The organism is Atlanticothrix silvestris CENA357, assembly GCF_016056295.1.
Classification (GTDB): domain Bacteria; phylum Cyanobacteriota; class Cyanobacteriia; order Cyanobacteriales; family Nostocaceae; genus Atlanticothrix; species Atlanticothrix silvestris.
In genome coordinates, this window is record NZ_JAECZB010000071.1 from 1 (window position 1) to 42,020 (window position 42,020).

Annotated in this window: 36 protein-coding genes and 1 pseudogene; 25 read left to right on the top strand and 12 right to left on the bottom strand. The window is 40.0% G+C overall.

Annotated features, from left to right (window positions below):
- Nucleotides 1-387 precede the first annotated feature (387 nt).
- Entirely contained in the window at nucleotides 388-1,074 is a 687-nt protein-coding gene (locus tag I8751_RS18420) for a fasciclin domain-containing protein (protein ID WP_214440573.1), read from the top strand.
- Between the two features lie 791 nt (nucleotides 1,075-1,865).
- Complete coding sequence (locus tag I8751_RS18425) at nucleotides 1,866-2,657, top strand: hypothetical protein (RefSeq protein ID WP_214440574.1); 792 nt, start codon at nucleotides 1,866-1,868, stop codon at nucleotides 2,655-2,657.
- A 97-nt stretch (nucleotides 2,658-2,754) separates the two neighbouring features.
- Here the strand turns inward: I8751_RS18425 and cobO are convergent, their stop codons facing one another.
- Nucleotides 2,755-3,441 carry a cob(I)yrinic acid a,c-diamide adenosyltransferase gene (gene cobO / locus I8751_RS18430; protein ID WP_214440575.1) on the bottom strand — a complete coding sequence of 229 codons (687 nt, stop codon included), beginning with the start codon at nucleotides 3,439-3,441 and terminating at the stop codon, nucleotides 2,755-2,757.
- A gap of 582 nt (nucleotides 3,442-4,023) precedes the next feature.
- Between cobO and I8751_RS18435 the strand changes: the two genes are divergently transcribed.
- Nucleotides 4,024-5,199 carry a homospermidine biosynthesis protein gene (locus I8751_RS18435; protein ID WP_214440576.1) on the top strand — a complete coding sequence of 392 codons (1,176 nt, stop codon included), beginning with the start codon at nucleotides 4,024-4,026 and terminating at the stop codon, nucleotides 5,197-5,199.
- An 80-nt stretch (nucleotides 5,200-5,279) separates the two neighbouring features.
- On the opposite strand, the gene I8751_RS18440 is transcribed toward I8751_RS18435, so the two are convergent.
- From I8751_RS18440 to I8751_RS18450, 3 genes are all read right to left on the bottom strand, one after another.
- A complete protein-coding gene (locus I8751_RS18440; protein WP_225894237.1) occupies nucleotides 5,280-6,908 on the bottom strand; it encodes a PAS domain S-box protein in 1,629 nt (542 codons plus the stop codon).
- Between the two features lie 385 nt (nucleotides 6,909-7,293).
- Nucleotides 7,294-7,449: a hypothetical protein gene (locus I8751_RS18445; RefSeq protein WP_214440578.1), complete on the bottom strand. Its 156-nt coding sequence runs from the start codon at nucleotides 7,447-7,449 to the stop codon at nucleotides 7,294-7,296.
- 274 nt (nucleotides 7,450-7,723) lie between these two features.
- Entirely contained in the window at nucleotides 7,724-8,200 is a 477-nt protein-coding gene (locus I8751_RS18450) for a hypothetical protein (RefSeq protein ID WP_214440641.1), read from the bottom strand.
- 359 nt (nucleotides 8,201-8,559) lie between these two features.
- On the opposite strand from I8751_RS18450, the gene polA reads away from it, so the two are divergent.
- Both polA and I8751_RS18460 read left to right on the top strand, forming a co-directional pair.
- Nucleotides 8,560-11,481 (top strand): DNA polymerase I, encoded by a 2,922-nt coding sequence (polA, locus tag I8751_RS18455; protein WP_214440642.1) that lies wholly within the window; start codon nucleotides 8,560-8,562, stop codon nucleotides 11,479-11,481.
- An 18-nt stretch (nucleotides 11,482-11,499) separates the two neighbouring features.
- Nucleotides 11,500-12,447: a DUF4351 domain-containing protein gene (locus I8751_RS18460; RefSeq protein ID WP_214440579.1), complete on the top strand. Its 948-nt coding sequence runs from the start codon at nucleotides 11,500-11,502 to the stop codon at nucleotides 12,445-12,447.
- 55 nt (nucleotides 12,448-12,502) lie between these two features.
- Here the strand turns inward: I8751_RS18460 and I8751_RS18465 are convergent, their stop codons facing one another.
- From I8751_RS18465 to csaB, 4 genes are all read right to left on the bottom strand, one after another.
- Complete coding sequence (locus tag I8751_RS18465; RefSeq protein ID WP_214440580.1) at nucleotides 12,503-14,002, bottom strand: family 10 glycosylhydrolase; 1,500 nt, start codon at nucleotides 14,000-14,002, stop codon at nucleotides 12,503-12,505.
- Between the two features lie 335 nt (nucleotides 14,003-14,337).
- Complete coding sequence (gene psb27 / locus I8751_RS18470; RefSeq protein ID WP_214440581.1) at nucleotides 14,338-14,736, bottom strand: photosystem II protein Psb27; 399 nt, start codon at nucleotides 14,734-14,736, stop codon at nucleotides 14,338-14,340.
- Between the two features lie 117 nt (nucleotides 14,737-14,853).
- Nucleotides 14,854-15,987, bottom strand: coding sequence for a 7,8-didemethyl-8-hydroxy-5-deazariboflavin synthase subunit CofH (gene cofH / locus I8751_RS18475; protein WP_214440582.1), 1,134 nt, complete (start codon nucleotides 15,985-15,987; stop codon nucleotides 14,854-14,856).
- Nucleotides 15,988-16,288: 301 nt separating this feature from the next.
- Nucleotides 16,289-17,326, bottom strand: a complete 1,038-nt coding sequence (gene csaB, locus I8751_RS18480; RefSeq protein ID WP_214440583.1) for a polysaccharide pyruvyl transferase CsaB — start codon at nucleotides 17,324-17,326, stop codon at nucleotides 16,289-16,291.
- A gap of 146 nt (nucleotides 17,327-17,472) precedes the next feature.
- Here csaB and I8751_RS18485 point away from each other — a divergent pair, with 146 nt between their 5' ends.
- The 10 genes from I8751_RS18485 (at nucleotide 17,473) to I8751_RS18525 (ending at nucleotide 27,547) form a co-directional block, all read left to right on the top strand.
- Nucleotides 17,473-17,820 carry a DUF2499 domain-containing protein gene (locus I8751_RS18485; RefSeq protein ID WP_214440584.1) on the top strand — a complete coding sequence of 116 codons (348 nt, stop codon included), beginning with the start codon at nucleotides 17,473-17,475 and terminating at the stop codon, nucleotides 17,818-17,820.
- Nucleotides 17,817-18,122, top strand: a complete 306-nt coding sequence (locus tag I8751_RS18490; protein ID WP_214440585.1) for a DUF3593 domain-containing protein — start codon at nucleotides 17,817-17,819, stop codon at nucleotides 18,120-18,122. Before I8751_RS18485 ends, I8751_RS18490 begins: the two co-directional genes overlap by 4 nt.
- Nucleotides 18,123-18,181: 59 nt before the next feature.
- Nucleotides 18,182-18,955, top strand: coding sequence for a 1-(5-phosphoribosyl)-5-[(5-phosphoribosylamino)methylideneamino]imidazole-4-carboxamide isomerase (gene hisA, locus I8751_RS18495; RefSeq protein WP_214440586.1), 774 nt, complete (start codon nucleotides 18,182-18,184; stop codon nucleotides 18,953-18,955).
- Nucleotides 18,956-19,244: 289 nt separating this feature from the next.
- Entirely contained in the window at nucleotides 19,245-20,495 is a 1,251-nt protein-coding gene (locus tag I8751_RS18500) for an MFS transporter (RefSeq protein WP_214440587.1), read from the top strand.
- A gap of 146 nt (nucleotides 20,496-20,641) precedes the next feature.
- Nucleotides 20,642-20,767: a hypothetical protein gene (locus tag I8751_RS30095; protein ID WP_263973517.1), complete on the top strand. Its 126-nt coding sequence runs from the start codon at nucleotides 20,642-20,644 to the stop codon at nucleotides 20,765-20,767.
- Between the two features lie 776 nt (nucleotides 20,768-21,543).
- Complete coding sequence (locus tag I8751_RS18505; protein ID WP_214440643.1) at nucleotides 21,544-22,296, top strand: response regulator transcription factor; 753 nt, start codon at nucleotides 21,544-21,546, stop codon at nucleotides 22,294-22,296.
- 59 nt (nucleotides 22,297-22,355) lie between these two features.
- Complete coding sequence (locus tag I8751_RS18510) at nucleotides 22,356-23,687, top strand: sensor histidine kinase (RefSeq protein ID WP_214440588.1); 1,332 nt, start codon at nucleotides 22,356-22,358, stop codon at nucleotides 23,685-23,687.
- 28 nt (nucleotides 23,688-23,715) lie between these two features.
- Complete coding sequence (gene phoU, locus I8751_RS18515; RefSeq protein WP_214440589.1) at nucleotides 23,716-24,381, top strand: phosphate signaling complex protein PhoU; 666 nt, start codon at nucleotides 23,716-23,718, stop codon at nucleotides 24,379-24,381.
- Nucleotides 24,382-25,179: 798 nt separating this feature from the next.
- Complete coding sequence (locus I8751_RS18520; RefSeq protein WP_214440590.1) at nucleotides 25,180-25,794, top strand: Crp/Fnr family transcriptional regulator; 615 nt, start codon at nucleotides 25,180-25,182, stop codon at nucleotides 25,792-25,794.
- Nucleotides 25,795-25,936: 142 nt separating this feature from the next.
- Nucleotides 25,937-27,547: an iron uptake porin gene (locus tag I8751_RS18525; RefSeq protein WP_214440591.1), complete on the top strand. Its 1,611-nt coding sequence runs from the start codon at nucleotides 25,937-25,939 to the stop codon at nucleotides 27,545-27,547.
- A 106-nt stretch (nucleotides 27,548-27,653) separates the two neighbouring features.
- Here the strand turns inward: I8751_RS18525 and I8751_RS18530 are convergent, their stop codons facing one another.
- From I8751_RS18530 to I8751_RS18540, 3 genes are all read right to left on the bottom strand, one after another.
- Entirely contained in the window at nucleotides 27,654-28,142 is a 489-nt protein-coding gene (locus I8751_RS18530; RefSeq protein WP_214440592.1) for a GNAT family N-acetyltransferase, read from the bottom strand.
- 319 nt (nucleotides 28,143-28,461) lie between these two features.
- A complete protein-coding gene (locus I8751_RS18535; RefSeq protein ID WP_214440593.1) occupies nucleotides 28,462-30,132 on the bottom strand; it encodes a dipeptide ABC transporter ATP-binding protein in 1,671 nt (556 codons plus the stop codon).
- Nucleotides 30,133-30,796: 664 nt separating this feature from the next.
- Nucleotides 30,797-31,000, bottom strand: a complete 204-nt coding sequence (locus tag I8751_RS18540; RefSeq protein WP_214440594.1) for a plasmid partition protein ParG — start codon at nucleotides 30,998-31,000, stop codon at nucleotides 30,797-30,799.
- Between the two features lie 591 nt (nucleotides 31,001-31,591).
- Here I8751_RS18540 and I8751_RS30270 point away from each other — a divergent pair.
- The 9 genes from I8751_RS30270 (at nucleotide 31,592) to I8751_RS18585 (ending at nucleotide 41,233) form a co-directional block, all read left to right on the top strand.
- Nucleotides 31,592-32,659 (top strand): aromatic ring-hydroxylating dioxygenase subunit alpha, encoded by a 1,068-nt coding sequence (locus I8751_RS30270; RefSeq protein WP_214440595.1) that lies wholly within the window; start codon nucleotides 31,592-31,594, stop codon nucleotides 32,657-32,659.
- A gap of 42 nt (nucleotides 32,660-32,701) precedes the next feature.
- Nucleotides 32,702-33,733 (top strand): aromatic ring-hydroxylating dioxygenase subunit alpha, encoded by a 1,032-nt coding sequence (locus I8751_RS18550; RefSeq protein WP_214440596.1) that lies wholly within the window; start codon nucleotides 32,702-32,704, stop codon nucleotides 33,731-33,733.
- Between the two features lie 134 nt (nucleotides 33,734-33,867).
- Nucleotides 33,868-34,872 (top strand): oxygen-dependent coproporphyrinogen oxidase, encoded by a 1,005-nt coding sequence (gene hemF, locus I8751_RS18555; RefSeq protein WP_214440597.1) that lies wholly within the window; start codon nucleotides 33,868-33,870, stop codon nucleotides 34,870-34,872.
- A gap of 358 nt (nucleotides 34,873-35,230) precedes the next feature.
- Nucleotides 35,231-35,869, top strand: coding sequence for a helix-turn-helix domain-containing protein (locus tag I8751_RS18560; protein ID WP_225894239.1), 639 nt, complete (start codon nucleotides 35,231-35,233; stop codon nucleotides 35,867-35,869).
- A gap of 252 nt (nucleotides 35,870-36,121) precedes the next feature.
- Nucleotides 36,122-37,531 (top strand): FAD-binding protein, encoded by a 1,410-nt coding sequence (locus tag I8751_RS18565; RefSeq protein ID WP_214440599.1) that lies wholly within the window; start codon nucleotides 36,122-36,124, stop codon nucleotides 37,529-37,531.
- Nucleotides 37,518-37,949, top strand: coding sequence for a reverse transcriptase-like protein (locus I8751_RS18570; RefSeq protein WP_214440600.1), 432 nt, complete (start codon nucleotides 37,518-37,520; stop codon nucleotides 37,947-37,949). Before I8751_RS18565 ends, I8751_RS18570 begins: the two co-directional genes overlap by 14 nt.
- A 7-nt stretch (nucleotides 37,950-37,956) precedes the next feature.
- Nucleotides 37,957-39,213, top strand: a complete 1,257-nt coding sequence (locus I8751_RS18575) for an ABC exporter membrane fusion protein (RefSeq protein ID WP_225894240.1) — start codon at nucleotides 37,957-37,959, stop codon at nucleotides 39,211-39,213.
- Between the two features lie 64 nt (nucleotides 39,214-39,277).
- A complete protein-coding gene (gene devC / locus I8751_RS18580; protein ID WP_214440601.1) occupies nucleotides 39,278-40,435 on the top strand; it encodes an ABC transporter permease DevC in 1,158 nt (385 codons plus the stop codon).
- A gap of 84 nt (nucleotides 40,436-40,519) precedes the next feature.
- On the top strand, nucleotides 40,520-41,233 hold the full coding sequence (locus I8751_RS18585) for a DevA family ABC transporter ATP-binding protein (RefSeq protein WP_214440602.1): 714 nt from the start codon (nucleotides 40,520-40,522) through the stop codon (nucleotides 41,231-41,233).
- Between the two features lie 107 nt (nucleotides 41,234-41,340).
- Here the strand turns inward: I8751_RS18585 and I8751_RS18590 are convergent, their stop codons facing one another.
- The gene (locus tag I8751_RS18590; protein WP_214440603.1) at nucleotides 41,341-41,796 is read right to left on the bottom strand and encodes a GFA family protein; all 456 of its coding nucleotides are present in this window, start codon (nucleotides 41,794-41,796) and stop codon (nucleotides 41,341-41,343) included.
- 32 nt (nucleotides 41,797-41,828) lie between these two features.
- Between I8751_RS18590 and I8751_RS18595 the strand changes: the two are divergent.
- Nucleotides 41,829-42,020 (top strand): annotated as a pseudogene (locus tag I8751_RS18595) (hypothetical protein); the annotation flags it as partial.

Consider the following 42,020-nt stretch of genomic DNA (forward strand, 5'->3'; position numbering starts at 1 on the left):
CCGTTCCCCCTGCCCCCTGCCTCTTATCAACTACCCCTTATCTTTATAGCGATCGTTAAAAACAAGAGTGCAAAATATCACTAAAGTTTAATTTGGCTGTTACTAAGATCGTAGTCAGCCAAAACTAAACGGCATGAACAACAATATAATATCTGCCCCTAGAAGCGGGATGGCTGCCAATAAAACCTTTGTAAGCACCTTCTACCGAAGTTACTTCACATTATGTTTCTACAGAAGGCAGGGTGATTGAAGTTAGAGACCCTTGCTGTAATAAGAAGCGTTTAGGGGTAATTACTTTACACTACCTCGTTAGGCTGAGGGATTGTATGAATAAATTTATTAACTATTGTTAGTAAATCTCCATATAACTGGATTTCACGCAAAGCTATGAACACGAGTAAAAGTAAACAAAAAGCATTGTGCAATCTTATTACTGTGGGTAGTCTAGTTGCCCTATCCGCCTGTGCCCAACCTGTCACGCAAACTCCCACAGCAACGATTTCTCCTGTTGCGCCAACTCCTGTAACCACCACTTCTCCGGTCACGGAAACTCCCAATGGTACAACTGCCAACCGCAATTTTGCAGAACTCGCACAGTCAGCAGCTAGCCAAGGACAGTTTAAAACTTTAACACAGGCAGTGCAAGCCGCAGGGTTAAATGAACAGTTGACTACATCAGGCCCTTACACAGTCTTTGCACCCACTGATGCCGCTTTCGCTGCTCTACCAGCAGGTACTTTAGATAATCTTTTAAAATCAGAAAACAAACAACAATTAGTGAGGCTGCTTGCTTACCACGTTGTACCTGGGCAAGTTACCTCCAGCCAAATAACATCTGGACAAGTCAAAACAGTTGAAGGGACTCCCGTTACAATCAAGGTTGAGGATACGGGGAAGACAATCACTGTCAACGGTGCTAGAGTGACTCAAGCAGATATCCCAGCCAGCAATGGTATTGTTCATATAGTTGACAAGGTAATTCTGCCGCCTAATTTTCCAGCCAGTTTTAATACAACACCAACGCCAGCAACAACACCACCAACAACGCCAACGCCAACACTAACGCCACGTTAAGATTGGTAACGGGCATGAGGTATTAGTTATTTTCTGCTAATCTTCCTCTACTCTTCATCCCACTCAATACGGTTCGCTTAACCTGCACAATCTTCAAGATCCCCCTTGGCCACATTAAAAACGTGGCTAAGGGGGATCAAGTTTTATTGAACCGTATGCCCTACATTCCGCCCTTGGAACTGGCACATAGGATATTTTTGACGCAGTAATTAAATGGTACGTTTATCGTGGCTTAAATTCAGAGTCAATAATTGCCTTAAAAATTAAGGCTTTGAAAGTCTCAACTCAAGTCTTTTAAATTCAGCGTTTATTGTAAAAATGCTCGAACACTCTGAAATTAATCTTTGGTTGATAGCGAAAATCTGTTAAAAATAGCTCAAAATTCAGCTTTTTAGTTATTTTTGATCAACTATAGTTATTAGTAATAATTGGTGAAAAAAAACATCGAAACTAATTCGGAATCAAGATGTTCACTGTTGTAGCTCTATATATTCTTAGTAACGTGAATTTTAAATCTGAGAAAATGCCAATACAGTACATCCAAAATTCATGAAATTAGATTTTAATTTACATCACCCAATAGGGTGAATCTATGGGACGAAGAAAGAATGCATCAATTAATGGTAGGGTATGCTTATAGTCCAAAATTGAACAAAAACTTCATTTTTCGCTAGTTTTTTATTCTAGAAAATATATATCAAACCTTTGACGGAGCCTTGATCATAGATAGTCGGTTATGGTTTAAGTAAGTCGCAGAGGAAAATAGTTAGTTTTTTAACAGGAGAAATCGGGTGCTTAACAACATTTCTAAATTCTTTCCCCCGCGTCGGTTGCAAATTCCCTTCCTTAGCTTAAGCTTACTTCTCGCCGTTGGTGTTGTAGGTGAGCAGACAAAACCGGTTCTGAGTAATCAAGTAGACCCAGAAACAGAACCTACATCAATAGCATTATCTGAAGATTTTTCAATATCGACTGATGCGAGTCGTCAGAGTATTTCTAGTCCTTCTCTTTTGTCACGCCTGAGAGAAGTTCGAGAGCAAAGAAGTCAACTTGTCTATTCTCAACAACTTTCTGAGCTAGCCTCCTCTGCCACTTTGCCAAAGAAGAACAACAAAACAGCACCTACAACAACAGTGGAGAGTATCGAGACTCAAAAAGCTGCAAAAGATGCAAGAGTGATGCCAAGAGCGAATTTTCCCACAAAAGATGGAATTTATCTCTATGGCCAATCACCGGAACCAAACCAGCTTGGTCAAGGGTATGTTCTATTTCAGAAGCAGCAAAACAAAGTAATAGGTGCTTTATATATGCCTAACTCCGAGTTTAGTTGCTTTCAGGGCACACTTGAACGCTCAGGAGAGTTGGCAATGACAGTTAATAGCTTTCCAGACGAGGGTGGTTTGACTCAGGTAGCTACATCCAATGGTATACCTAGGATTAATGAAGATGAGCCAATTACTTATGCTTACTCGGTAGCACTACAAGACTATCACCCATTAAAGTCGATTAGTGTTAATGATCGACGCATGTTAAAGATGTGTAATCAATCTTCCACAGGTATCTACACAAAACTAGTTAAATAATGACAAATTCAAAGTCTTGATGAACAATGAATTTTGAGTGTTTTTAAAATTCATTGTTCATCAATATTTAGTTTTCAGTAGCAACTAATAACTCAAATCAATACTCAATTCCTGGTTGCGCCTTAACGCCCTGATCGCGGAAGGGATGCTTGATAAGAGTCATTTCGGTTACTAAGTCAGCTCGCTCGATTAAAGCGGCTGGTGCGCCCCTACCTGTAAGAATAACGTGTTTATGAGGGGGCTTTTGCGCTAGTCCCGCTAAAACTTCATCTATTTGTAAATAACCCATTTTGAAAGCAATATTGATTTCATCTAGTAGCACTACATGAAAGTCGGGGTTGAGGATGTATTCTAAAGATTTTTCCCAAGCGGCGCTAGCTTTATCGAGATCGCGATCGCGGTCTTGAGTTTCCCAGGTAAAGCCTTCGCCCATTGCGTGAAACTCTAACTGGTCTTCCCAATGACTGAAAATCTCTTTCTCCGCAGGTTCCCAGCCTCCTTTAATGAATTGGACGATCGCCACTCTATAGCCATGACCTAGCGATCGCAACACCATACCCAAGGCCGCAGTAGTTTTACCTTTACCGTTGCCAGTATTTACAATAATTAATCCTTTCTCTGGGACAGCTTGTGCTATGCGCCGATCTTGCACCTCTTTACGACGCTGCATTTTCTGGCGGTACTGCTCATGAGTTAACTCAGGTAGATTTGAGGACATTACTTCGTCAATCAAGCGCTCAATTTCTCTATCTGAGTTTAACTCTTCTGGTGTATCGCTTTTCATCAACCTTGCCTGAAAATAACTGCTGCAATTAATAAAATTCCCTGATTTTACGTAAATGAGGTGATCTAAAAGTTTGGTTCAAGTTACACTGCACAGTAATTGATATCAGAAATATGCAAAAATATCAGACACAAAAACTCAACTGCAAGTCATAAGATAATAGCTTTATTAAAGCATCTGCCCATAAAAATTTTGTCGTTGAATTTACTGCTTAAATGAAAAATATCAATCTGAAGATTTTATATATTGCTTAAAATTATTAAAGTTAATTGACATAATTTTAAAATTGCCAAACATTATTGGAACAAGTGATTTTTGTTTGTTTTGGACAAAGTACTTACGACTCTGACTGACAATTAATGCAAGAATTTGCTAAAAGCTAGTTAACATTGACCAAGTAAATTAGGATATAAATTAACCATAAAAACCTGATAACAAGAGACTTTCAAGCCTGTTCCCTATTCCCCTTCGGATTCGCCAGTCACCTGCGGAGGGAAACCCTCCCGCAGTGCTGGACTCACCTGTTCCCTGTTCCCTGCTATAACATTAGATTCGGCGTGTTTACTGTTCGGGAGTCTAAAAATGTCAAAACAGCTGGGTCAAAAAATCGCACCTATACCCATGTCAACTGATATCGGGGTGGTGGATTTGATTGATAATTACTTTACTGCTTACAATTCGGCACGGTTACGAGAAATATGCCAATTACTGAGTCGTGATGTGCTAACAGAAGGCGTTACCGTGGGAGTTAGTCTTTCCGGTGCGATGACACCAGCCGGATTTGGGGTTTCTGCACTTGCACCCTTAATTCGCAATGGTTTTATTGACTGGATGATTAGCACTGGCGCTAATCTTTACCACGATATGCATTATGGCTTGGGTTTTGAATTGTTTGCTGGTAATCCGTTTTTGGATGATGTGAAACTGCGTCAACAAGGCACTATCCGGATTTATGACATTATCTTTGGGTACGATGTACTGCTAGAAACTGATGCTTTCATCCGTAAAATTCTGCAAGCAGAACCGTTTCAAAAGCGTATGGGAACCGCTGAATTTCATTATTTACTCGGTAAGTATGTCCGGCAAGTAGAAAAGCAATTAGGAGTACAGAATTCTTGTTTGCTAGCTACAGCTTATGAATGTGGCGTACCTATTTATACTTCTTCTCCCGGAGATAGTTCCATTGGGATGAATGTGGCGGCTTTGGCCTTGGAAGGTTCACAGTTAATTTTAGATCCTTCAATTGATGTAAATGAGACAGCAGCGATCGCCTATTCGGCGCGAGAATCAGCAGGTAAAAGCGCTGCGGTAATTCTGGGTGGTGGTAGCCCAAAAAACTTTTTATTACAAACCCAACCGCAAATTCACGAAGTTTTAGGACTAGAAGAACGGGGACACGATTACTTTGTCCAGTTTACCGATGCTCGTCCAGATACAGGCGGTTTGTCCGGAGCGACCCCCTCGGAAGCCGTTAGCTGGGGTAAAATTGACCCAGAAGAGTTACCCAGCACAATTGTTTGTTATACCGATAGCACGATCGCTCTACCCTTGGTGACAGCATACGTTATGAACCAGTGCCAGCCTCGGACTTTGAAGCGATTGTATGATCGACGAGAAGCAATGTTCGACAAACTACAAAAAGACTATCTGGCGGCCAAAACCCAACCATCAGATCAAGTTCCTGCGACTGTAGCTGATACTGCATCACAACAAACGGCTACTTACCCTTGCGGTAGGCTGATTCCTAACACTCTTTAAAAACAGTAGGGAGTTGGGATTTTATTTTTTCCTGCTCCCTGCTCCCACAACGATAAGGTATTTTTTTATTTGGTAATCTTTCACGGAGTGATGTTACGAAAAATGCCGCAAGTAGAAACTGGCTTGCCATCAACGAATTTACAGTTTATATTTCCTTCTAGAAATATTGTTTGACCATTTTTAGCAATAAATGCAGTTAGAACTTGTTTGAGTTGCTCTCCTGACATCAAGCGATAAAACATTTGCCGACAGTGTTCTTGAAAATCAGGATGTATGATGTCAAAGACATTCATATTAGCAGCTTCAGCTTCACTATATCCTAGGGTCGTTTGCCATGTATGATTAACATATAAAAACTGCCCATAAACATTAACTGATTGAATCAAATCGTTAGTATTTTCAAATAAATCTCGATATCGTTGTTCGCTTTCTCTAAGAGCTTCTTCTGCTTGTTTTCGCTTGAGAAAGTGAGCAATTTGACTGCCGATAGAAACCATCATTTGTAGCAAGTCTACATCTTTTGGCTGCACATCTCGATTCAAAAAAGTCATTACTCCTAATATCTCATCATTATCTAAAACAGGAAAACCAAAGGCTGCGTGTAATCCTGCATCAGCACCAGATTGCGATCGCCTAATATCGTCGTCATCTAAGATATCTCTCATCCATACAGGAGAACGTTTTGACCAAATTTGACCAGGTAAACCAACACCAGGTGTATATGTAGTTTGCCAAGTAATTGCCTTAAATTTTCGCACAGAAACAACTCGACTCGACCAAATTTCTACGCATCTTAAAACTGTATTGACACTATTTTTATGTACATTTGTACTTAAATATTGATTTGGAGTCCAAAGTTCACCTACATCCCATTCTAGGCTTTGACAAATTGACTCTAAAATCTGCGGAATTGCCTGCTTGGCATTTTGGGATTCTGATAAAATTTGAGTGATAGCAGACTGGGCAATGTGACGCTGTTCGCGGCGCTGTCGAGCAGTAATATCCCGACCGATATAAATAATATCTTCTAACTCTCCGATTTGGTTGTGAATAAATGAACAAGAAAAAGCAACTAATATTTTTTCTTCAGTCTTTTTTCTACAAACTACTTCTATATACTGAGACTGCTGCGATAATTGAGTATCTTGATAAATTATTTGTGAACTTAAATTATGATCATTAAATATTAAAGAAATAGGTTGATTAATTAATTCTTTTTCAGTAAATTGAAATAATTCTTGAGCAGCAAGATTAACTTTTTTAATTTTTCCAGAATTACTTGTTATCAATAAGGCATCTGCCATTGAAGTGATAACTTTATTCATATAATTCTTGTGCGCCATTAAGGCACTTGATAGCAAATTAGCTTCGTTAAAGCTTTGTACTAACTTCTGCTTTAACTGCATTCTGTTGCTAACATCCTCAATTAAAAGAATTAATCTGCTTTGAGATTGCTGTTCCTGTTGTTCAGCAGTAATATATATATCTATATATATATTTAATTTATTTTCCCGATACCTTGCAACATTTTCTAATACAAATACTTCTTGATTCCTTTGAAGAAGATAGATTAGGGTATTTTCTAAATCTATGAATTCAGGAAAACTTAACCGTATATCTTTTCCTAGCATCACCTCCTCTGGACGTTCAGCAAACCGTTGTACTTGCTCAGATTTATCTTGAATGCAAAAATTACGATCTAGCTCCAATCGTTCAAATTTGCATGGAAACGAAGATTTGCTAAAAATCCGCTTTAATAACTGGTACTTCATTGTGAGGTAAGAATAAGCATTGAAGTTATCTGAGAAGGACAATCAGAGAAAAATAAGACTTCTAGTTTATAGCCATCAGACTTCATCGTTCTACTGAAAAATCATAATTCAGTCGTCACAACTTACAGATCAGCATCATTAATAATTATGTAAGATATTTTTTCAAAATTTTGTTCAAAATACAACCGCACCAAAGCATATATTTATATTATTATATTTATATTATTACTAATATTTAATTTTATTTCTAAAGCTCATCTTCATTCAGGATTGTACTATTTATTTTAATTAGCTCTGGTACTCCTTAATTAGAGAGTAATAACTAAATATTCCCATATATTGGGATTGCTGCTCCACGCGTATCGTTAGCGGCAAAAATGCTAAAAAGCAAACTAATTGTGACAGCGATTGAAGTTTTACCTTCACTTTGTATCAAATATTTTTCATTAATTGATGCATCTGTAGGAACATTTTCCACGATTCCTGTCAGTGATAGTAGCCTCGAACCATTTTTTGGGGCGTAACTTTTGTGCCAGTGCTGTCTGTACAACACTTGATGGGTTTTGCTCTGGGTGGTCTTTTAAGTATTCGTTAAGTTGCGTCCACAACTTATCAGAAATATAAAGTGTCCATTTCATGTTTTCAGTTTCTGAAGTACAACCCTAGTTGTACCTCAATTGTGCTTGCTGGAGCGCGATCGCTAATCTCGTGCCGCTTTCTCAACAACATAAAATGTCGCTTAACTAGATAAATTATGGTTGAGAACAGTACTTATTTAGTTCATCAACTAATGCATCCGACTCTTTACCAGCAGTTTGAGCTGCTGCTGTTAGCGCCGTATCAATTTCTGTTCTAGCCTTTTGTAATTTTTCTCTACCAGATGACGAAGCTTCGGCTGTTTTAGCTGTACCAAGAGCTTTAGAAGCCTTAGCGATCGCTTGACTGAGGTTATCGAAGACCTTTGACAATTGACTTTGTAATTCTTTCAGCTTGGGATCTGTCAAATTCAGTTCTTCTAAAGATTTGGTGATAGCTTCCAAATCTTTAGACAGTTGAAAACTTGTGATTACCTGCTGTCCTTTTTTTTGCTCAATCAGAGAATCTCCTGCATCCACCACCTGAATCAGCCGCTGACACTGGGAAGTTTTATTTTCAATACAGCCAGTCATCAATAAAGCCATACTGAGACTGACAGAACCAATAACAATATATTTACACCACACAGACATTAAGACCCCACCAGTAATAAAACCCAAACAATAGTAGCTAATAATTCCGTTATTTGGTTGTAGAGAAAAGCTTTGAGTGTGGTAAAAATTTAGCCTCTTGGTAGCCATAATGTATAACAGTTGCCACTTCGCTTAGGACATAAATAATCTTGGAAAAAAGTTAAAAGGTAAAGGATGAAAAAACAAACCCTTTAACCCTTTCCCTGTCCCCTGCTATAACTTGGATACTCACCTTGGTGAATGTGTCCACGTTGGAACTAATCTTGGTATGCTAAAACGGCTTCATCCTGGCAAAACCAAGCCGAAAAAGCATTTTAAACATTAGTCCTGTGACGAAAGCTTCTGGCTACAATATGGCTATGTCTCAAACTTCTGCTATAACCCCAACCCGGCCCACATTCATCTTAGTCGATGGACACTCCCTGGCTTTTCGTTCGTATTTCGCTTTTGCCAAAGGGCGAGATGGCGGACTACGCACCAAGGCTGGGATTCCTACCAGTGTCTGTTTTGGCTTTCTCAAATGTCTCTTGGAGGTCATGGCGACACAACAGCCACAAGCAATGGCTGTAGCTTTTGATTTGGGCTTGCCAACTTTTCGCCACGAAGCCGACGATACCTATAAAGCCGATCGCCCAGGAACACCAGAAGATTTTGTTCCTGACTTAAAAAATCTGCAAGAATTGCTAACTGGCTTTAATCTACCAGTCCTCACTGCTCCTGGTTACGAAGCAGATGACGTTTTAGGAACCTTATCCCAAAGAGCAACTGCGGCTGGATATAAAGTGAAAATTCTCACAGGCGATCGCGATTTATTTCAACTCATTGACCCAGAGAAAGAAATCACTGTTTTAAATTTCAGTCCCGATGCTCTAAAGCGCTCTACAAATAGCATCACTGAATTTAGCACAGAACAAGTTAAAGAAAAATTGGGCGTACTACCAACGCAAATTGTTGATTTTAAAGCTCTGTGTGGCGACAAGTCAGATAATATTCCTGGGGTCAAAGGCATTGGTGAAAAGACAGCAGTGCAGCTACTGAGTACCTACAATTCTCTTGAGCAGATTTATGCGGCGCTAGATGAAATTAAAGGAGCAACTCATAAAAAACTAGTTGAAGGTAAAGAAGATGCCGATAGATCTCAATATTTAGCCAGAATAGTTTTAGATGTTCCTTTAGAAATTGATTTAGAAGATTGCAAACTTACAGGATTTGATAAAGATGTTCTTACACCAATTTTAGAAAAGTTAGAATTTAATCGTTTTTTAAGCCAAATTAACGAACTCCAGCAACGTTTTGGCGGCAAAGTTGAAGAAGCACCAAAACTAGAATCAACTGATATAGATCCTGAATTTGAAGATGCAGATCTTTCATTTTTTAGTTTTGCTGAGACACAAGCAGCAGCGCAACAGCAACCCGCATCGCCAATTCAACCACGTATCATCAACACTGAAGCTAAACTCACCGAATTGGTGAATTTGTTGCAAACATTCACTAATCCCGAAATACCCGTTGCTTGGGACACTGAAACTAGTGATTTAGAACCACGAGATGCTGAATTAGTAGGAATAGGTTGCTGCTGGGGAACCGAACCCGATGAAGTTGCATATATTCCCGTTGGTCACAAAACTGGGGAAAATTTAAATAAAGATCTAGTATTAGAAACACTACGTCCGATTCTGGAAAGTGCTGATTATCCCAAAGCATTCCAAAATGGCAAATTTGACCGTTTAGTTTTCCGCTGTCAAGGCATTAAATTAGCGGGAGTAGTGTTTGATTCTATGCTAGCTAGCTACCTGCTAAATCCAGATACTAGCCATAACTTAACTGATTTGGCATTGCGATATTTGGGTTTGTCAACAAAAAGTTATTTAGATTTAGTTCCCAAAGGAAAAACCATTGCGGATATAGACATTACATCTGTAGCAGATTACTGCGGTATGGATGCCTATTCTACATTTGGATTAATACCTAAATTGCGTGAAGAACTAAAGGAGATTCCCGCTTTAAATAAGCTTTTAGTGGAAGTAGAACAGCCATTAGAAGCAGTTTTAGCAGAAATGGAATATACAGGTGTTCGCATTAATTCCGCTTATCTGCAAGAACTATCGCAACAGTTAGAAACAGATTTAGCACGCTTAGAAGAACAAGCTACTAAAATAGCTGGAGAAAAATTTAACTTGGGTTCTCCTAAGCAATTAAGCCAGATTTTATTTGAAAAATTGGGATTAAGTACCAAATATTCTCGTAAAATCCAGACAGGTTATTCTACAGATGCAGCAACATTAGAAAAGCTCCAAGAAGTCGATACAACTGGCTTTGTCGATGCTATTATTGAAAACCGCACTTTATCTAAATTAAAGTCTACTTATGTGGATGCTCTACCAGCATTAGTGCATCAAGATACACAGCGTATACATACTGACTTTAATCAAGCTGCAACATCAACAGGTAGGTTATCTTCTTCTAATCCAAATTTACAAAATATCCCCATTCGTACAGCTTTTAGTCGTCAAATTCGCAAGGCATTTTTGCCGGAACCAGGCTGGTTAATGGTGGCTGCTGATTACTCACAAATTGAGTTAAGAATTTTGGCTCATTTAAGTCAAGAACCAATATTGGTGCAAGCATATCAGCAAAATGAAGATATTCATACAGTAACAGCAAGATTAGTCTTTGAAAAATCAGATATTACATCAGATGAACGCAGGTTAGCAAAGACCATCAATTTTGGTGTGATTTATGGCATGGGTTCTCTAAGATTTTCACGCTCAACTGGTATAGATAAAGGCATTGCTAACGAATTTATCAAGCGATTTAATGAACGCTACCCCCAAATATTTACATATTTAGAGCGAATGAAAAAAGAAGCGATCGCTCAAGGTTATGTAGAAACTATTCTCGGTCGTCGTCGTTATTTTGAATTTACTACTAATAGTTTACGCAAACTAAAAGGTAGTAATCCCGAAGAAATTGACTTGAGTAAATTGAAAAATTTAGGTGTTTACGATGCTGGGTTACTACGCTCTGCTGCTAATGCACCCATTCAAGGTTCAAGCGCTGATATTATCAAAATTGCAATGGTGAAATTGCATGAAATTTTACAAAAATATCAGGCGCGTTTGTTATTACAAGTTCACGACGAATTGGTGTTTGAAGTTCCTCCCCAAGAGTGGGAAGAATTACAACCCCAAATTAAATCAGTAATGGAAGATGCGGTGCAATTGAGTGTGCCTTTGTTGGTAGATATACGTGCAGGTGAGAATTGGATGGAGATGAAGTAAGTTGAATTTGGCTATTGCATGATTGACCACGATCGCTTGTTTAAAGAACTCTTCACTACCTTTTTTGTGGAGTTTCTAGAGTTATTTTTACCAGAGGTACTAGCATATCTGGAAAATGATTCCATAGAGTTTATAGACAAAGAAGTTTTTACCGATATTACCGCTGGGGAACGTTACGAAGCTGATTTAATTGTTAAAGTCAAATTTCGCGCTCAAGAGTCTTATTTTTTAATTCACGTCGAAAATCAGTCTTATAAGCAACCAAGTTTTGACAAGCGGATGTTTCGTTATTTTGCCCGTTTGTATGAAAAATTCGACTTACCTGTATATCCAGTGGTCATATTTTCTTATGACTCTCCCAAAATGCTAGAACCAAATGTACATCAAATAGCATTTCCCAACAAAGTTATTTTACAGTTTAACTATGAAGTCATTCAGTTAAATCGTCTGAATTGGCGAGATTTTTTGCGTCAACAAAATCCGGTAGCGACTGCATTGATGGCCAAAATGAACATTGCATCAACAGAACGCCGCCAAGTAAAGTTTGAATGTTTGCGTCTATTAGCAACATCACAATTAGATCCAGCGCGAATGCGGTTGATTTCTGGTTTTATTGATACCTATTTACGCCTGAATGCGGAAGAACAAAAGCTGTTGCAAGCTGATATTGCTAGCATGGAATCAAGAGAACAAGAGGTGGTTATGCAAATAGTTACAAGTTGGATGGAAGAAGGAATTGAGAAAGGTATTGAGCAGGGTATTGAGCAAGGAAAACAGCAAGCAACAAAATCATTAGTAATGCGCCTACTTCCTCGAAGAGTCGATACAATTACCCCTGAGTTAGAAGAACGTGTTCAGCAGTTGTCGCTAATTCAGTTAGAAGATTTGGCTGTGGCGCTGCTAGATTTCTCCTCGGTGGCTGATTTAGAAGTTTGGTTACAGCAGGTTACAGAAACCTCCAATTAACGATCGCAAAAGCAACTACAAAAGTACGTTTCTTTGCTCTGAAATTTACCCTTGCTTACTTAAATCGGCAGAATTTGCGATCGCTATCATTCTGTGGATATTGCCAAGAATAAGCAAAATGGCTCACTCCCTTCAGTTGGGGAGCAAATTTACGTAGTGCCTGCATTTGTGCTTCCAAGGATGGACGATTACTAACAGAACCACCCCATTTACCAGCCAAAGCAGGAATTACCTGGGTATTTGATGGTGCTATGCTTAAAACCCTTTGCACTTGTTCTGCAATACAACTCGCCTTACTGCAAGTTGCATAAGCCATAGGATGCCACTCCAAAGAAGTAGGGAACCTATCCCAAGGTTGCAAGCGCGAATCATAGCCCTGTCCTACTGTTTGATTGCCATCAGGAAAAAACACTACTCCAGATGGAATACCTACCTGTTTAGCTGGGTAACTTGCTAAAGCTACAAAATCTACAATACCTTGCATGGCGTGGGCAACTGCCAGTAACCACAACTCCGATTGCAGAAGTGGTTGTCTGGCGGTAGGAGAAAGAATTGATTTTTGCTGCGGTGGTGGAATACGACCTTGCCACATTGGTTCACCTTCTTGGGGATAAAGTCTATCAACTTCACCAATATCCCCTGCGGTTACATATCCCTTACTTAAAAAACGCCGAATTAACTCCAATCCTTTGTAATTTTGGGCTCGGTTAAATAAAGCTTCTTGGGTAGCCTGACTAAAAAGCCATAAATCTGAAACTTTGGTGGCTATAGAATTACTTCCTGCTTGCCTGGGATAACGCACATAGTCAAATAGCAAACCATCCGGGCGACGGCGTAGTACTTCTTGTACCATCTGGAAGTAGTCGCGTTTTGCTTGGGGGTTATAAGGGTCAACAAAAACTTGAGAGCCATTATCTACTACATATAAGCTTGTTTGACCTTTACCGTTACGAGCGATCGCTCCTTCTCTATCTTTGCGCTGAGCGTAGGTATAGCCAAAATTTGTGGTAAACATCCAGGAGTAAACTTTTAAACCACGTTGCCGTCCTTTTTGAATCGCTGTGGCAAGTAAATCAACATTTTCTGAGCCTGGAGTGCGAATTACCGAAGGCCAAACCGTAGGATTAGCTGCTGCGGGTAATAGTACCTGCCCATCATAAAATACTTCTAAATAAACTTGGTTATAGCCACGGTTAACAATCCGATCCATAATGTAATCGAGTGTCCCCGGACGGATATCACAGGGATACAAGCGTAACCAAACGGCTTGAGTTTGGGGCCAAGTACGACTACGGCAAGTCTGTAATTGTTGGGCGTGTTGTTGCAACAACTGCTGGTAGCGGCTTTGAGCATCTTGATTGCCTTTAAAAGCTGACAAACGTAAGTTTTCTTTAGCTTTTACTGCCGCTGTTGATAATTGGCAATACTCTGTTACTTGCGCCTGTGCTGGCTGATTTCCAAAATTAGGAATCAAGAAACTACTACTGAAAATGGCAGCGAACAGGCGTAGCCAAAATAATCTTGATTTTACAAGGTTTAAACGACGGTTAGACATACCCTATAAATAAAAGGACAAATCATCAACCCCAATCCTGAGACTGAGAATGACATGTATCAAAAGCTGTATTTCAGAAATAAGGGTTTGAAGCTTACTTTTTTGAGACTCCCAAATACCTATTTCTGTTGCGTGAATTGTGATGCAATTAAGTTAAGTTTCGAGAAATACTCACAATAAGGAGTATTGTTGACTTTTTGCCAATTACAATAACAAAAAATTTATATAGTGATTTTACTAGCCCTAGCCCCTAGCCCATTTTTTCCAACAGAGTAGTCAAGAGCCTAAAATTATAACTCTTGACTGATAACTCTGAAATATCAAGTATTGGGTGGTTAAGCACCACGCTTGAGTGCCGCTTCTACCTGTTGTAATTCCTGCTCTAGACGATTCTTGAGTTTTTGTGGGATGGGTCGATTTGGGTAAGAGCTGTAATGTCCGGCTAGGGAATTGAGGGCTGTTCGCATGGTTGTAAAGGAACTAAGACCGGAGACAGAGTTAGTCCGTTGGTAGCGAGCTGAGAAGTCATTAATTTTTTGACGTACTTCTGTTTGAACTTCTGCTTTGTTTGGTGAATCTTCTGATATATCTAGGGCTTGTTTCATGATGTTAACTACAGCCAAAGTGTCCTGGCGATAATCTCCAGTCAAACTATCTGGACTGCCATTACAACCCATTAAGCCGATGGTTAGAACCAAAACCAGGGCAAGCAGACGCGACCAATAGCTTTTCATATTCATTATTTGAAGCAATACGTAAATCAACGTCCATCCTATCCTGGAATGGTATCTTGGGGATCAATAGGAAGGATGAAGTATTAAGTATGAAGTCAACAGAAAAATTTTCATACTTCAGATTTTTTGATAAAGCGTATCTCTTTGTTGGTAAGGTCGTTCTAAAGAAGCGATCGCTGTTTGCAGGGTTTCTACTTCCATACAAGTACCACCAACAGCACCTGCCATTTTGGTGATGTGTTCTTCCATCAATGTGCCACCGAGATCGTTACAACCCCAAGTTAAAGCTTCCGTCGCTCCAGCTAGCCCCAACTTTACCCAACTCGGCTGATGGTTGGGAATCAAATTTCCTAAAAAAATTCGGGCTACAGCCCCTAATAACAGCGCGTCGGACAAAACTGGTTGATCGCGTCCGACTTTACGGCGTAAAGATTTAGGCGCTTCTTGCCCCACAAATGGTAATAAAATAAACTCAGTAATATGAGCCGGATATTTCTGATTGATAGCAATTTGTTGGAGCGATCGCAATTTTTCTAAATGCCCAATTTGTTGTTCTGGGGTTTCAATATGCCCTGAAAGCATTGTACTAGTGGTATGTAAACCTAATTTGTGAGCTGTACTGACAATCTCTAGCCAAGTAGCTGTGTCAATCTTCTCTGGACAGAGTACTTGTCGTACTTGATCATCCAATACCTCAGCCGCTGTTCCTGGCATTGAATTAACACCAGCATCTCGTAAAGCAGTGATCACATCTGCATACTCAAGCCCGTCAATTCTGGCGATAAATTGAACTTCTTGGGGAGAGAAAGCGTGCAAATGTATCTGGGGAAATTCCTGCTTAATGGTTTCTACCAATTTCAGGTAATAAAGCAAAGATTTACCATTAATCTGCGCCTGTGGATTTAATCCTCCTTGCATACAGATCTCAGTTGCACCACGCTGCACCGCATCTTGGGATTTTTCTAAAATTTGTGTCCAATCTAACCAGTAAGCGCCAGCGTCACCATCATCCCGACGAAATGCACAAAAACTACAATGTTGCTCACAAATATTAGTAAAGTTAATATTACGGTTAATAATATAAGTGACAGTATCACCTGCTTGAGCTTTGCGGAGTTTGTCAGCTGTCACACGAATCGCAGCGATCGCCTCTGGCTCAGTTTGTTTTAACAATACCACTCCCTCAGCGGCAGATAAGTCATACCCCATAAGGGCACGGTCAAGAATATGATTAACAGTTATGGTAGGCACAGTTTCTCAGATGCGAAAGATATATCTCAATTTTTGCATTGAATTAAGGCAGTAGGCAGGAGCCATGAGTAGCCCTTTTAAGGTGAGTAAAAATGTTAATTAATAAATAGCTCTTTACTCTTTGCCACGGACACTTTGCTCAAGTCGAGAGACCCGCCCACGCAAGTGTCCTCCTTTGCGTCTCTGTGGTTAAATAAATTACTTTTAAACCGCAGAGCCGCAGAGATATCAGAGAGAAAAGAACAGCTTTTTATAGTCACCTTGAAAGGGCTAGAGGTATGAGGTAGGAGTTGCTAAAATGTCATTTCAAGGCTTGATTCAAAACATCACGATGTATCAAAGCGCGATCTACTAAAGACTGAATTTGTTCAGATGATAACGGATCACCATTAGCATAATGCTCCATCCAAGTTAGACTAATCAAATTGGGATCATCAGGTAAACTCGCCAAATCCCACCCAGGCATTGCCAAATCTTCCATGAGACGATTTACTTTGGGATCGTAACTCAAAGCAAAGCAGCGACAGCCTTCCGCAGCCGCCATAATCAAACTGTGCAGGCGCATCCCAACTGCCATTTCAACACCTTTAAACACACCTTTTAAAAGCTGCGGATCTGACAAAGATAAAATCTGACTGACATCTTTAAGATGTGGATAAATAGCTTCAGCAATACTTAAATCTTCACTTTTCTGAAATGGCAGCAATAAAATAAAAGCTTGTGTAGCTTTTTGAAAATTAACTAAGGCGCGAGTTAGGTTTGCTAAACGTGGTTGCGTCAATTGGGGATGCGATCGCAATGTTACAGCCACTCTCGGAGCAGGTAAATCCCAAAACCCTGGTACTGGTTTACTCTCCAACGCCCAAACCGGGTCAGGTGCTAGGGTATAGGGAATTTGCCAATCAGCTAATAAACCAGCGCTGGCGCGATCGCGGACACTAACTTTGGTACAATTACTAAATGTTTGTCGTGCCAAAACGCGAGTTTGCGATCGCACTAAAGGGCCAATACCTTGCGCCCAAGCCACAGTTTTTAAACCCATTGTCTGAGCTAATGCCATCAAACCCCCATAATAAAATGGGCTAATCGTACTAGTAACATCTTGAATTAAACTCCCACCGCCCCAAATCAAAGCATTACAAGAACGTAAAGCTTGCAACACAGCTAAGGGAGCCATCCGATTATAGGTTTCCACACCATAGCGATCGCGGGTTTCTTCTGGATTGCCAGAAAGCACCACAGGCGTTACATGAGATGGTAGCATTTGCAAAAGCGTCGCCAACAAAGCTTCGTCACCACCATTACCTTTACCGTAATACCCAGACAATAACGCCCGCATCTTCCCCATTTTGGATTTTAAATTATTAACTTTTCTCTATATAGTTAATGAGATATCCGCCATCCTAGCAACAAAAGATGAATTTTCTTGTGGAAAGATAGGGAAACGCCTGACAACTAACAACTGACAACTAACAACTGACAAATATGCACGCCCTTTCGATTCCCACCTGGATTATTCATGTTTCTAGCGTTATTGAGTGGATTGCCGCTATTTGGTTAATCTGGACTTACGGCGAACTTACTAATAACCGTGCTTGGTGGGGATTATCCCTTGCCATGTTACCAGCTTTGGTCAGCGCTATGTGTGCCTGCACTTGGCATTATTTCGATAATGCCGAATCTTTAGAATGGCTGGTAACGCTTCAAGCTACCATGACTTTAGTTGGTAATTTTACGCTTTGGGCGGCGGCGTTTTTGATCTGGCGTTCTACTAAGTCTTTTAATGCTGTAAATAACACTGTTGAGCCAAAACCTATTAAATCAGAGCAATGATTTCTAAAGAAACCCTATTTGCCCTTTCCCTATTTCCCTATTTGGGTTTCTTGTGGTTTCTCAGCCGCAGTCCGCAAATGCCACGTTTGGCGCTCTATGGATTTTACGGCACTTTGGTATTTGTTGGCATCACCATCCCAGCGGGAATTTATGCCCAAGTACATTATGGCGAGTCTTTAGCAAATATAGATTGGCTCCACGGCAGTGCAGAAGTTTTTTTAACGCTTGCTAACATTTTGGTTGTATTGGGTTTCCGCCAAGCTATAAAGCAAATAAAGGGAACAGGGAACAGAGAAAATTAACTAGTCCACCCACGTTCATATAAAGATTTTGAACGCATTCAGATGAGAGGGAGAAAAAAATGGATGTAATTCCAGCGATTGATTTATTAGAAGGTCGTTGTGTGCGACTGTATCAAGGAGACTATGAGCGATCGCAAGTCTTTAGCGAAAACCCTGTTGATGTTGCTAAACAATGGGTTGATCAAGGTGCTACTAGATTACACATAGTTGATTTAGATGGTGCAAAAGCAGGTAAAGTTGTAAACCTAGAAGCAATTGCAGCGATCGCTCAAGCAGTATCGGTACCCATTGAAATCGGTGGAGGATTGCGCGATCGCACCAGCATTCAACAAGTATTTAATTTAGGCGTACAGTGGGCAATTCTCGGAACCATCGCCGTAGAACAACCCCAGTTAGTACAAGAACTCTGCCAAGAATTTCCTAGCAAGATTATTATCGGCATTGATGCCCGTAACGGACTAGTTGCAACTCGTGGCTGGTTAGAAACCTCAGAAGTTTTGGCAACCCAGCTGGCTGTACAAATGCAAGAATTGGGTGCAGCCGCAATTATTTATACAGATATCCACCGTGATGGTACTCTTTCAGGGCCCAATTTAGAAGCTTTGCGAGAACTTACGGGTGCAATTTCCATCCCCGTTATTGCTTCTGGTGGAGTTAGTTCTGTTACCGATTTATTGAGTCTGTTGGCGTTAGAACCGCAAGGTGTAACTGGTGTAATTGTCGGTCGTGCCTTATATACTGGCGATATTTCTCTTAAGGAAGCATTGCAGGCGATCGGCCCAGGGCGGATTCAAGACATTCCACCAAATATAGATTTTTCCGCCTTTGCCTAAATTTTAAAGTTTCTTACTTTGACTGTCGCTTTTTCTTGCTTGGTAATGCTAATTGCTACGAGAACAAATTCTAGCTAAGTATAAGTATAAGTTTTGGCGACACCGCTAGATTCTAATTAGTAAAAATTTTGATGCGAAAGTAATTGATGTTAACATAATTGTCATGAAACTTTGACTTTTGTGAAGTAGTTGCTCTGTCAGTTTTTGGCGTTAACTGTTTTAGCCTAGTTTCTAAATTTTTAGCATCCAGACCTTTAGGGCGCGAAGTGAATTCGGAGATTTAAAATCTATGCCAAACCGCAAAAAGCATATTGAGCATCTACCTCATACTGAAGCAGCCGATCGCACAATTCGCTTAAAGCAACACCAACGCCTGTTTGCCTTACTTGCGATCGCGGCCGGTTTAATTTTTCTTCAGGGATATATGATCGCTCCCCTGATTCCACGTTTGGCTGAAGTTTTTAACGTTCCAGTTCAGGAAATTGGATTTATTGTTCCAGCCTACATGTTATCCTATGCGCTGATGGCATTGTTCTATGGTGTGCTATCAGATCGATTCGGACGATGGTCTATAATTCGCATCTCGCTCTTCATTTTTGTTATTTGCACAGCCTTGACCGCAACAGCTCAGACGGCTTCGCAAATGGCAGCTTGGCGGTTGCTGACAGGAATTGGAGCTAGTGGAGTTATTCCACTCACCTTTGCATTGATTGGCGATTTATTTCCGTTTGAGCAACGAGGTAGCAAACTAGGGCTGGTATTTGCAGCTATGGAAGGGGGAATGGCGGCGGGTTCTGCGGGTGGTGCAATTCTTGAGCCATTTTTAGGTTGGCGATGGCTGTTTGTCGGTACAGCTGTTCTTGCTGCTTTTGTACTTTGGCGGCTTCATCTTTACGGCTCTTTATTCGATACACCTAAAATAGAAAATTTACCCAGCATTCGTGAGATATTTAGGGGATATAGCCAAATATTAGTTACTTTTCGAGGGCAACGAACTTATATTTATGTTTTGTGGAACGGCATTTACCACTCTGGTGTGTATACCTGGCTAGGGTTGTACTTGTCGCAACGTTACAACATGGATGCCTTGAGCATTGGTTTGACCATTCTCGGATACGGTATTCCTGGGTTACTGTTGAGTTCCCTAATTGGTCGGGCGGTTGATCGTTGGGGACGACGTTGGCTAATTCCGTTAGGACTAGTTATGGCAGCCCTAGCTGGTATTGTTATGATTCTCGATATTCCTGCATATATCACCACGATCGCGGTTCTGTTCTTGTCTTTGGGGTACGACCTTACACAACCTTTGTTTGTGGGTATTGTAACCGACTTGGGGGATGACAATAATTTAGGTCAAACTATGGGACTCAAAGTGTTTATACTGTTCACTGGATTTGGTGTTGGCAGCCTCATCTTTGGAGAACTACTACGCTTTGGATTTGGGATGTCTCTTGCCATTTTTGGCGGCATTCAGTTAATTTTTGGTTTAATAGCAATTTCACTATTTTGGCAGGAAGTCCCATCTCGATCGCACTCATAATACCTTTAGTATTGAAATACACTCACATTGTCCGTCATAATGTATTTGACACACTACTAGTTGGTTATTTTTGAGATTTCTGGAATGGCAATTTAAATTATTGTATTACCAGTAGTAGAGAGTTAGTTAACAGTGAGTGTATTGCTATGACTCGCCGACAACCTCGTAACAATGGTAAGCCACGCAAAACTGAGCCTGGTGCTATTCGTTTCAAAAGTGACAAAAATACAAACAATACACAACAGCCCAAAAAACCTGATGGTACTACTTAAGTTATTGCGTCTTAAAAACGACTCATGCATTAAATAAATAGACTTACTTCAATTTTATTCAAATCTTACGAAAAATGGGTTCCTTCTTTTATAGAGACGTACAACATATAACGTCTCTATTTTTTTAAGTAATTTTTTTGACTTATTCGGGAAAAATCAATATTCTCGTTGTATATAAAGTTATACCTAAATTCAAAATTGAAGTTTATGTCTAGCCAACAACCAAATCCTAACCAACCATCGAAAAAACAAGTGAATGAAACAAACAAAAGCAGAAAAAAACCTCTGAATAACGGTAAACCAAGCAGAACAGACCAATAACTATAGTGCTTCTTGGTTGTATGCAGTACACTCTGGTGAGGAAAGGGGCTAGGGGCTAGGGGCTAGAGGCTAGAGTGGTGTATTTCATCGATAAAAAACTACTATAGCAATCCCAATTGAATTGGGAAAAATACGTAGGTTTAATGTTCAATATATAAAGTAAAATTTTATTCTTATTACAGTCCTTAAGTACTAAAATATCCTCAATTTTATCTGGCTCAATCAAAAATCCGAGCTATTTAGTAATATAAACTGCAAAATAGCCAAAAATATTCTTTACACATTGCGACCAAAGTGTCTTATAATTAATTATAGACGCTATTGTAATATATATTACTCTTTGTAAAGAGAATCTAAAAGAATTCATCATACCTATCGCGTAGATGCACTGAGGTTAGATAATTGATTCAATCATGATATTGATACAAGCACAGGGCTAGACTTTTGTGATATCAATTTATACCAGTGACTCGACTAAGTACTCTGCCGGATCTGACATCGGACAAATGAGCCGTATTTTAGTGGTAGAAGATGAAGAACTAATTCAAGAAATGCTAGTTGTAGCATTAGAAGAAGAAGGATATGGGGTAATTACTGCCCCAGATGGGCGTTCTGCTGTCGAGTATCTGAAAAGTTTTGAACCCAACTCAGGAGAATTTCCGTTTGATTTGATTATTCTTGATTTGATGCTGCCTCAAATCAACGGGTTGGATATTTGTCGTTTGCTGCGTCATCAAGGAAACCCTGTACCAATTTTAATGCTCAGTGCCAAGGGTAGTGAAACTGATCGCGTTTTGGGGTTAGAAGTAGGAGCAGATGACTATCTAACCAAACCCTTTAGTATGCGCGAGTTAGTGGCTCGCTGTCGGGCGCTACTGCGTCGGCAACGCTTAAGTACTTTGCCACAACTACCAGTCTTAAAATATAAAGAAGTCACTTTGAATCCCCAAGAGTGCCGTGTGTCGGTTCGTGGTCAAGAGGTAAATCTTTCCCCTAAAGAATTTCGCCTCCTAGAACTTTTTATGAGTTATGCCCGCCGAGTGTGGTCACGGGAGCAATTGCTAGATCAGGTTTGGGGCCCGGATTTTGTTGGGGATAGCAAAACTGTAGATGTACACATCCGGTGGTTGCGGGAAAAATTAGAGCAAGATCCCAGCCATCCAGAATACATTGTGACTGTACGAGGATTTGGCTACCGATTCGGATAATCTATTGAGATAGTTGTTAGTTTTTATAAAACATAACGCAACTAACAACTCAGACTCAAATGCTCTTATTGGGATTTTTGATAGGTTTAGCGGTAGGCATTGGGTTGTGCATTTGGCAACAGATTCAACTGAACCGCTACTTGGCGCGGGAAATTCAACTGTTAACCTCCCGCTTTTCTAAGATATCTCTGCCGTTGATTCCTGACTTGCAGAAGGCAATAGCAACACTGAAGCAACAGCGTCAAGATTGGCAGCAATCACTGCAAACTTACCAAGACCTGCTGGATTTTGCACCATTGGGATATTTACAGGTGGATGAAGAAAACCAACTGTTATGGTGCAATCAGCAAGCAAGGGAAATTTTGTATCTGCAAAGATGGCAATTAGGACAGGTACGCTTATTGCTGGAGTTGGTGCGATCGTATGAACTTGACCATTTAATTGAGCAAACTCGCGATCGGCAAAAACCACAGACGACGGAGTGGGTTTTTCACCCCTCTTGTGATAATGCGGTAGAGATGCCAAAAATAAAATCTCTAACTTTGCGGGCATCTAGTTTACCATTACTGAATGGGCAAGTAGGAGTTTTTCTAGAAAATCGCCAACCCTTACTGGATATGAATCAGGCGCGAGATCGGTCTTTTTCTGATCTTGCTCACGAACTGAGAACACCATTGACCTCAATTAGTCTGGTTGTAGAAACTTTACAAAACCGTTTGGAACCACCCTTAAATCGCTGGATTGATCGACTGACGCAAGAAGTAGATCGGCTGATTAATTTGGTGCAAAACTGGTTAGAACTTACCCAGATGGAAGCAACCCCAGACATACAATTACAAACCAAACCAGTAGAACTGCGATCGCTAATTACATCTGTCTGGGAAACTTTAGAACCATTGGCACAGCGCCAAAAGTTATCTCTTAACTATTCTGGCCCAGAAAATATTTGGATTAAGGCAGATCAAGCTCGCATTTATCAGGTTTTCCTCAACTTGCTGGACAATAGCATCAAATACAGTCATCCTTCTAGTAGTATTTTTGTCCAGGCGGAAATTTCATCAAAAAATGATAACCACAGAGATAATTCTATTTCCCCAGTCTTGGAAATAAATCTTATTGATTCTGGAGTAGGCTTTTCTGAGGCAGATTTACCCCATATTTTTGAGCGATTTTACCGGGGAGATAAAGCACGCACTCATTCCCCATTAACAGAGGGTAATTCCGTAGGATCGATTGTTGGTAATGGTTTGGGTTTAGCGATCGTCCGGCAAATTTTGCTCGCTCATGGTGCTTCTATCAAAGCTATGAACCATCCAGAAACTGGTGGCGCATGGATACAACTTCAGTTTCCTGAAGTTGTGGCAAACTCACAACGCCAAGACTATAGTTAAAAATATCTTCACGTTTGAGATTACAAGTGTGAAAGCTGCTCTTTATAATCCCAGTCCTGAAAGTCCCCAATTGGCGCGCGCTCTAAGACGCTTAGAACGCGATGTGTTACGTATGGGAGCTTTGGTAGAACAATCATTTCGCCTCAGCCACCAAGCTTTGTTTGCTCGCAGCTTAACAGCAGCTGAGGAACTCCCTAAATTAGATAAAAAAATTGATCGCTTTTATAGACAAATAGAATCAGACTGTACAGCGATCATGACACTACAAGCACCAACAGCTAGAGATTTGCGCTGCTTGAGTGCTTTTATGCAGTTGGTGCGAGACTTAGAACGCATTGGTGATTACGCGAAAGATTTAGCTGAGATTGCAATTAAAATTTTTCCTTATCCGCCTCATACATCTTTACCAGATATTGCAGTCATGTCCCACCATGCACAAGCAATGCTAGCAACTAGCTTGGTAGCTTTAGCAGATTTAGATGAAGTCGGTGGACGAGGTTTAAAGTACCTCGACGACACTGTAGACAATGCTTATGAGAGTGTTTATCAAACTTTAGCCCAGCAACGGGATGTCCCAGGTGTAGTCGAGCCGATTTTGCTGTTAGCTCTGGCGATTCGTTGTCTGGAACGCATGGCAGATCACGCCACTAATATCGGACAAAGAGTAGCATACATCGTTACAGGCCAACGTTAATGAAGTACCCACCGCTAAATGTTTGACGCTATAGCGGGGGACTTATGCCGGAATAATTCAATAAAAATTGGTTAACTAACATACATTTCACTAAAAGCTTACCTATTCTTAAACTTGCACCATTAAAGTATCCGAAGATCAATTAAAAATTACTTTTTGACTAGCTGATGGATCTAAAAGATGTTTTCGGCTGCGATCGCATTGACGCATTGATAAGTTCAAATATGCGATGAAGGAGATCAACGTCTGGAGACTCTTAAAAGTGAATCCACTTGAGAGAGTATAACGGTAATTATTCAGATAAATATCAATAACACTATAGAAATTAGCATCTATTAAAAGTGGTAAATTGGTAAAATTGTCTAGTTTTTGGAAAAACACTGTCTTATAAATTTTAAGTATAATTACTGAGGAACTTTATGATCTGAGATGTAATTAGTACTAATCTTTAAATAAAATACACTTCAAGTAAATCTAAAAATAGATAAATTCGTTACCTACGATTAAACATCTATTTAATTACTGAACTAAGTGAAATTTAAAATCTTCCTAAAACTGATTGCTTATTTAGTAACGCTCAACATATTTAGATGAATTCATAACCTTGGAAATTAATTATAAAGTTACACAATGTCAAACTTAGATATTGTTCGGAAGAACTTAATTGTCTCTTATCCACAACTTAGTCTAATTTTAATTACTTTTGTAAAGCCACTAATCTCTTTCTAAAAAATTTCCAACACACCTTGAATTAACTTTAATTAATTCCGTAGTTTACCTCTATCCAACCCTTCCATAATGTCTTTTACAAGTCTTAATCCTAGCTCTTCTAGTGCATCAAACAACCCTCATCTAAATGGACAGTTACCACAACAGCTATTTAGCCGAAGGGAAGTAATCCCAACACGCAATGACATACTGTGGCGCATCGAACGGGGGGCAGTTCGTACCGTTACTTGGAGTGAAGATGGAGCATTTATTACTCTGGGCTATTGGGGCCCAGGAGATTTAATTGGCTATGCTCTGTCTAACGTCAAGCCCTACCACATTGAGTGTCTAACGAGTGTCGAAGTGAGTATTTTGCCACCTCGAATTTGGCATTTAGATATTAATGCTTTATTGTCCCACATTCAACACTCCGAAGAGCTTTTAAGCATAGTCCATCGTAAACCCATTTCGCTCCGGCTATGGCAATTTTTGGTATGGTTAAGTGAAAAATTTGGACGTAACGTAGAACAGGGCACGCTCATTGATCTAAATGTTACTCATCAGGAAATATCAGAAGTATTAAACACAACTAGAGTCACAGTAACGCGGCTTTTACAACAATTTGAAGAACAAGGAATGCTATTGCGCTATAAACGTCGGATTATTCTACCTTTACCAAATAAATTAACCAAAAATATAGTTTAAAAAATTTGTAATTGACTTGTGTTAATTTCTGGGAATTGGGTATACTCATTCGTGAGGCTCATGTGTAAATACCCTTAACACTTAAGTAGTTAGAGATTTTACCATGATATTAACTAGTTGGTGTGAGTAAAAGTTTAAGATTATGACAAAATCATTCTGGAATGTTCTAAAACTCAGTCCAGTTGTTGTCGCCGCTACATTTATTGCTGCTAACAGCGCTTTGGCAGCAGAAGTAAATGAACAGGTAACAACTGTTGCTCAGCTGTCCCAAGAGTCTAACGACATTGGTCAAGTAACATCCGTGTCTCAATTTTCGGATGTACAGCCTACAGACTGGGCATTTCAAGCTTTACAGTCACTAGTTGAGCGTTATGGCTGTATCGCTGGTTATCCCAACGGTACTTACCGGGGCAACCGTGCTTTGACACGTTATGAATTTGCTGCTGGTTTGAATGCTTGTTTAGACAGAGTTAACGAACTGATTGCGACAGCTACAGCTGACTTAGTAACTAAGCAAGACCTAACAACCCTACAGCGTTTACAAGAAGAATTTTCTGCTGAATTAGCAACCTTACGCGGTCGTGTTGATTCACTAGAAGCCCGCACCTCTGAATTGGAAGCTAATCAGTTCTCTACCACCACCAAGTTAAAGGGCGAAGCAATATTTGCCTTAGCTAGTGTTTTCGGAGATGAAAGAGCAGGTGGTGGCGATTTACAAGACAATATCATTTTCGCCGATCGGGTTCGTTTGGGCTTTGAAAGCAGTTTCACAGGTCAAGACAAGTTGCAAGTGCGTTTGGAAGCTGCCAATATTACCCAGTTTGATGGTGACGTTACAGGAACCAGAATGACTCGGTTAGGCTTTGACGGCGATAATGGCAACAATGTTGAAGTTGATAAAGCCAACTACGCTTTTAATTTCGGCCCAGCAAAAGTAAAGGTTGAAGCTGTCGGTGCTGAATTGTACGAGAACATTAACGTCTTCAACCCCGGTTTAAATAGCAGTGGTTCAGGAGCTATTTCCCGCTACGGACGTTTTAGCCCCATCTATCGCCAAGGTTCTGGGGGTGCTGGTGTCACGGTGCAACTCAATCCTACAGGGGCTTTTACTTTATCTGGGGCTTATCTAGCACCAAGATCTAATAACCCTGGCGACGGATTCGGTATTGCCGATGGTGATTATGCAGCTTTTGGTCAGTTAGAATTTAAACCCAGCCAAGCTCTAAGTGTAGGTTTTACTTACGCACATACTTATGATGGTGGTTTTGATACTGATGCTGAGGCCGATGTTAACCTAACAGGAAGTACGGGTAGTTCCTTAGCCAGACGGCCATTTGGTGATGGTGTTGCTACTACAGGAAACCACTACGGCATACAAGCCAGCTTCCAACCCAGCTCAAAATTGAGTGTTGGTGGTTGGGCTGGTTATACCACTGCAATTGCTGAAGCTGGTGCTGCTAGAGGTAGCGATGCAGATTTATTCTACTGGGCTGCTACTCTTGGTTTAAAAGATTTTGGTAGAGAGGGCAACTTATTGGGTGTGATCTTTGGTCAACCACCCAGAGTCACCAACAACGATATCGCAACTAGAGAAGATCCCGACACTTCTTATCATCTAGAAGCCCTCTACAAAATGCGCTTCAGCGATAATATTGCCATCACTCCTGGTGTATTGGTAATCTTCAATCCTGAACACAACGATGCTAACGACACTATTTATGTAGGTACAATTCGTACTACCTTCAGTTTCTAAGGTTGAGTTAGTGGTTTATTAAAAACCAAACAAAAGCCCGCTGTTAAGCGGGCTTTTGTCTTGAACAGAATAATAGACATTTTGTACGAACACGAAAATTTTAAGGTTAACTAATCCGGAGTCCCATAATTATTAAATCTCGTTCAATGCCGTCAAGTTCTGCAACTTGGGGTAAATGTCCCCAAGGTTGAAATCCGAATTTTTCAAATAGTTTTAAACTAGGTTGATTATGAGCAAAAATCAAGCTCACTAAATTTTTTAAACCCAAATTCGGACTTTCGCAAATTGCTTTTGCTAAGAGTTGTTGTCCCAAACCGTGTCGATAAAAAGCTGGGGCAATGTAAATACTAATTTCGGCAGTTTTACTGTAAGCTGGTCGCCCATAAAATGATTGAAAACTCAGCCAGCCAACAACTACGTCCTCTATATCTATTACCCAAAGTGGGCGTTGTAAAGTTCGCCCCCGAAACCAAGCAAGGCGACTGTCTACAGATACTGGCTCTAAATCAGCGGTGGCGGTGCGGCTGGGAATTGCAGCATTATAAATTGCCACAATTGCAGGTAAGTCAATTTCAGTCGCATGGCGGATAGTCATCGCTGCTGTTTAGGAGGAAATATTCAAAAATAATATAGCTTTAATAAACCGCTAAATACTGCTGCGCTTAATTCGTAATTCGTAATTCGTAATTCGTGAGGCAGTACGGTCTAGGGGTCTCCCCAAGTGGAGTAACTGCCGTTAGCGTAGCGCTAGCGGGCTTGCGTAAAGCCTACGGCATAGCTGCGCTTAGCGCGTAGCGTCTCGCAGAGAGCGTCACCCGTTCGTGTAGTGTCTCCATCAGGAGAAGGGTAATTCGTAATTAACTTTTTGCAAGGATTTTAGGCATTTTAATGGATGGTTTATTTCCGCCGTATAGTTAAGCTCTTGCCAGCAAGGGAGCAGCTGCTAGTAAAGTTTTGGTATACGGGTGTTGGGGATTGGCAAAAATCTGTTTTGTCTGGCCTAATTCTACAATTTTACCTCCATGCATCACGGCAATACGATCGCATAAAAATCTCGCTAACCAAAGGTCATGGGTGATGAACAAGTAAGTTAACTCAAATTCTTCTTTTAACTGCAACATCAAATCAAGTACTTGTGATTGCACACTAGCATCTAACATGCTCACAGGTTCATCGCAAATCAAAAGTTTAGGGTGAGTAATCAAAGCACGAGCGATCGCTACTCGTTGCTGTTGTCCACCAGACAAATCTGAGGGATAACGTTCATAATACATTTCTGGCGGTGTTAAACCTACCTTTTGCAGCATCCACAAAACCTGTTCTTTGGCTTTGGCTGCATCGGCAAGATGGTGGATAAATAAAGGATCAGCGATACTTTGCCCTACAGTCATGGCTGGATTTAGACAAGCATGAGGATCTTGAAACACCATTTGCATTTGTCGCCGGGAGGAACGAATTTCTTGGCGTGACAATAAAGTTAAATCTTTTCCCAAAAATTCGACTTTGCCAGATGTCGGACGAATGAGTTGTAATATTGTCCGTGACAACGTACTTTTGCCGCAACCTGACTCTCCAACTAATCCTAAAATTTCACCCGGATACAAATCTAGGTTAATGCCATCTACTGCTTTAATGGTTTGAGGCTGCCTTTTAAATAGCCTTTCGATCAAATTAGGCTCGATGGTGTAATGCTGCTTGAGTTCTGTAACTCGCAAAATTGGGGATTGCTCATTAATAATTGGTGATTGCTGTTCTTGGGCATTGGCAATTACTAATTCCCCATCATCATGTACAGCTTGAATATGCAAAGCTGCTTTTAAGAGCGATCGCGTGTATTCGTGCTGGGGTTGCCGAAATACAGATTCTGTCGCACCCATTTCTACCATTTTGCCTTCATACATCACGCCAATGCGATCGCAATACTCTCCTACCATCGCCAAATCGTGAGAAATCAGCAGCAAAGCCATGTTTTCTTCACCACACAAACGAGTCAATTCTTGTAAAATTTGTGCGGAAACGGTGACATCTAAACTGGTTGTGGGTTCATCGGCGACAATTAACTTGGGGTTGAGTAATAAAGCTAAGGCGATCGCTACCCGTTGCCGCATTCCACCGCTAAACTCATGGGGATACTGATGCCAACGACTGGCGGGAATATTTACCTTTGCTAAAGTCGCGATCGCTTTTTCTTTGGCTTCTTGATCAGATAATTGTGGTGAGTGCGCTTGTAGGGTTTCAATACAGTGTTTGCCAATCGTCATTAACGGATCAAGACGTGTCATCGGATCTTGAAAAATCAGCGCTACTGCCTCCCCCCGAAATTTTCGTAATTGAGGTGGCGTTAAATCAAATACTGATTCTCCCTGAAATGTTACCCTTCCCTCAACACAGCTAGAAGCTGGTAACAAGCGCATTGCTGCCCTTCCCAAGGTGGATTTACCACAACCAGATTCTCCCACTAATCCCATTCTTTCACCTGGTTGCAATGTAAAAGATACATCATCAACCGCCCAGCTTGGTTCTTCTTGGCTACGCTGAGGGTAAGCAACTCGCAGATTTTCGATACCAAATAAGACTTTACTCATAGTTATTGATCAGCCCTGAGCTATCAGCTACCAGCTGTTATATTGCAAAATTTAGGATAGTGTATCAGATTCTTTAAAGTAGCTGTTCCAGGCAATAAGTTTAATGGAACATGGGGAATAGGGAATAATTTTCTCCTCTGCACCTCTGCACCTCTGCACCTGAACCACTGCTCCCCGAAGTTGCTCCACTTGGGGAGACCCCAAGACCGCACTTCTCTCCTATTCCCCTGCTCCCCTGCGATCTTAATAATAGGTCTTTAACCAGATGCGATATAGTTGCCTGCTATAAATTTCGTCATTACCTCAATTCCTGCTGTCTGGAAATAATTTTGATTGTTACTTCTAACTTGGCTGTAATCATAATTGTCGTAAAATCACATCTTTATTGTTGTGCGCGATCTTGCTTACCTCTTACCCGTCTTATTGCCGCTTTGGTCAGTTGGGGAATCACTGTGTGGATGGTTCTAGGCATTTTAACTAATCTGTCACAGCAAATATGAGGAGTTTGTAGTAAGCACTAAAGTGCTTTAGTCAGCGGCTCAAGCCACTCACTACAAGCCTTTAAGTTTGGTGTGACAGAACACTAGTACGTAACAACATCAAAAAGTAAAAACTAAAAGTCTTTTGACTCCGAGGCAGCGATGTTAGTTGTTCTTCTATCATGCTAATTTCCACTCTTTTTGCTTTTGGGTGAAGGGTCATTTTTTTGCGAAATAGGCAAATCAATATCATTTTTGGCTAACCAGTCTTCAATGAGTTCAGCTGTAACGTCAGACATATTGAGTCCCTTAAAAAAGCAAACTGTTTTAAATCTGTCCTTTATCTCAGGAGGCAGATAGACCCTTATCGAAGCTTCTCCTTGTGCCACACTATACCCCAACTAATGAACCTATTCACTAGTTTATTGGTGCAATGGTTAATAGAGAAAAATTATACATTGGTTGACTAATGCACTAGTGCATTGGTATAGTATCACCTATACCCAAAGAAAGACACGCAACAAAGGCAATAGACGCTAGAAAGTGTCAGTCGGGGCAAACAAATATCTAATAAGCTATTTAAGCTATTTTTTAGCTTAAATCAGCTTTATTGCCATGAAATAAATACTCGTGTACAAGCATGAAGCCAGATAATTATTTGCAAAAAAACTACAAACGATACTTCCAAACCACATAGTGAGCAAATAGACTCTAGGCATTCTTTTAGGATCTGTTTGAGCTTCTTTCATCCTGTAACTGTCCAAAAAAACATTTTTTTAACTAAACACAAATATGTGTCTGTCATGGTTGGTGATTTTTTAGCTAGGGGTAATAAAAAAACATTAGATTTGTGTAAACCTTGTTGCTTACTTACATTCCCCGTCAAATCTTGAGAACATAAAAACCGAGTCAGAGACTTTTGTTTAGTATCAAAAATTACTTTAATAAACTAATTTGTTTAGGATAGAGGAGCTTTAGGTGTGCTAAAAAACTTCTGGTATGCTTGTGAATTTAGCTTTGCTGTCACAAAAAAACCCAAACAAATTGTGCTGTTAAATCAGCGATTTGTCCTTTATCGCAATTCTCAGAGGCAAGTTGTAGCGCTGAAAGACCAGTGTTCTCATCGTGGTGCTGCATTTTCTATGGGCTGGCTAGAAGGCGACTGTATTCGTTGTCCTTATCATGGATGGAAATTTCAAGCTGACGGACAATGTATTGAAATTCCTTCTAATGCAACCGGAACACCAATTCCTAAAAGAGCTAATGTAGAGAGCTATCCAGTGCAAGAAAAGTATGGCTTTGTTTGGCTATTTTATGGGGATTTATCGTCTCAAGAGCGTCCACCAATTCCTCCCTTGCCAGAATATGAAGACCCAACTATGCATCCTATTTACTTAGAATATGAGATGCAAGCTCACTATACTCGTGTTATTGAAAACGCTCTTGATCCAGCTCATTTATATGCAGTTCATGCTAATTCTTTTGGGGCAGGATTTGCACAAGATCCTAGAGTGGAAGACTATTTAGTTCAAAATGAAAGTTGGGGGATTAGTGCCAAAATCACATACAAAAATTACACTAAGCCCAAAAATGGAGTATTTAAATCCTTCTTTCGTCCAGCACGCACACAATTGAATGCCAAGACTACTTTCTATTTGCCCAACATAACCAAGATAGAAAGTGATTTTGGCCGTGGCAAAATGATCAATTATGCTGTCCATATTCCTGTTGATGACAATACAACTATTAGTAAGCGGATTCAATTTCGTAATTTTTTCACTCACTCCTGGGCAGACAGTTTATTTGTGAAATTTCACCATAAAGTTGGTTTGGAAGATAGAATTGTCACCGAGTCGCAATATCCCAAATTTATACCGGATACTTTGTCTGATGAAGTTCATGTTCCGGCTGATGCCTTGACTATTGCCTATCGTCAGCTCCGCCAAAAATATCTGGCTATGGGTTGGGGTTTGAAGTTGAATAAAAGTGAATCAGACAACATTAACCGTAACCAAATACGACCTGTTTGCGCTTCGTTAATTAACTAAGTCGTATTTACAGAGATCTGTTTTGTATTTGAGGCAAATACCTTGAAAAACTTCTGGTATGCTTGTGAATTTAGCTTTGCTGTCACCAACAAGCCCAAGCAAATTGTGATGTTAAATCAGAGATTTGTCCTCTACCGCAACACTCAAGGACAAATCATAGCCCTAAAAGATCAGTGTCCCCATCGTGGCGCTGCTTTATCTCTCGGTCAAATTAAAGACGATTGTATTCATTGTCCATATCATGGATGGAAGTTTCAAGCTGATGGACAATGTATTGATATTCCTTCTAATGCAATCGGAACACCAATTCCTAAAAAAGCTAGTGTAGACAGCTATCCAGTCCAAGAAAAATATGGTTTTGTCTGGTTATTTTATGGAGACTTACCAGCAGAACAACGCCCTCCCTTGCCAACATTTCCCGAATACATGGTTTCGACTATGCGTCCTGTTTATGATCAGGGTATAGATAATGCTAACTATGCCCGTCTGATGGAAGCTAATCTTGATTTTACCCATGTAATTGCGGTTCATAGAAAATCATTTGGTCAGCGCGTTCCCATAAATAAAACTATTAAGTACAATGTCGAAAAATACGATTGGGGCGCAGTTGCCAAAGTTAAGTATGAATCCTTGGGCAACTCAAAAAGTGTTTTAAATTTTCTACTTGGTGGACGGCCAGAGTTAAAGACAAAATTAACCTTATATCTGCCCAACGTTACCCTAGCAGAAATTAGCATAGGTAGAGATGAAAGCTTTGATATCAAGTTCGGTATTTTAGTTGCCCACCTACCGATTGATGACAATACTACTGTTGTCAAACGTGTTTTATATCGCAACATTTTACCCCTACCTTGGTTAGATGGTTTTTTTAGAAAGCTTGACCATAAACTTGCCCAAGAAGATACAGTAGTAGTCGCAACTTTAAACTCTCAACCAATACCCGAAATATCAGCAGAGCTTCATGTGGCTGCTGACGCTTTAGATATTACTTTTCGTAAGCTACTTCAAAAACATTTGGCATCACCTTCACCGTTGAAGGCTAATTTTGTGAATGAACCCCTGAAATCCCTGTGATTGCGGTAATACCCTGTTGGAATCGGCTTAAAAATTGTCTCATGATATTGCAGATGTTCCCTAAGCTATCAATATCTCAAAGCAACGATATGGTTGCAGCAGGATAAGACGGAATTAATAGTGAGGAGATAGTTATGACAGATGTGCTAGAGAAATCAGTGCTACAACAACCAAAAATGCGCGGGGTAATCGACAAGAATTTCAGACAGATGTTTGAAAATACTTGCCAAGCTCTTGAGGCGTTAGAGGGTAAGAGTTTAGAAGAAAAATCCTGGAACCGCGATCGCAATAATATCTGGACGGTTGGTGAGAGTAAAGAGGGCGCTATATATATCGATCGCGCTTTGCACAATGGCAACGTCTTAGAAAAAGTGGGAGCCAATTATGTCGCAATAGAGGGTGAATTACCTCCTGGCATGTCTTTTCAGCAATCGGGTGCTTTGGCCACAAAAACAGCAGATCTCATAACTAGTAACAAAGGTAATCGCTTCTTCGCCACAGGTTCTAGTTTTGTGATCCATCCTCATAACCCGATGGCACCTACTGCTCATGTCAACTATCGCTATTTCCAGATCAATCATGATACCCAACCAGTTTATTGGTGGTTTGGCGGCGGAGCAGATCTCACACCAGCTTACTTTTTTGAAGAAGATGCAGTGCATTTTCATCAGGTGCATAAAGAAGTCTGTGACCAGTATGACTTTTCTTATTACCCCCGCTTTAAAAAGTGGTGTGACGAGTATTTTCATATCCCACATCGCGGTGAAAGTCGAGGCATTGGTGGAATTTTCTTTGATCATTTAAATCAAGGTAATCCCCAAGAACTTCTGGCGCTTGTGACTCATTGTGCTGATTCTTTCCTTCCTGCTTATATGCCAATTGTCGAAAGACGCAAAGACATGAACTTTACAGAGCAAAATAAGTACTGGCAACGCCTTGTGCGTGGGCGTTATGTGGAATTTATTTTGTCGTGCGATCGCGGTCTACGTTTTGGTCTAGCAAGCGGTATGGTTAAGCAACAAAGTGTGTTTAATTGTATGCCTCCGGCTGCTAGTTGGGAATATGACGATCAACCTATTCCTGGTAGTAAAGAAGCAATGCTGAAAGAAGTACTAAAAAATCCCAGAGAGTGGTTATAAATTGTCTGATAGTGATGAATGTTGAGCACAAATAAATTGGGCAAGAAAAATCAGATAATTTTTGGTGAAATGAGGAAGAAAAAATTGCTGTCAGTCAGGCATTCCAAAACTACAAGTATGTCAAGAAACCGAACTGAGACATACAAGCATTCATTACATGAAATAGCAAACAGCTTTACTAATAAAAAGATAAGACGGCAAAGAAATATAACAGGTGAACTTGAAATAGATCTTGTATTAATCTGTCTTAACTCTTGCAAGTACATACTTGTTTGGATAATTTGTCTTTGCTTGTATTCCAGTATATAAAGATTAGTTTCAAGACTATTCATTAGTGATGAAGAGTGTGAAAAAAACAATGAAAGTAGAAACTGATTTAGTAACAGGCAATTTACGAATGGAAGATATCATCAATATTGATGAATCGAAAGCCATAAAATTGTTTAAAAACAGATTTCAGAGATACAAAAAATTGGTAGAAGAGCTAGGTGAAGAAGCTGCTTTTGAACAGATGATGGAAAAATATCCTCAACAGCAAAAAGCGCTGATGGGTACTTTCATTGATAACAATACTCTAGCCCAAGGTTTCAAGAAAGCATCTCCCTTATTAGGGCTGATGGGCTTTGTGATGGAAGTAGTAGATATATCTCAAAATGGAACTGATGCAGCCTTAGAAATTCAAAGAATTTGCCCAGTATTATCCATGGCTCAAGAATACGGTTTTAGTAGTCCGTGTCGTGTTTTCTGTGAGATGGAACAAGAAGCCACTAGAAGAGCTTTTCCAGGGATAAAGGCTGCAATTTTGAGTAAACAATCAGAAGATGACTGTGTTTGTGTATTTAAATATGAAAGGCCTGCAAATCAGGTTGTAGAATCAACTAGCCAAATGCCAAATGTTAATTCTCATTTAATCAATCGTTTGGCAGAGATTGTTAGATTGATTCCTAGTTTAATTCGGATTGGTTTCAAAATTTTGAAAATGCGTTTATTACATTAAGTAGGTAAGTCAGCTTCAATAATTAAAAGTTTGTAGTGAGTTGGCGTGATATTTTCCACGAGATGCTGCGCGCAGAAATAGGACTTATACCAATTCGCAATGACGCTCGTTCCTCGCTACCGCAATTAAAGAACTTAGATACAGCAAAGTTTTCAGGCTTTACATCTGTATCAGATTTTGCGTGAAATGGTATGAAGTTCTTACTACAAACTTTTTCTATTTTTTTTAATTGTTTAACATAGTTTCATTTACATGAATAATATCCTCTCAGATTTACGACACATCATTGAAGGTGAAGTTAGTAACACAAAAGAAGAGTTAGAGGCTGTTTCTCATGATTTTGGTGGCATTATTCAAAAACAGCCTCGAATTATTGTTCGTCCAAAGAATTCTACTGATGTTGCTAAAGCTATTAAATATGCTGCCAAGCAAGGTTTAACTATTTCTTCAAGAGCAGCGGGACATTCATTAAGTGGTCAATCTTTGAACCAAGATGGCATCCTCTTAGATATGAGGAATCTCAATCAAATTCATGAGTTCCGCCCAGATGAACTTTGGTTCAAAGCTGATGCTGGTATGACTTGGAAGCAAGTAGTTGATACTTCAATACCATACGGTGTAGTTCCTCCCGTTCTCACAAATAACTTTGAAGTTACTTTAGGGGGAACCCTCTCAGCAGGTGGTTTAGGGTTAAGTTCTTTTCGTTACGGTTCTCAAGCTGATAATTGTTTGGGTTTGGAAGTTGTAACTGGAACAGGAGATATAATTTGGTGTACGCCAGAAAAAAATAGTGAACTTTTTAATCATGTTCTTTGCGGTTATGGTCAATTTGGCATCATTACCCAAGTACAAAATCGACTCAGAAAATATCGTCCTTTTACTCGTAGTTATTTCCTTTGTTATGACGATTTAGATATCCTCTTGAATGATCAAAGCTTACTGACATCAGAAAGCCGGATAGATGGTTTGGTATCTTTGTTCTCTCCTTGTTTACTAGGAGCATCGAGGGCAAATGAAAATGGAATCAGACCTATAATTGAGTGGTTTTATAGGATGCAAATTACTCTAGAAGTGGATTCTACAAATGATATAAATGAGATAGAATTGCTCTCTAGCTTGAATTTTTATCGTCATATCCACACTGAAGACCTGACTTTTAAGAAATTCATCCAACCAATAGCACAAGTACCGCATCCTGTAGATACTGCTAACTCTTGGATAGATGTGCTTTTGCCGGGGTCAATGGCAAAAAAATACATCGATATTGCTCTTAAACACATTCCTTCTTTTATTGATTTCCGTACTGTACCTGTGGGTTCATTTTGCCTACTTAACCGCAATATGAAAATGCCCATGTTCCCTTTACCTGAAGAAGATTTAGTTATTGGTTTAGGGTTATATCCAACTATACCTAAATTTCAGATTCAACATGTTACAGAACAGTTAAATTTTCTCACTGACCTGGGTTTGCAAATGGGTGGTAAAAGATATATGGCTACCTGGGCAGACTTCGATCTACCAAAATGGCGACTACAATTTGGTGATTACTGGCCTAAAGTCAATGAGATTAAGAGGAAGTACGATCCTCAGATGATACTCAATCCTGGCTTTTTTAAGTATGAACAGGTTGGAGAAAAAAATGAATCTCATGCATTATTATAGTCGTCCTGGATTTAATTACGTTTCGAGTAACCATGTTACTGTTTACTGTTATGCCATATCTAAAAAAAATCCCGGTTGGTCTATTGCTGCTACATATAATTTAGATGGAAAAATATTAACGACAGCACGCCAATATCTGGGGAATATGCCAAAGAATATTGCTGAATATCACAGCATTATTTTGGGGTTGAGAAAATCTCAGGAATTAAACTTTCGTGATGTCATGTTCTTTAGTCAGAATCTGAAAATCATTAATCAATTACAGGGATTTAGCAATATCGATGATCTAGCTTTGATGCCCCTTTATCAACAAGTCGTTATTCTCCTTAGCCGCTTTCAGTTTTATAAATTGGAGTATCGGTCTTGGTCTGAAATGAAAGTGATGTTTAGCACTATTTTGGACATTACTGAAAAATAATAAATGTATGAAAATTTCACTCACACAGAAGCAGAAAAACGCAGAGATGTTGCAAGAGTCTGAAGAAATTAATGAATCATTTTTATTTACACCTAAATTTCGCTGGTTAGTTGCTTTAGGTGTTATCTGTATGCTGGGGATAGGAATAGGAGTTTTATATATAGCTCGTCTATCAGCTACGCCTAAAAGCAAATTGGTAGCAGTTCCACAAGTTAACCAACCAGTAATTTCTAAAGTAAATGCATTGGGAAGATTGGAGCCAGCAGGTGAAGTGATTAAGGTTTCTGCTCCTACGAATCCTAGCATTGGTAGCGGTAGCCGTGTAATTCAATTGTTAGTAGATGAAGGTAATCAGGTACGAGCAGGACAAGTCATTGCTATTTTAGATAATCGCGATCGCCTGCAAGCGAATTTAATCGAAGCCCAAAAGCAAGTCCAAGTTGCCCAATATCGTTTAGCTCAGGTCAAAGCAGGAGCAAAACCAGGAGAATTAGCCGCTATTCAAGCGAACATTAAAAACTTGCAAGCCCAGTTAGATGGTGAAATCCAAACCCAGTCAGCCACCATTGCTCGCACGAAAGCAGAATTACAGAATGCAGACATCGAATTTAAACGCAATCAAGCTCTTTATAATGAGGGAGCGATCGCAGCTGCAACATTAGATAGTCGCAGATTAGCTCTGACAACCGCCCAAGAACAATTAAACAGCGCTAAAGCAAACTTAGAGCGCACTAAACGCACACTGAGCGCCCAAATTCAAGAAGCCAAAGCCACCTGGGAAAAAACAGCCCAAGTACGTCCTACAGATATAGCAACAGCACAAGCAGAGATAGATAGTGCTATTGCTACAGTTGGTAAAATGCGATCTGAACTGAAATTAGCCTACGTCCGAGCGCCACAAGCTGGTCAAATTCTGCGGATTCAAGCTCATCCCGGAGAAACAGTCGGCAATGAAGGAGTTGTGGAACTTGGACAAACTGACCAAATGTATGCGATCGCAGAGATTTACGAAAGTGATATTGCCAAAATTCGCCCTGGTCAAACTACTAATATTACCAGCCCCAGCAATGCCTTTATTGGTAAATTAAGCGGCACTGTTGATCAAATTGGCTTAACAGTAGCGAAAAAAGACGTATTAGACAGCGATCCCACAGCAGCAACAGATGCCAGAGTAATTGAAGTCAAAATTCGTTTAGACAAAGCTGCAAGTCAAAAAGTAGCCCACCTGACAAATCTTCAGGTCAATGTCGAGATTAATTTATGAAGAGGGAAATTCAATCTCTCAAACTCTTATTCTCTGCGTCTCTGCGCCTCTGCGTGATCATCCCATGTTTAAACACAAAATTCCATTAGCTTGGCTGCAACTAAAAAAGCAAAGGGGGCGTTTTATTGTTGCTCTTTGCGGAATTACCTTTGCTAACTTTCTCATGTTGATGCAGTTGGGCTTTCAATCTGCTTTATATGACAGCAATACACGCTTTCATCTACTTCTGCAAACAGACTTAATAATAGTTAGCCGCCAAGCACAAAATTTAGGACTTCTGAGTAGTTTTCCTCGGCGGCGTTTGTTTCAAGCGGCGAATTTATCCCAGGTTGAATCAGTTAATCCCTTGTACATCCGTTTGGGAGTTTGGAAAAGCCTGGAAACTAAGCTTGATGAGTCAATTTTGGTGATTGGTTTTAATCCAGATAAACCTGCATTTAACTTGCCACAAGTCAATAAAAATTTAGATTTGATTAAGTATCCAGACACACTTTTATTTGACCGTAACGCCAACGGCAAATACCAACAAGCGATCGCCTCTGTAGATGGAGGTAAATCTATCACAACAGAACTCCAAGGACATAAAGTTACAATTAGGGGTTTGTACGAAGTTGGCGCATCCTTTGTAGCCAATGCGAGCGTGATTACCAGTGACCAAAACTTTTTACGAATTTTTTCATCACAGTCAGCAGGTAAAGTTAACCTTGGTTTAATTAAGCTAAAACCTAATAGTGATGCCAATGTAGTAGTTAAAGAATTGCAGTCTTACCTTGGGGATGATGTAAAAGTTCTTACTCGTCAGGAATTTATTGATTTTGAAAAGAAATATTGGCAAGAGAGTGGTGCAATTGGTTTTATCTTTTCTTTAGGTGTGACAATCGGATTTTTAGTGGGTGTAATTATTGTTTATCAAATTATTTACAGTGATGTGATGGATCACATTGCGGAATATGCCACATTAAAAGCAATGGGATTTCGGAATAGATACTTGTTATCTGTTGTATTTCAAGAAGCATTAATTTTAGCCGTACTTGGTTATATCCCTGGCTGTTTGATTTCTTTGGGCATGTATACAGCAACCCGGAATGCCACAAAATTACCGCTATTTATGACTGCTGATCGCGTCATTCAAGTTTTAATTTTGACGATTATTATGTGCCTAATTTCTGGAGCGATCGCTATGCGAAAGTTGAATGCAGCAGACCCAGCAGATATTTTTTAATATTATGAAAATTATCTAACCGCCAAGCCGCCAAAATGCCAAGAAAAGAAATAGAAAATTTTATAAATCAGGTAGGACTGTTATATGCAAATAGTCAATAGGCGGAGTTCAAATCAATTTAAGACTAATGAGCCTGTAATTTATATCCGCAATATTAATCATTTTTTTGGTAAAGGCAGCTTACGCAAACAAGTTTTGCATAACATCAATTTAGATATTTATCCAGGTGAAATAGTGATGATGACTGGCCCTTCTGGGTCAGGAAAAACTACCTTATTGTCATTGATTGGAGCATTACGTTCTTGTCAGCACGGTAGCTTAAAAGTCATTGGTCAAGAACTATGCAACGCTAAACCCAATCAATTAATCACAACAAGACGACAGATTGGGTACATTTTTCAAGGACATAATCTTTTAGATAGCTTAACAGCACGGCAAAATGTCGAGTTGTCTTTAGAACTACACAATCACTTGTCAGCGAACGCAAGACAGGCAAAAGCATTACGAATGCTACAAGCGGTAGGATTAGGAGATCGAGTTAACTATTACCCAGAAAACTTATCTGGTGGTCAAAAACAAAGAGTTGCGATCGCCCGCGCTTTAGTAGCGAATCCTAAAATTATTCTCGCCGATGAACCGACAGCTTCACTTGATAAAAAATCAGGGCGAGATGTGGTGGAACTAATGCAAAATCTTGCCCAAGAACAAGGCTGTACTATCTTACTTGTTACCCATGACAATCGGATTCTAGATATTGCCTTTCGTGTTATTTCTATGGAGGATGGTTCTTTAACCTGAGTTCGGGTTAATCGGATTGAGGCACGAATAGTCTGGCAATTGATAAGTATGATATTTAGAAACAAGTCAATATTACGCAGCCAGCTTTGAGATCTGACACTAAAAATTTATGAATTCTGTTGTCTCCATTTGTCCCATAACAAATGCACATCATCTGGTTGCCCATCGTAGTTAAGCATCTGGTCTGAAATTTTTACCCACGTCTGGGCGCTACGCGTCCAAAGATTGCCAACTGGGCGTAACTTCGTTGTATCATCTAATGTCCCAGCTTTAACATTGATAGTATCTGGGCTGTAAGTCCGCTCATGAAATAATCGCGTTCCGCAGTCACCGCAGAATAGGTTTTTTACTTCACGTCCGCTATCAGCTTTGCGAGTCCAAGCTTTTGGCTGTCCTTTAATAATAACCACAGCATCTCGTGCTACCGTCAATGACATACCAAAAGCACTGGAGGATTGTTTTTGACACTCCCGGCAATGGCATACGTAAAGAGTTAAAGGTTGGGCGTGGATTTCGTAACGAATCTCCCCACATTGACAACCCCCAGTATACGGAATACTCACAAGTTTTTTCTTTGAGAATTAATTATGACTGTATGTCAATAAGATTATCTCAATTTGAAAGCAGATTTTATAATGAGTCTTTAATACTCGCCCGTGAGTCTTTGATACTCGCTCACGAGTCTTTGATATTCACCCATGAGTCTTGGATACTCGCTCACGAGTCTTTGATATTCGCCCATGAGTCTTGGATACTCGCCCGTGAGTCTTTGATACTCGCCCGTGAG

Bases quoted from the DNA above. Each gene is read 5' to 3' on its own strand.
- I8751_RS18420 (WP_214440573.1), top strand. From the start codon at position 388: ATGAACACGAGTAAAAGTAAACAAAAAGCATTGTGCAATCTTATTACT.
- cobO (WP_214440575.1), bottom strand. From the start codon at position 3,441: ATGAAAAGCGATACACCAGAAGAGTTAAACTCAGATAGAGAAATTGAG.
- I8751_RS18435 (WP_214440576.1), top strand. From the start codon at position 4,024: ATGTCAAAACAGCTGGGTCAAAAAATCGCACCTATACCCATGTCAACT.
- I8751_RS18450 (WP_214440641.1), bottom strand. From the start codon at position 8,200: ATGTCTGTGTGGTGTAAATATATTGTTATTGGTTCTGTCAGTCTCAGT.
- polA (WP_214440642.1), top strand. From the start codon at position 8,560: ATGTCTCAAACTTCTGCTATAACCCCAACCCGGCCCACATTCATCTTA.
- I8751_RS18460 (WP_214440579.1), top strand. From the start codon at position 11,500: ATGATTGACCACGATCGCTTGTTTAAAGAACTCTTCACTACCTTTTTT.
- I8751_RS18465 (WP_214440580.1), bottom strand. From the start codon at position 14,002: ATGTCTAACCGTCGTTTAAACCTTGTAAAATCAAGATTATTTTGGCTA.
- psb27 (WP_214440581.1), bottom strand. From the start codon at position 14,736: ATGAAAAGCTATTGGTCGCGTCTGCTTGCCCTGGTTTTGGTTCTAACC.
- csaB (WP_214440583.1), bottom strand. From the start codon at position 17,326: ATGCGGGCGTTATTGTCTGGGTATTACGGTAAAGGTAATGGTGGTGAC.
- I8751_RS18485 (WP_214440584.1), top strand. From the start codon at position 17,473: ATGCACGCCCTTTCGATTCCCACCTGGATTATTCATGTTTCTAGCGTT.
- I8751_RS18490 (WP_214440585.1), top strand. From the start codon at position 17,817: ATGATTTCTAAAGAAACCCTATTTGCCCTTTCCCTATTTCCCTATTTG.
- hisA (WP_214440586.1), top strand. From the start codon at position 18,182: ATGGATGTAATTCCAGCGATTGATTTATTAGAAGGTCGTTGTGTGCGA.
- I8751_RS18500 (WP_214440587.1), top strand. From the start codon at position 19,245: ATGCCAAACCGCAAAAAGCATATTGAGCATCTACCTCATACTGAAGCA.
- I8751_RS30095 (WP_263973517.1), top strand. From the start codon at position 20,642: ATGACTCGCCGACAACCTCGTAACAATGGTAAGCCACGCAAAACTGAG.
- I8751_RS18510 (WP_214440588.1), top strand. From the start codon at position 22,356: ATGCTCTTATTGGGATTTTTGATAGGTTTAGCGGTAGGCATTGGGTTG.
- I8751_RS18520 (WP_214440590.1), top strand. From the start codon at position 25,180: ATGTCTTTTACAAGTCTTAATCCTAGCTCTTCTAGTGCATCAAACAAC.
- I8751_RS18525 (WP_214440591.1), top strand. From the start codon at position 25,937: ATGACAAAATCATTCTGGAATGTTCTAAAACTCAGTCCAGTTGTTGTC.
- I8751_RS18530 (WP_214440592.1), bottom strand. From the start codon at position 28,142: ATGACTATCCGCCATGCGACTGAAATTGACTTACCTGCAATTGTGGCA.
- I8751_RS18535 (WP_214440593.1), bottom strand. From the start codon at position 30,132: ATGAGTAAAGTCTTATTTGGTATCGAAAATCTGCGAGTTGCTTACCCT.
- hemF (WP_214440597.1), top strand. From the start codon at position 33,868: ATGACAGATGTGCTAGAGAAATCAGTGCTACAACAACCAAAAATGCGC.
- I8751_RS18560 (WP_225894239.1), top strand. From the start codon at position 35,231: ATGAAAGTAGAAACTGATTTAGTAACAGGCAATTTACGAATGGAAGAT.
- I8751_RS18565 (WP_214440599.1), top strand. From the start codon at position 36,122: ATGAATAATATCCTCTCAGATTTACGACACATCATTGAAGGTGAAGTT.
- I8751_RS18570 (WP_214440600.1), top strand. From the start codon at position 37,518: ATGCATTATTATAGTCGTCCTGGATTTAATTACGTTTCGAGTAACCAT.
- I8751_RS18575 (WP_225894240.1), top strand. From the start codon at position 37,957: ATGAAAATTTCACTCACACAGAAGCAGAAAAACGCAGAGATGTTGCAA.
- devC (WP_214440601.1), top strand. From the start codon at position 39,278: ATGTTTAAACACAAAATTCCATTAGCTTGGCTGCAACTAAAAAAGCAA.
- I8751_RS18585 (WP_214440602.1), top strand. From the start codon at position 40,520: ATGCAAATAGTCAATAGGCGGAGTTCAAATCAATTTAAGACTAATGAG.